Annotated in this window: 55 protein-coding genes and 1 riboswitch (2 of these 56 only partly in view); of the genes, 22 read left to right on the top strand and 33 right to left on the bottom strand. The window is 61.0% G+C overall.

The window, feature by feature from the left end:
* Positions 1-793: the 5' portion of a LysR substrate-binding domain-containing protein gene (locus G520_RS0106985; RefSeq protein WP_036665604.1), read on the bottom strand. 92 nt of this gene lie to the left of the window's left edge; the window shows 793 of its 885 coding nt (coding positions 1-793); the start codon lies at positions 791-793; the stop codon falls past the left edge of the window.
* 137 nt (positions 794-930) lie between these two features.
* Here G520_RS0106985 and G520_RS0106990 point away from each other — a divergent pair, with 137 nt between their 5' ends.
* Positions 931-2,352, top strand: a complete 1,422-nt coding sequence (locus tag G520_RS0106990) for an MATE family efflux transporter (RefSeq protein ID WP_028535026.1) — start codon at positions 931-933, stop codon at positions 2,350-2,352.
* Positions 2,353-2,358: 6 nt separating this feature from the next.
* Here G520_RS0106990 and prfA read toward each other — a convergent pair whose 3' ends face one another.
* Positions 2,359-3,435 (bottom strand): peptide chain release factor 1, encoded by a 1,077-nt coding sequence (prfA, locus tag G520_RS0106995; RefSeq protein WP_028535027.1) that lies wholly within the window; start codon positions 3,433-3,435, stop codon positions 2,359-2,361.
* Positions 3,432-4,688, bottom strand: coding sequence for a glutamyl-tRNA reductase (gene hemA, locus G520_RS0107000; protein ID WP_028535028.1), 1,257 nt, complete (start codon positions 4,686-4,688; stop codon positions 3,432-3,434). Before hemA ends, prfA begins: the two co-directional genes overlap by 4 nt.
* Positions 4,689-4,834: 146 nt before the next feature.
* Between hemA and pdxH the strand changes: the two genes are divergently transcribed.
* Both pdxH and G520_RS0107010 read left to right on the top strand, forming a co-directional pair.
* Positions 4,835-5,476: a pyridoxamine 5'-phosphate oxidase gene (gene pdxH / locus G520_RS0107005; protein WP_028535029.1), complete on the top strand. Its 642-nt coding sequence runs from the start codon at positions 4,835-4,837 to the stop codon at positions 5,474-5,476.
* A 159-nt stretch (positions 5,477-5,635) separates the two neighbouring features.
* Positions 5,636-7,117 (top strand): M4 family metallopeptidase, encoded by a 1,482-nt coding sequence (locus G520_RS0107010; RefSeq protein ID WP_051229188.1) that lies wholly within the window; start codon positions 5,636-5,638, stop codon positions 7,115-7,117.
* 36 nt (positions 7,118-7,153) lie between these two features.
* Here G520_RS0107010 and parC read toward each other — a convergent pair whose 3' ends face one another.
* Complete coding sequence (gene parC, locus G520_RS0107015; RefSeq protein ID WP_028535031.1) at positions 7,154-9,520, bottom strand: DNA topoisomerase IV subunit A; 2,367 nt, start codon at positions 9,518-9,520, stop codon at positions 7,154-7,156.
* 174 nt (positions 9,521-9,694) lie between these two features.
* Between parC and G520_RS21925 the strand changes: the two genes are divergently transcribed.
* The 5 genes from G520_RS21925 (at position 9,695) to fba (ending at position 15,560) form a co-directional block, all read left to right on the top strand.
* Positions 9,695-10,222: a GNAT family N-acetyltransferase gene (locus tag G520_RS21925; protein ID WP_084637515.1), complete on the top strand. Its 528-nt coding sequence runs from the start codon at positions 9,695-9,697 to the stop codon at positions 10,220-10,222.
* Positions 10,223-10,308: 86 nt separating this feature from the next.
* A complete protein-coding gene (gene tkt / locus G520_RS0107025) occupies positions 10,309-12,300 on the top strand; it encodes a transketolase (RefSeq protein ID WP_028535032.1) in 1,992 nt (663 codons plus the stop codon).
* Positions 12,301-12,453: 153 nt separating this feature from the next.
* Complete coding sequence (locus G520_RS0107030; RefSeq protein ID WP_028535033.1) at positions 12,454-13,632, top strand: phosphoglycerate kinase; 1,179 nt, start codon at positions 12,454-12,456, stop codon at positions 13,630-13,632.
* Positions 13,633-13,718: 86 nt separating this feature from the next.
* A complete protein-coding gene (locus tag G520_RS0107035; RefSeq protein WP_028535034.1) occupies positions 13,719-14,348 on the top strand; it encodes a LysE family translocator in 630 nt (209 codons plus the stop codon).
* A gap of 147 nt (positions 14,349-14,495) precedes the next feature.
* A complete protein-coding gene (fba, locus tag G520_RS0107040; RefSeq protein ID WP_028535035.1) occupies positions 14,496-15,560 on the top strand; it encodes a class II fructose-bisphosphate aldolase in 1,065 nt (354 codons plus the stop codon).
* A gap of 157 nt (positions 15,561-15,717) precedes the next feature.
* Here fba and G520_RS21930 read toward each other — a convergent pair whose 3' ends face one another.
* The 7 genes from G520_RS21930 to G520_RS0107075 all read right to left on the bottom strand — a co-directional run bounded on the left by G520_RS21930 (position 15,718) and on the right by G520_RS0107075 (position 20,624).
* Entirely contained in the window at positions 15,718-16,053 is a 336-nt protein-coding gene (locus G520_RS21930) for a hypothetical protein (protein WP_036665606.1), read from the bottom strand.
* Between the two features lie 186 nt (positions 16,054-16,239).
* Complete coding sequence (gene aroG / locus G520_RS0107050; RefSeq protein WP_036665608.1) at positions 16,240-17,298, bottom strand: 3-deoxy-7-phosphoheptulonate synthase AroG; 1,059 nt, start codon at positions 17,296-17,298, stop codon at positions 16,240-16,242.
* Between the two features lie 199 nt (positions 17,299-17,497).
* Complete coding sequence (gene dksA / locus G520_RS0107055) at positions 17,498-17,908, bottom strand: RNA polymerase-binding protein DksA (RefSeq protein WP_028535037.1); 411 nt, start codon at positions 17,906-17,908, stop codon at positions 17,498-17,500.
* 240 nt (positions 17,909-18,148) lie between these two features.
* Entirely contained in the window at positions 18,149-18,463 is a 315-nt protein-coding gene (locus G520_RS0107060; protein ID WP_156876898.1) for a c-type cytochrome, read from the bottom strand.
* Positions 18,464-18,533: 70 nt separating this feature from the next.
* A complete protein-coding gene (locus G520_RS0107065) occupies positions 18,534-19,112 on the bottom strand; it encodes a YggT family protein (protein ID WP_028535039.1) in 579 nt (192 codons plus the stop codon).
* Between the two features lies 1 nt (position 19,113).
* The gene (proC, locus tag G520_RS0107070; protein ID WP_028535040.1) at positions 19,114-19,917 is read right to left on the bottom strand and encodes a pyrroline-5-carboxylate reductase; all 804 of its coding nucleotides are present in this window, start codon (positions 19,915-19,917) and stop codon (positions 19,114-19,116) included.
* Between the two features lie 14 nt (positions 19,918-19,931).
* On the bottom strand, positions 19,932-20,624 hold the full coding sequence (locus tag G520_RS0107075; RefSeq protein WP_028535041.1) for a YggS family pyridoxal phosphate-dependent enzyme: 693 nt from the start codon (positions 20,622-20,624) through the stop codon (positions 19,932-19,934).
* Between the two features lie 107 nt (positions 20,625-20,731).
* On the opposite strand from G520_RS0107075, the gene G520_RS0107080 reads away from it, so the two are divergent.
* A complete protein-coding gene (locus G520_RS0107080; protein WP_028535042.1) occupies positions 20,732-21,736 on the top strand; it encodes a type IV pilus twitching motility protein PilT in 1,005 nt (334 codons plus the stop codon).
* Positions 21,737-21,797: 61 nt separating this feature from the next.
* Here the strand turns inward: G520_RS0107080 and G520_RS0107085 are convergent, their stop codons facing one another.
* The 3 genes from G520_RS0107085 to cyaY are packed head-to-tail and all read right to left on the bottom strand — an operon-like array spanning position 21,798 to position 23,683.
* The gene (locus G520_RS0107085) at positions 21,798-22,532 is read right to left on the bottom strand and encodes an amino acid ABC transporter ATP-binding protein (RefSeq protein WP_028535043.1); all 735 of its coding nucleotides are present in this window, start codon (positions 22,530-22,532) and stop codon (positions 21,798-21,800) included.
* A gap of 9 nt (positions 22,533-22,541) precedes the next feature.
* A complete protein-coding gene (gene rsmA / locus G520_RS0107090) occupies positions 22,542-23,318 on the bottom strand; it encodes a 16S rRNA (adenine(1518)-N(6)/adenine(1519)-N(6))-dimethyltransferase RsmA (protein ID WP_028535044.1) in 777 nt (258 codons plus the stop codon).
* Between the two features lie 47 nt (positions 23,319-23,365).
* Positions 23,366-23,683, bottom strand: a complete 318-nt coding sequence (gene cyaY, locus G520_RS0107095) for an iron donor protein CyaY (RefSeq protein WP_028535045.1) — start codon at positions 23,681-23,683, stop codon at positions 23,366-23,368.
* Positions 23,684-23,767: 84 nt separating this feature from the next.
* Here cyaY and lptM point away from each other — a divergent pair, with 84 nt between their 5' ends.
* Positions 23,768-23,950 carry an LPS translocon maturation chaperone LptM gene (gene lptM, locus G520_RS21935; protein ID WP_036665613.1) on the top strand — a complete coding sequence of 61 codons (183 nt, stop codon included), beginning with the start codon at positions 23,768-23,770 and terminating at the stop codon, positions 23,948-23,950.
* A gap of 5 nt (positions 23,951-23,955) precedes the next feature.
* Complete coding sequence (locus tag G520_RS0107105; RefSeq protein ID WP_084637516.1) at positions 23,956-24,528, top strand: GNAT family N-acetyltransferase; 573 nt, start codon at positions 23,956-23,958, stop codon at positions 24,526-24,528.
* Positions 24,529-24,544: 16 nt separating this feature from the next.
* Here the strand turns inward: G520_RS0107105 and hemL are convergent, their stop codons facing one another.
* The 4 genes from hemL to G520_RS0107125 are packed head-to-tail and all read right to left on the bottom strand — an operon-like array spanning position 24,545 to position 26,926.
* On the bottom strand, positions 24,545-25,831 hold the full coding sequence (gene hemL, locus G520_RS0107110; protein ID WP_028535047.1) for a glutamate-1-semialdehyde 2,1-aminomutase: 1,287 nt from the start codon (positions 25,829-25,831) through the stop codon (positions 24,545-24,547).
* Positions 25,832-25,843: 12 nt separating this feature from the next.
* Positions 25,844-26,320, bottom strand: a complete 477-nt coding sequence (locus tag G520_RS0107115; protein ID WP_028535048.1) for a CYTH domain-containing protein — start codon at positions 26,318-26,320, stop codon at positions 25,844-25,846.
* A gap of 15 nt (positions 26,321-26,335) precedes the next feature.
* Positions 26,336-26,752 (bottom strand): CopD family protein, encoded by a 417-nt coding sequence (locus tag G520_RS0107120; protein ID WP_028535049.1) that lies wholly within the window; start codon positions 26,750-26,752, stop codon positions 26,336-26,338.
* 9 nt (positions 26,753-26,761) lie between these two features.
* Positions 26,762-26,926 (bottom strand): rubredoxin, encoded by a 165-nt coding sequence (locus tag G520_RS0107125; protein ID WP_028535050.1) that lies wholly within the window; start codon positions 26,924-26,926, stop codon positions 26,762-26,764.
* A 100-nt stretch (positions 26,927-27,026) separates the two neighbouring features.
* On the opposite strand from G520_RS0107125, the gene thiD reads away from it, so the two are divergent.
* Complete coding sequence (gene thiD, locus G520_RS21940; RefSeq protein ID WP_051229190.1) at positions 27,027-27,869, top strand: bifunctional hydroxymethylpyrimidine kinase/phosphomethylpyrimidine kinase; 843 nt, start codon at positions 27,027-27,029, stop codon at positions 27,867-27,869.
* Positions 27,870-27,875: 6 nt separating this feature from the next.
* Here the strand turns inward: thiD and waaA are convergent, their stop codons facing one another.
* Positions 27,876-29,135: a lipid IV(A) 3-deoxy-D-manno-octulosonic acid transferase gene (gene waaA, locus G520_RS0107135; protein WP_028535051.1), complete on the bottom strand. Its 1,260-nt coding sequence runs from the start codon at positions 29,133-29,135 to the stop codon at positions 27,876-27,878.
* Positions 29,132-30,088 carry a lipopolysaccharide heptosyltransferase I gene (gene waaC, locus G520_RS0107140; protein WP_028535052.1) on the bottom strand — a complete coding sequence of 319 codons (957 nt, stop codon included), beginning with the start codon at positions 30,086-30,088 and terminating at the stop codon, positions 29,132-29,134. The genes waaA and waaC overlap by 4 nt, the downstream gene beginning before the upstream one ends.
* Before the next feature lie 495 nt (positions 30,089-30,583).
* Between waaC and G520_RS0107145 the strand changes: the two genes are divergently transcribed.
* Together G520_RS0107145 and G520_RS0107150 are read left to right on the top strand one after the other, a co-directional pair.
* A complete protein-coding gene (locus tag G520_RS0107145) occupies positions 30,584-31,342 on the top strand; it encodes a glycosyltransferase family 2 protein (RefSeq protein ID WP_028535053.1) in 759 nt (252 codons plus the stop codon).
* Positions 31,342-32,313 (top strand): NAD-dependent epimerase/dehydratase family protein, encoded by a 972-nt coding sequence (locus tag G520_RS0107150; RefSeq protein ID WP_028535054.1) that lies wholly within the window; start codon positions 31,342-31,344, stop codon positions 32,311-32,313. Before G520_RS0107145 ends, G520_RS0107150 begins: the two co-directional genes overlap by 1 nt.
* An 873-nt stretch (positions 32,314-33,186) precedes the next feature.
* Here G520_RS0107150 and G520_RS0107155 read toward each other — a convergent pair.
* The 5 genes from G520_RS0107155 to G520_RS0107175 form a co-directional block, all read right to left on the bottom strand.
* Positions 33,187-34,491 (bottom strand): hemolysin family protein, encoded by a 1,305-nt coding sequence (locus G520_RS0107155; RefSeq protein ID WP_028535055.1) that lies wholly within the window; start codon positions 34,489-34,491, stop codon positions 33,187-33,189.
* 156 nt (positions 34,492-34,647) lie between these two features.
* The gene (locus G520_RS0107160) at positions 34,648-35,187 is read right to left on the bottom strand and encodes an acyloxyacyl hydrolase (protein ID WP_028535056.1); all 540 of its coding nucleotides are present in this window, start codon (positions 35,185-35,187) and stop codon (positions 34,648-34,650) included.
* Between the two features lie 100 nt (positions 35,188-35,287).
* Positions 35,288-35,974 carry a uracil-DNA glycosylase gene (locus G520_RS0107165; RefSeq protein WP_036665615.1) on the bottom strand — a complete coding sequence of 229 codons (687 nt, stop codon included), beginning with the start codon at positions 35,972-35,974 and terminating at the stop codon, positions 35,288-35,290.
* A gap of 82 nt (positions 35,975-36,056) precedes the next feature.
* The gene (locus G520_RS0107170; protein WP_051229192.1) at positions 36,057-36,383 is read right to left on the bottom strand and encodes a rhodanese-like domain-containing protein; all 327 of its coding nucleotides are present in this window, start codon (positions 36,381-36,383) and stop codon (positions 36,057-36,059) included.
* Positions 36,383-37,036 carry a protein-L-isoaspartate O-methyltransferase family protein gene (locus G520_RS0107175; RefSeq protein ID WP_028535059.1) on the bottom strand — a complete coding sequence of 218 codons (654 nt, stop codon included), beginning with the start codon at positions 37,034-37,036 and terminating at the stop codon, positions 36,383-36,385. The genes G520_RS0107170 and G520_RS0107175 overlap by 1 nt, the downstream gene beginning before the upstream one ends.
* 268 nt (positions 37,037-37,304) lie before the next feature.
* A riboswitch (TPP riboswitch) is annotated at positions 37,305-37,422 on the top strand.
* A gap of 61 nt (positions 37,423-37,483) precedes the next feature.
* Here G520_RS0107175 and thiC point away from each other — a divergent pair.
* The 4 genes from thiC (at position 37,484) to G520_RS0107195 (ending at position 41,230) form a co-directional block, all read left to right on the top strand.
* A complete protein-coding gene (gene thiC, locus G520_RS0107180; protein WP_028535060.1) occupies positions 37,484-39,382 on the top strand; it encodes a phosphomethylpyrimidine synthase ThiC in 1,899 nt (632 codons plus the stop codon).
* A gap of 93 nt (positions 39,383-39,475) precedes the next feature.
* Entirely contained in the window at positions 39,476-40,090 is a 615-nt protein-coding gene (gene gstA, locus G520_RS0107185) for a glutathione transferase GstA (RefSeq protein ID WP_028535061.1), read from the top strand.
* Between the two features lie 37 nt (positions 40,091-40,127).
* Positions 40,128-40,475, top strand: coding sequence for a nucleotide pyrophosphohydrolase (locus G520_RS0107190; RefSeq protein WP_036665617.1), 348 nt, complete (start codon positions 40,128-40,130; stop codon positions 40,473-40,475).
* Positions 40,472-41,230, top strand: a complete 759-nt coding sequence (locus tag G520_RS0107195) for an NAD-dependent protein deacylase (RefSeq protein ID WP_036665619.1) — start codon at positions 40,472-40,474, stop codon at positions 41,228-41,230. Before G520_RS0107190 ends, G520_RS0107195 begins: the two co-directional genes overlap by 4 nt.
* Here G520_RS0107195 and G520_RS0107200 read toward each other — a convergent pair.
* Positions 41,227-42,441, bottom strand: coding sequence for an HD-GYP domain-containing protein (locus G520_RS0107200; RefSeq protein WP_028535064.1), 1,215 nt, complete (start codon positions 42,439-42,441; stop codon positions 41,227-41,229). The two genes, G520_RS0107195 and G520_RS0107200, sit on opposite strands and share 4 nt — an antisense overlap.
* 291 nt (positions 42,442-42,732) lie before the next feature.
* Between G520_RS0107200 and pyrB the strand changes: the two genes are divergently transcribed.
* Both pyrB and pyrI read left to right on the top strand, forming a co-directional pair.
* Positions 42,733-43,653 (top strand): aspartate carbamoyltransferase, encoded by a 921-nt coding sequence (gene pyrB / locus G520_RS0107205; protein ID WP_028535065.1) that lies wholly within the window; start codon positions 42,733-42,735, stop codon positions 43,651-43,653.
* A gap of 22 nt (positions 43,654-43,675) precedes the next feature.
* Positions 43,676-44,134, top strand: a complete 459-nt coding sequence (pyrI, locus tag G520_RS0107210; RefSeq protein WP_028535066.1) for an aspartate carbamoyltransferase regulatory subunit — start codon at positions 43,676-43,678, stop codon at positions 44,132-44,134.
* 120 nt (positions 44,135-44,254) lie between these two features.
* Here the strand turns inward: pyrI and G520_RS21945 are convergent, their stop codons facing one another.
* The 5 genes from G520_RS21945 to G520_RS0107235 form a co-directional block, all read right to left on the bottom strand.
* On the bottom strand, positions 44,255-45,058 hold the full coding sequence (locus G520_RS21945) for an NYN domain-containing protein (protein WP_246542707.1): 804 nt from the start codon (positions 45,056-45,058) through the stop codon (positions 44,255-44,257).
* Between the two features lie 154 nt (positions 45,059-45,212).
* Positions 45,213-48,674, bottom strand: coding sequence for an indolepyruvate ferredoxin oxidoreductase family protein (locus G520_RS21950; RefSeq protein ID WP_036665622.1), 3,462 nt, complete (start codon positions 48,672-48,674; stop codon positions 45,213-45,215).
* A 179-nt stretch (positions 48,675-48,853) separates the two neighbouring features.
* Entirely contained in the window at positions 48,854-50,176 is a 1,323-nt protein-coding gene (locus tag G520_RS0107225) for a sigma-54-dependent transcriptional regulator (RefSeq protein ID WP_028535067.1), read from the bottom strand.
* Positions 50,163-52,040 (bottom strand): sensor histidine kinase, encoded by a 1,878-nt coding sequence (locus G520_RS0107230; protein WP_028535068.1) that lies wholly within the window; start codon positions 52,038-52,040, stop codon positions 50,163-50,165. The genes G520_RS0107225 and G520_RS0107230 overlap by 14 nt, the downstream gene beginning before the upstream one ends.
* A gap of 76 nt (positions 52,041-52,116) precedes the next feature.
* Positions 52,117-53,061 carry an AEC family transporter gene (locus G520_RS0107235; protein ID WP_028535069.1) on the bottom strand — a complete coding sequence of 315 codons (945 nt, stop codon included), beginning with the start codon at positions 53,059-53,061 and terminating at the stop codon, positions 52,117-52,119.
* Positions 53,062-53,369: 308 nt separating this feature from the next.
* On the opposite strand from G520_RS0107235, the gene rarD reads away from it, so the two are divergent.
* Positions 53,370-54,278: an EamA family transporter RarD gene (rarD, locus tag G520_RS0107240; protein ID WP_028535070.1), complete on the top strand. Its 909-nt coding sequence runs from the start codon at positions 53,370-53,372 to the stop codon at positions 54,276-54,278.
* Between the two features lie 3 nt (positions 54,279-54,281).
* Here rarD and G520_RS0107245 read toward each other — a convergent pair whose 3' ends face one another.
* Positions 54,282-55,073 (bottom strand): inositol monophosphatase family protein, encoded by a 792-nt coding sequence (locus G520_RS0107245; protein ID WP_036665624.1) that lies wholly within the window; start codon positions 55,071-55,073, stop codon positions 54,282-54,284.
* A 147-nt stretch (positions 55,074-55,220) separates the two neighbouring features.
* Between G520_RS0107245 and G520_RS0107250 the strand changes: the two genes are divergently transcribed.
* On the top strand, positions 55,221-55,967 hold the full coding sequence (locus G520_RS0107250) for a 16S rRNA (uracil(1498)-N(3))-methyltransferase (protein WP_028535072.1): 747 nt from the start codon (positions 55,221-55,223) through the stop codon (positions 55,965-55,967).
* Positions 55,968-55,970: 3 nt separating this feature from the next.
* Here the strand turns inward: G520_RS0107250 and G520_RS0107255 are convergent, their stop codons facing one another.
* A protein-coding gene (locus G520_RS0107255) for a hypothetical protein (RefSeq protein WP_028535073.1) crosses the window boundary here: on the bottom strand, positions 55,971-56,465 show its 3' portion. It continues 60 nt past the right edge of the window; only the last 495 of its 555 coding nucleotides appear in the window; its start codon lies beyond the right edge, outside the window — the gene reads right to left on this strand; the stop codon is at positions 55,971-55,973.

The following is a 56,465-nucleotide window of genomic DNA, read 5'->3' on the forward strand; positions in this document are numbered from 1 at the left end:
AATCCGTTTCCAACACCAGACCGAACGGTTGCACCAGCCGTCCGCGCGCGACGTCCTCACCGATCATGGAGACCTGCGCCAGCGACACCCCCATGCCGCGCACGGCAGCGTGCAATGCATACTCGAGCGCATCGAACTGGATACCGCCGTCAGGATCGACCTGATCGGCACCGGCCAGCTGCAGCCATTGCCGCCAGCCGTCCTGCCCGCGCCACGGATGCAACAGAGTGAAATGGCGCAAATCGTTGGGACAGGCCAGCGTCGGCCCGCCTTCGAGCAGGGCAGGCGAGCAGACAGGCACCAGCTGCTCGCGATTGATGCAGTCGTAGACCAGGCCGGTCTCCATTCCCGGCTGCACCAGTCCCTCGATCGCGACATCGCATTCGGCACGGTCGAAATAGCCGCTGGTCTGAGTGTGGGTCATCAAATGCAGGGTGTACGCGGGAAAGCGCGATCGAAAGTCCGGAAGATTTGGCAGAATCCAGCGCATCGCCGGGGTTGGCGGCACGCGCAGCCGAATGTCGCCCTGGCTCGCACGCAGCGCTTCGCCGGCCTCGGCCAGCAGATCAAAAGCCTTGCGCACCGCAGGCAGCAGCGCAAGCCCCTCTGCGGTCAAGGCCAGCCCGCGCGCGTGGCGCAGAAACAGGGGCGTCGCATAATGGCCTTCCAGCGTCTGGATCTGCCGGCTGACCGCCCCCTGAGTCAGATGCAGCTGACGTGCGGCAGCGGTAAACGACAGGTGCTCGGCCACGACCAGAAATACGCGCAAGGCATTCAATGGCAGTAAACGCATACTGCATTCAGCTCCTGCATGCCAATAAGCCATGAGTTTTACTCATGCTCGGCATGATTATATCTACTTTGTCATTATCGCACGCCCCCATTATGCTAGGAGAAAATTCCTAGAAAAAACAAACGGATCTGATCTTTATGCTGGCTACAACCAAAAAAATCCTGTTTTCCCTGCTGCCGGCCCCCGAGCTGGAGAAATTCCGGCCCCTCATGGCCGCCGCCCGTTCCGCGCTCGCCATGTCGCTTCCGCTGGTGTTATCGCAGGCCGCCCAGACCAGCGTCATGTTCATCGACTCGATGCTGATGGGTCGGCTCGGCCCGCAAGCATTGGCTGGCGGGGCGCTCGCATTGACAAGTTACTACTTCTGCATCGTCCTGGCGTTCGGCATGACTGCGGCCTGCGGCAATCTGGTCGCGCTCGCCCATGGTGCCGACGACCGGCGCGGGGTGGTCGCGGCCACGCGCGCCTGCCTCTTGCTCTGTCTGGTCGCCTCCCTCGTCATCGGCATCGCCTTATGGAATGCCGAACCGGTCATGATATGGCTGGGACAACCGCGCGATACGGCGCACAGCGCCGCCGGCTTCCTGCATTTTCTGGTGTGGTCGATGCCGTTCAACCTGATGTTCCTGACGCTGCGCAACTTTGCCTCCGGTATCGGGCGCCCGGGTCCGGTTCCGTTCATCACCCTGCTCGCGCTCTTGTTCGCCCCCGGCTGCGGCTGGCTGCTGTCGCAGGGCATCGGCAGCTGGCACGGCATGGGGCTGGACGGCATAGCCTTGTCTTCGGCGCTGACCTTCAGCCTGATCGGGCTGGTGTTCGCCCTGGTGGTCAGCCGCGCCGACGGTTTCGCCGATTACCGCCTGTTTGCCGGTTTCGGGCGTCGCGACGCCTCCGCGCTCGGCACGCTGCTCAAGCAGGGCCTCCCGTCCGCCGGCACCATGGGGCTGGAAGGCGCGATGTTCACCTGCAGCGCCTACCTGATGGGCGCGCAAGGCGCCGCCGCCCTCGCCGCGCACCAGGGCATGCTGCAATTGCTCAATGCGAGCTTTATCGTGCCGCTCGGACTCAGCTATGGGGTATCGATGTGCGTGGGGCAGGCGGCGGGCGCCGGCGAATTCGAGAAGGTGAAACTGCTCGCCCGCGTCGGATTGCTGGCGGTGGCGGCATGGACGCTGATGACGACGCTCGCGCTGCTGCTGGCCCCGGAGGCCCTGATCGGCTTGTTCCTGCCGGACGATGTCGCCGGTGCCGACGCCGCGCGCCAGGCCGCGCTGCTACTGGCCCCCATCGCCGCCGCGCTATGCCTGGTCGACGGTCTGCAAGTGGTGCTCAGCGGCGTGCTGCGCGCCCTCAAGGACGCCACCTCGACCATGGTCATCTACTCGCTGGGCTGTACCCTGGTCGGCATCCCGCTGGCGTGGTTCCTGTCCCGGCACGGCCTGGGTCCGCGCGGGGTCTGGGTCGGCATGCTCGCGGGCCTGGTGAGCGTCAGCCTGCTGATGCTGTTGCGGGTGCGCTATATGAACGCCCGGCTGACAGCCGGGCGCTGGAGGGGGTGAAGGGGCTCAATCGGCGAGCAGCGCCAGTTGCTCGGCCTGATGTTCGGCGCTCAAGGCTTCGGTCAGTTCGAACAGATCGCCGTCCATGACCGCATCGAGCTTGTACAACGTGAGATTGATGCGGTGGTCGGTGATCCGCCCCTGCGGGAAATTGTAGGTGCGGATGCGCTCGCTGCGATCGCCCGACCCGACCAGACTTTTGCGTTCGGCCGCTTCCTTGGCCTGCGCCTCGCGCTGGCGCGCATCCATGATGCGCGCCGCCAGCACCGCCAGCGCGCGCGCCTTGTTCTTGTGCTGCGAACGGTCGTCCTGGCACTCGACCACGATGCCGGTGGGCAAGTGGATGACGCGCACGGCGGAGTCGGTCTTGTTGATATGCTGGCCGCCGGCCCCCGAGGCGCGAAACGTATCGATGCGCAACTCGGCCGGGTTGATCTGGACATCCTCGACTTCGTCCGCTTCCGCCATCACCGCCACGGTGCAGGCTGAGGTGTGGATGCGGCCCTGGGTTTCGGTCACCGGCACGCGCTGCACGCGATGGCCGCCCGACTCGAACTTGAGCTTGGAATAGGCGCCGAAGCCGACGATGCGCGCGATCACTTCCTTGTAGCCGCCGAGATCCGACTCGGAAGACGATACGATTTCCACCTGCCACCGGCTGCGCTCGGCAAAGCGGGTATACATGCGCAGCAGGTCGCCGGCGAACAAGGCGGCCTCGTCGCCGCCGGTACCCGCACGGATTTCCAGGAAAATATTGCGCTCGTCGTTGGGGTCGCGCGGCAGCAGGCGCTTCTGCAAGTCGATTTCCAGCGCTTCCAGGCGCTTGCGCCCGGCATCGATCTCGGCCTGGGCAAAATCCTTCATCTCGGCATCGGACAGCATCTCGTGCGCGGTGACGATGTCGGCGTCGCACTGGCGCCAGGCCTGATACGCCTCCACGACCGGAGTCAGCTCGGCGTGTTCGCGCGTCAGTTTGCGGTATTGCTCCATGTCCTGCGTCACCCCTTCCTGCACCAGCAGGTGGGTTACTTCCTCCAGCCTCTCGACCAGTTGGGATAATTTGGTCGCGATCGACGCTTTCATTCAGACTCCGACTGTATTCGATAAAGACGCGCGACCGCTTGCACCAATTGGTCACGGTCGGCACCGCCGCCGCTGGACAGGGCCTGGGTCGGCGGATGCATCAGTTTGTTGGTCAGCTGGACCGACAGGATTTCCAGCACTTTCTGCGGATCTTCGCCGCGCGCCAGCTGCTTCTGCGCCGCTTCCAGCGCCAAGCGCCGGATACGGTCGCTCTCGTCGCGCAAGGCCCGGATCAACGGCACCGTCTGCCGCCGCTTGATCCAGTCGGCGAACTCGGCGGCACGCGATGTAATGATGGTTTCCGCCTCTTCCGCCGCGAACTGGCGCGCTTCGCGGCCGACTTCGACGACGCTGGCAATATCGTCGACGGTATAGAGGAACACGTCGTTGAGCGCACCGGCTTCGGCTTCGATATCGCGCGGCACGGCCAGGTCGAGCATGAACATCGGACGATGGCGCCGCACCTTGATCGCGCGCTCGACCATGCCCTTGCCGAGAATCGGCAGCTGGCTCGCGGTGGACGTCACCACCACATCGTAGCGCGATAACAGATCGGGCAGCGCCGCCAGCGTCACGGCGTTGCCACCGAAACGCTCGGCGAGCGCCTGCGCACGCTCCAGCGTGCGATTGGCTACGGTAATACAGGACGGTCCGCGCGCGGCGAAATGCGTCGCCACCAGCTCGATCATTTCGCCGGCGCCGATAAACAAAACGTTCAGCTCGCCTATGGTCGGAAAAATCTGTTCGGCCAGCTTGACCGCGGCGGCGGCCATCGAGACCGAATTGGCGCCGACACCGGTTTTGCTGCGAACTTCCTTGGCCACGGCGAAGGTTTTCTGAAACAGGCCGTTGAGCAGGACGCCGAGCGTGCCGACCTGCTCGGCCGTACGCACGGCATCCTTGATCTGGCCCAGAATCTGCGTCTCGCCCAGCACCATCGAATCCAGGCCGCTCGCGACGCGGAAGGCATGGCGCGCGGCTTCATCGCCATTGAGACGGTAGAGATAGGGCTGCAACTCGGCGGCGGGCAGACCGTGGTAACGCGACAGCCACTCCAGAGCCGCCCCGTCGTCGCTGCTCGCGCAGTAGATCTCGGTTCGGTTGCAGGTCGACAGAATCGCCGCTTCCCTGGCTGCCTGCGTCGCGACCAGACTGGCCAGCGCCTCGGGCAGCGTCTGCGCCGGAAAAGCAAGCTTTTCCCTGACGGAAAGCGGCGCAGTTTGATGATTGAGACCGAAAGCGAGCAGGGACATGGGCGGATTGGTCCGCAGATTAAAGGAAATCATTTTAGCCTAAGTTGCCTTCCGCGTCCCGGAACCGGCCCCAGGTCGTCCCGAATGCGTTCCCTAGCACGGGGCGAAGCGTTACCATGGAATAACCTTGCAAGCCAGGAACCACGATGTCTCTCAATCTAGCCGATATACGCCAGGAATACAGCCAGCGCGAGTTGTCTCCCCAGGAGTGCCTTCCGGATGCCATCGCGCAATTCGAGTGCTGGCTGAACGAAGCCATGACCTCGCAAGTGCACGAACCGACCGCCATGCATGTCGCCACTGTCGGCTCAGACGGCAGGCCCAGCGGGCGCATCCTGTTGCTCAAGGGCGTGCAGAACGGACGTTTCGTGTTCTTCACCAATTATCAGAGCCGAAAAGGCCAGGCGATCGACTACAACCCGGCGGTGGCGCTGACCTTTTTCTGGCCGGAGCTCGAACGCCAGGTCCGCATCGAAGGCATGGTCACGCGCCTGAACGACGAAGCCTCGGATGCCTACTTCGCGAGCCGCCCCTATACCAGCCGCCTGGGCGCCTGGGCTTCCGACCAGAGCCGCGAAATTCCATCCAAGGCCGAACTGATCAAGCGCGCCGCCCTGTTCGGCGTACGCTACCCGCTCAAAGTGCCGCGCCCCCCGCATTGGGGCGGCTTCGCCGTCTGCGCCGACCGCATCGAATTCTGGCAGGGACGCCCGAGCCGCCTGCACGACCGCGTGCTCTTCCTGCTGCAGGAGGACGGCAGCTGGAGCACCTCGCGTCTCGCGCCGTAAGCCGCGACGACTGGCACTAGGGCCTGTTGCCTCCCTCTCTTGACTAGCCGAAAGACCAGCAGCCAAATCTTCCCGATTGCCCGCTAGATAGGACATGCGCATCGATTGCCATATCGATGTCTGATGCCACATCACCATATCGGATCGAGGAGATTCATCATGCCCTCTTGCCTGTCGCATGGCCGGGCCCTGGCTGTCGCCGGCATCGCCCTTTCCCAGGCCGCTTTTGCCGCCGACCGCATCGAAGCCGAGCGGGCCGGCCCGCTCGGCCCGCTGGCGCAGGGCGCCGGCTTCGTCCAGTCCGGCGACTGGGTCGCCGCCCGGCAGCAGCAGCTGCCCAACGGCACCGTCGTCACCCGCTACCAGCAGTACTATCGCGGCCTGCCGCTATGGGACAACGCCGTCGTCGCCGAGCGCCGCGTCGGCATCGTCGACGACACCCGGCAGAGCGGCGACGTCATTACCAATATCCAGCAGGACCTCGCCAGCGTCACGCCGGCACTGAGCCCGCTGCAGGCGCAGGCCATCGCCAGCGCCGGGATCGGTGCCGGCTTCGCACGCCGCGACGGGAACGCCCGCCTGGTGATCCGGCTGGACCAGAACGACCGCGCGCAACTCATATATCTGGTGTCCTTCCTGCTGGCGACGCCGCAGCCGTCGCGCCCGCACTTCCTCATCGACGCCAACAGCGGCCGGATCGTGAAACAATGGGAAGGCCTCGCCGATGATTTCGCCTATGGGCCGGGCGGCAATACGAAAACAGGGCGCTACGAGTACGGCACGCTCTACGGCCCCTTGCTCGTGGGCAAGCGCTGCACGATGGACAACGGCGACGTCGCCGCCTTCGACATGGAACACGAAACCGACGCCGCGCCGCGCAGCCCCTTCCGCTTCGACTGCCCGCGCAACACCTACCAGACGATCAACGGGGCCTGGTCGCCGCTCAACGACGCCTTTTTTTTCGGCAACGTCACGCTGAAGATGTATAAGGACTGGTTCGGTCAACCGCCCATCAAGGGCAAGCTGCGACTTAATGTCCACTTCGGCAAACGCTATGCCAACGCTTTCTGGGACGGCAGCAGCATGAATTTCGGCGACGGCAACGACGAACTGTTCCCGCTGGTCTCGCTGGATGTGACGGCGCACGAGATCAGCCACGGTTTTACCGAGAATCATTCCAGCCTGATTTACGAAGGCCAGTCGGGAGGCATGAACGAGGCGTTCTCGGATATGGCCGGCGCGGCAGCCGAGTTCTATCTGCGCGGCAAAAGCAGCTGGCTGGTCGGACATGACGTGGTGAAGGGCAAAGGGGCCTTGCGCTATATGACGGAGCCCACCCGCGACGGCAAGTCGATCGCCGATGCGCGTCATTTCAAAAAAGGCATGAATCCGCACCTTAGCAGCGGCGTCTACAACAAGGCTTTCCATCTGCTGGCGAGCAGCCGCGGCTGGGACAGCCGCAAGGCGTTCGAAGTCTTCGCCGACGCCAACCGTTTGTACTGGAACGAAGAAACCGGCTTCAACCAGGGCGCGTGCGGGGTGAGACGGGCCGCTCTCAACCGCGCCTATCCGCGAGCCGATGTGGACAACGCATTCGACAAGGTCGGCGTTCAGTGCCCGCGCTCGCGCCGCGGCAGCTGAAAGCGGGGCGGGGACCGGACGGCCCCCGCCGACCGCTCACTCGGGATCGACGATGACCGCGACGCGCCACTTGCGCGGCATCAGCTTGCCGCGCTTGCCACGCTTGCCGAGGAATTCGGCCAGGGCCAGCTTCTCCTCGCTCGCGCGACCGCGCGAGGACTGCACCGACAGGCGGGCCTTGTCCTGGCTGACCAAGCCGATCGCGTCGAGCGCTTCGCCGTCATCGAGCTGCATCAGCATCAAACCGCGGCCCTTGGCCATCTCGCGCAACTCGGCGGCCGGGAAGGCCAATAGCCGGCCATTGTCTGCCGCCGCAACCAGGGTCAGGGCGGCCAGTTCCGCCGCGGTCCGGATCGCGACCGGCGCAAGCAGGTTTTCGCCTGTTTCCAGCGTCATGAATGCCTTGCCGGCCTTGACCCGGCTCGTCATGTCGCTGATGCGCGCGATGAAACCGTATCCCCCGGAACCGGCCACCACATAGCGGGCGTTCTCCGGCGCCCCCAGCAATTCGACGACACGGGCGCCGTCCTGCACATCGACCAGCGAGGTGACCGGTACGCCGTCGCCGCGGCCGGTAGGAACATCGGCGACATCGATCGTATAGCTGCGGCCACGGTTGTCCAGCGCCACCAGCGGCCACACCGTGCGCGTCTCGACGACACGGTACAAGGCATCGCCATCCTTGAAGGTCAGCGCGCCCAGCTCGAGATTGTGGCCGACGCGGGCGCGCAGCCAACCCTTCTGCGACATGATCAGCGTCACCGGCTCATCGGCGGTGCTCTGCGTCAGCACCGCCCGTTCGGCCTGGCGAATCTCGCTGCGGCGGGCGTCGCCGTACTTGGCGGCATCGGCGCGGATTTCGTCCATGATCAGCGTGCGGCGCGCCTCGTCATCGCCCAGCAGGTGGCGCAAGCCTTCGCGTTCTTCGCGCAGGCCGGTCAACTCTTTCTCCAGCTTGAAGCCTTCCAGCCGCGCCAGCTGACGCAGGCGGATTTCAAGAATGTCCTCGGCCTGCGCCTCGGACAGTCCAAAACTCTTGATCAGGTCGATCTTTGGGTCGTCCGCCTCGCGGATCACCCGGATCACCTCCTCGATATGGATGAAGGCAATCATGCGGCCTTCAAGCACATGGATGCGCTTTTCCACTTGCGACAGACGGTGCTCGAGCCGGCGCGTCACAGTCGCATGACGGAAGGCGATCCACTCGCTGAGAATCGCGCGCAAGCCTTTCTGCGCCGGACGACCATCCAGGCCGATCATGACCAGATTGAACGGTGCATTGCCCTCCAGACTGGTCTGGGCCAGCAACAGGCGGATGAACTCGTCCGGATCCTGCCGGCTGGATTTGGGCTCGAACACCAGCCTGACCGGATGTTGCCCGTCCGACTCGTCGCGCACGCGATCGAGTACCGACAGCATCAGGCTTTTCAGGTTTTGCTGCTCCTGCGACAGGGCTTTCTTGCCCGGCCTCAGCTTCGGATTGGTTGCCTCCTCGATTTCGGCCAGGACCTTCTGCGCCGAACTGCCGGGGGGCATTTCGGTCACGATCACGCGCCACTGGCCGCGCGCCAGACGCTCGACTTCGTAGCGCGCCCGCACGCGCACCGAGCCGCGACCGCTCTTGTAAGCCGCCAGGATGTCCTGCTGCGGCGTAATGATCTGCCCGCCGCCGGGGAAATCGGGGCCCGGAACGTATTCCATCAGCGCGGCGTCATCCAGGTCGGGATCTTCCAGCAACGCCACACAGGCCGCGGCGACCTCGCGCAGATTGTGCGGCGGGATTTCGGTGGCCATGCCGACCGCGATCCCCGACGCTCCGTTGAGCAAAACCATCGGCAAGCGCGCCGGCAACAAGCGCGGCTCGTCGAAGGCGCCGTCGTAGTTGGGGACAAAATCCACGGTCCCCATATCCAGTTCGGACAGCAGCAGATCCGCGATCGGTGTCAGCCGGGCCTCGGTATACCGCATCGCCGCGGCACCGTCGCCATCGCGACTGCCGAAGTTGCCCTGGCCATCGATCAGCGGATAGCGCAGGGTGAAATCCTGAGCCATGCGCACCAGCGCTTCATAGGCCGAGCTATCGCCGTGCGGATGGTACTTGCCGAGTATCTCGCCCACCACGCGCGCCGACTTGACCGGTTTGGCCCCCGCGGCAAGCCCCATATCGCGCATTGCGTAGAGAATCCGCCGCTGCACGGGTTTCTGGCCGTCCGCCACTTCGGGCAGCGCGCGCCCCTTGACCACGCTCATGGCGTATTCGAGATAGGCGCGTTCGGCATACTCGTCCAGCGCAATCCACTCGCCATCGGCAGCAGCGGGCGGCGGCGGGCTCAGCGGAGGCGGAGGCGGAGGTACAGCATCGGCATCGGCATCGACATCGTCGGCAAACAGATCGTCTTTCATCTTTAAAAGTGTTCGTTTCGCAGCGCGCTTGCGCATGCTATTTTGGTTGACCGCGGCAGCAAGGGGCGGGCCCGCCGCAGCATCGCTTCGACACAAGCGGCCCGGCCCCGCTTCACGGGCCCTGCCGCATGCGCTCCCGCAGCGGCAGGATGCCCGATCATCGGAGGATTGTACATGGACAGCCGACTCAGATGGCAATGCCACGCTTTCGCCGAGTTTACCCCGCTCGGCTTGTACCGGATGCTGCAACTTCGCGATCAGGTTTTCGTACTGGAGCAACAATCCCTCTACGGCGACGTCGACGGACTCGACCCCGAAGCCCTGCATGTGTGCGGGAACGACGAGCACGGATGCCTGCAAGCCTATGCCCGCCTGCTTGCGCCAGGTGTCAAATACCCGGATGCGGTGGCCGTGGGCCGGGTCGTGATCGCGGCCGCTCATCGCGGGCGAGGGCGCGGACGGGAACTGATGCTGAGGGTGCTGGACGAGGCAGCCCGCCACTATCCGGGGGTCGCGCAAAAACTGTCGGCCCAGTGCACGGCCATGGCCTTCTACCAGTCGCTGGGCTTTGTCACTTGCTCGGATGTCTACGACGATGGAGGCATAGATCATGTTGATATGTGGCGCGATGGGGATATATCGACACCGAATGCGCGATGTGGTGGCGGCGCGGTTGCTGCGACGCCTTCAAATCGGGGATAATTTGCGAATCTCGCAACGGTCAGCGCAGCCCTCCTGCCATGCACTGTTGCCCCCGGATTTCCCCACCGAATCGAGGTTTCACGTAAATGGTTACCCGAACCGAGCTTGCCAATGCCATCCGTTTCCTGGCGATGGATGCCGTCGAACAGTCCAAATCCGGCCATCCCGGCATGCCCATGGGCATGGCCGACATCGCCGAAGTCCTGTGGCGCGACCACCTGAAGCATAACCCGGCCCATCCCGAGTGGTTCGATCGCGACCGTTTCGTGCTGTCGAACGGCCACGGCTCCATGCTGTTGTACAGTCTGCTGCACCTGACCGGCTACGACCTTTCCCTCGACGATCTGAAAAACTTCCGTCAGCTGCACTCCAAGACGCCGGGGCACCCTGAATACGGCTATACCCCTGGCGTGGAAACGACGACCGGCCCGCTGGGGCAGGGCATTTCCAACGCCGTCGGCATGGCGCTGGCCGAGAAGGCGCTGGCGACCGAGTTCAACCGCGACGGCTTCCCCGTCGTCGACCACCATACCTGGGTCTTCCTCGGCGACGGCTGCCTGATGGAAGGCATCTCGCACGAAGCCTGCTCGCTGGCCGGCACCTGGGGCCTGGGCAAGCTGATCGCCTTCTACGACGATAACGGGATCTCCATCGATGGCGACGTCGAAGGCTGGTTCACCGACGACACGCCGGCCCGCTTCAATGCCTATGGCTGGCAAGTCATCCCCAACGTCAACGGCCACGATCCCGAAGAGATCTCCATCGCGATCGAAACCGCCAAGCGCGACACCAGCCGCCCGACGCTGATCTGCTGCAAGACCACCATCGGTTTCGGCGCGCCGAACAAGCAGGGCGGCCACGATGTGCACGGCGCACCGCTGGGCGCGGCCGAAGTCGCTGCCGCACGGGTCCATCTGAAGTGGCCGCACGCGCCGTTCACGATTCCGGCCGACATCGCCAGCGCCTGGAATCGCGTCGAAGCCGGCACCCGCAAGGAAAACGACTGGAATGCCCTGTTCGCGCGTTACCGCGCCGCGCATCCGCAACTGGCCACCGAATTCGAACGTCGCATGTCGCGCCATCTGCCGGAACACTGGGAGGCGCATGTCGCGGCCAAGATGGCCGAAGTCAATGCCAAGGCCGAAACCATCGCCACCCGCAAGGCCTCGCAGAACGCCATCATCGCTTTCGCGGAGGCGCTGCCGGAACTCGTCGGCGGTTCGGCCGACCTGACCCCCTCCAACCTGACCAACTGGCCGGGTTCGCGCGACTACGAGCCCGCGCGCGGCGGCAATTACATCCACTACGGCGTGCGGGAATTCGGCATGGCCGCGATCATCAACGGGATGACGCTGCACGGCGGACTCAAGCCGTTCGGCGCGACTTTCCTGATGTTCAGCGAATATGCGCGCAACGCCCTGCGCATGGCTGCGCTGATGAAGATCAATCCGATCTTCGTCTTCACCCACGATTCGATCGGCCTCGGCGAAGACGGTCCGACTCACCAGCCGGTGGAACAGGTCTCCACCTTGCGCCTGATTCCGAACATGGCGCTGTGGCGGCCATGCGATACCGTCGAGTCGATGGCGGCCTGGGCCGATGCGCTGTCGGCCAAGGACCACCCGAGCTGCATGGTGTTCAGCCGTCAGAACCTGCCCTTCGTGGCACGCGACGCCGCACAGCTGGATGCCATCCGCCGCGGCGGCTATGTCTTGAAAGACGGCGCGCAAGCACCGCGCGCCGTCCTGATCGCCACCGGCTCCGAAGTCGAACTGGCGTTGAAGGCACAGGCGGTGCTGGCCGAGCAGGGCATCGCGGTACGAGTGGTTTCGATGCCGTGCACGCTGCTGTTCGATCGTCAGGACAAAGCCTGGCAGGCAAGCGTGTTGCCTGCCGGCGTGCCGCGCCTGGCCATCGAAGCCGGCGTAAGCGACTTCTGGCGCAAATATGTCGGCCTCGAAGGCGATGTGATCGGCCTCGACCGCTTCGGCGAATCGGCTCCTGCGGCGGTACTGTTCAAGGAATTCGGCTTCACCGTCGACAACGTCGTGGCACGCACCCAGGCCCTGCTGGCATAAAAAACCGCAGGCACGGGGGCGGACGGGCGCGAGCCCGTCCGCCCCCGTCGTCCGAGCGGCATCCACGCAAGGCTTGTATCTCGTCAATGTCGCCAGTAGCGGGCAAGGTAGAATGCCCATACCTGACTCGATAACACACAACGGAAACAGAACATGGACTTCAAGAAACTGACTGAGCAACAGCTCGCCGGCAAGCGCGTGCTGATTCGCGTCGACATGAATGTACCGGTCAAGAATGGCGTAATCGGCGACGACACCCGTATCCGCGCGTCGCTGCCGTCCATCCAGTTTGCGCTGGAACATGGCGCTGCCGTCATCCTGATGACCCACCTCGGCCGTCCGACCGAAGGCGATCCGAAGCCGGAAGACAGCCTCGCGCCCGTTGCCGTTCGCCTGTCCGAACTGCTGGGCAAGACCGTCGCCGTCAAGGCCGACTGGCAATCGGGCCTTGCCATCCAGGCCGGCGATGTCGTCATGCTGGAGAACGTCCGCATCAATAAGGGCGAAAAGAAAAACAACGAAGAACTCGGCCGCGCCTACGCCAGCCTGTGCGATATCTTCGTCAACGATGCCTTCGGCACCGCCCACCGCGCCGAAGCATCGACCCACGCCGTCGCCCAGTTCGCTCCCGTCGCCTGCGCCGGCATCCTGCTGGCCGCCGAGCTCGACGCGCTGGGCAAGGCCCTGCGCGAACCGGCCCGTCCGCTGGTCGCCATCGTCGCCGGCTCCAAGGTATCCACCAAGCTGACCATTCTCGAATCCCTGGCCGACAAGGTCGACCAATTGATCGTTGGCGGCGGCATCGCCAACACCTTCCTGCTGGCTGAAGGCCGCCCGATCGGCAAATCGCTGGCCGAAGCCGACCTGGTCGACGAAGCGCGCAAGGTCATCGCCAAGATCCGCGCCCGTGGCGGCAATGTTCCGCTGCCTGTCGACGTGGTAACCGCCACCGAATTCGCCGAAACCGCTGCCGCCACGGCCAAGAACGCCGCCGATGTCGGCCCCGACGACATGATCCTCGATATCGGCCCGCTCGCAAGCGCCGAATTGGCCGCCATCGTGGCCAAGGCCGGCACCGTGGTCTGGAACGGGCCGGTGGGCGTATTCGAATTCGACCAGTTCAGCAAGGGCACCGAAACCCTGGGCCGCGCCATCGCCGACTCCGCCGCCTTCTCGATCGCCGGCGGCGGCGATACGCTGGCGGCCATCGCCAAGTATGGCCTGACCGACCGCATCAGCTATATCTCGACCGGCGGCGGCGCTTTCCTGGAATTCCTGGAAGGCAAAGAACTGCCCGCCGTAGCCATCCTCGAAGCGCGCGCCCGCGCCTGACGGGGGCCGTCGCCGCGCAGGCAGCATTGCCAGCGCGGCGACGCGAGCCTAAAATCATCTCTCCCCCCTTTGTGTCGGAGAGATGCATGCTCTATAAAACCTGGCTGCTTTTTCTCACGACCGTGTTTTTCGTGTCGGCGACACCGGGTCCCAATATGCTATTGGCCATGACTCATGGCATCAATTATGGCGTCAGGCGGACCTGCGCCACCTGTCTGGGCTTGATGTGCGGGCTTTCCCTGATCATGATTGCGTCTGCCGCCGGGCTCGGCGCCTTGCTCGCGACATCTGAAACCCTGTTTTCTGCGGTAAAATACCTGGGCGCCGCCTATCTGGTTTATCTCGGCGTCAAAACCTGGCGCGCGGCGCCGCAATTGCTGCAGCGCAAGGCGGATGCGCGCGGCGCAGCGGACACGCCGGCCAGACGCATGCGCACCGGCTTTCTGGTTGCCATGAGCAACCCCAAGGCTTTCATTTTTTTTACCGCGCTGTTTCCGCAGTTCATGGATGCACACCAGGCGCAGGGACCGCAACTGGCGATCCTGGCACTGACGTTTTTCATAATCGAGACGTCGTGGCAATTCGCCTACGCCAGCGGCGGCGCCCGCCTGGCGGGCTGGCTGAACTCGGCGCGACGACTGAAACTGGTCAACCGGGTTTCCGGCGGCGCATTTATCAGCGCGGGGGTCGTACTTTGGGGCGTATCCCGCCACTGACCCCGCCGTCAGCTTGCAGGCTGCACGCCGCCTTACCGGTTCCACACCACGCCGGGGAGACTGTCCCCGGCTTCACCGGCATAAGCCGTTTAACTCAGGGAGCCCTCGAATCGGCCGGGCTCCCGGTACCCTGACTCGGAGACATTCATGGCACTCGTTTCGATGCGACAGCTACTCGACCACGCAGCTGAATTCGGATATGGCCTGCCGGCCTTCAACGTCAACAATCTGGAGCAGATGCGCGCGATCATGGAAGCGGCCGACAAGGTCGACGCACCCGTCATCGTGCAAGCTTCCGCCGGCGCCCGCAAGTACGCAGGCAATGCCTTCCTGCGCCACTTGATCCTGGCCGCGGTTGAAGAGTTCCCGCATATTCCGCTGGTGATGCACCAGGACCACGGTGCCAGCCCCGATGTATGCCAGCGTGCGATCCAGTCCAATTTCACCTCGGTGATGATGGACGGCTCGCTCATGAGCGATGCCAAAACCCCCGCCGATTATGCTTACAACGTGGGCGTAACGCGTACCGTAGTCAACTTCGCCCATGCCTGCGGCGTTTCGGTCGAAGGCGAGATCGGCTGCCTGGGCTCGCTCGAAACCGGCAAGGCCGGCGAGGAAGACGGCGTAGGCGCCGAAGGGACGCTCGACCACAGCCAGCTGCTGACCGATCCGGAAGAAGCAGCCCGCTTTGTTGCCGAGACGGGCGTCGACGCACTGGCCATCGCCATTGGCACCAGTCATGGCGCCTACAAGTTCAGCCGCAAGCCGACCGGCGATGTATTGCGCATCGATCGCGTCAAGGAAATCCACGCCCGCATCCCCAACACGCATCTGGTGATGCACGGCTCCTCTTCGGTGCCGCAGGAATGGCTGCAAGTCATCAACGCGTTCGGTGGAGAGATTCCGGAGACCTATGGCGTGCCGGTGGAAGAAATCATGGAAGGAATCAAGCACGGCGTGCGCAAGGTCAATATCGATACCGACTTGCGTCTGTGCAGCACCGGGGCCGTACGCCGCTTCCTGGCCAACAACCCATCCGAATTCGATCCGCGCAAATTCCTGATTGCGTCGACCAATGCCATGCGCGAGCTATGCGTCGCCCGTTTCGAAGCTTTCGGTGCCGCAGGGCAGGCCAGCCGCATCAAGCCGATCACGCTCGACGCGATGGCCACGCGCTACGCCAAGGGAGAGCTGGCGCAGATCGTCAAATAATCCTAAGATGGAATCAGGAGGCCCGGGAGCCAAATCCCGGGTCGGCCAGACGGCTCATATTTCAGGGGAGGCCCATCATGATCATAAAATTTGCCATGGTTGCATTCATTCTCGCCACCGGCCTCCTGAAAGCGGCAGCGGTGTTCCGCGTCCGCCATCAAAGACGCTGAAGCCCGAGCCTGAGCAGAACAGATGCCGTCCGGCAACGCGCCGGCGGCATTTTTTTCGCCCGGAATCCTCCCTGGGCCAGCAGCACATGCTTGCGCAGCGCTTGCCGGCACGGCACCGACACGGCATCGGCATGCAAGCGCAAGCAAGCCCGGATGTGATCGCTTCCCTCGGGTATCCCCTGGCACAAGCTGCGGACATCAGGCTTGCACGCCAGCGTCTCCCTGTCCTCGGGTATCGGCACAAGCTCATCTGCCAACGCGGGAAGACCGTATGGCGAGAACACGAGGATGCACAGCGCGGCGGCTATCAGCTGGCGGTTCATGGCAAGCGTCCTTGGCGGGATGGTCGGTACCTTCATCCGCTAAAAATAGGCGATGCCCATGCGCGACAACGTGTCCAAGAGGACAGTTGCCGCGTCGTCAGAACCGGATTATGCGCCTGAGGCGGGGAATGGCAGGGACGGGCAGGGTCCAGGGCAGGGTATGGCTGCCACTGGACCGCAACCCGCTTATGTCCGCTCGCGGCGCGCGCGCACGGCAGCCGCCAGATCGTGCAGCAAGGCTGCGGTATCGTCCCAGCCTATGCACCCGTCTGTGATGCTCTGGCCGTAAACCAGTTCGCATCCGGGCTTGAGGTCCTGCCGGCCGCCCTGCAAGTGACTTTCGACCATCACCCCGAAGACGGGACTGTCGCCGCTCGCCAGTTGCGCCGCCACGTCGGCCCCGACTTCCATCTGACGACGGTAATCCTTGCGACTGTTGGCATGGCTGAAATCGACCATCACCTTGGGCGGCAGTCCGACCGCGGCCAGCTCGGCCGCCGCGGCCTTGACGTGCGCAGCCGAGTAGTTCGGTTCCTTGCCACCGCGCAGGATGGCATGGCAATCCGGATTGCCGCCCGTGGAAACGATAGCGGAGTGCCCGGTCTTGGTCACCGACAGAAAATGGTGTGGCTGCCCGGCCGCGCGGATCGCGTCGATAGCGATGCGCAGATTGCCGTCGGTGCCGTTCTTGAAACCGACCGGGCAGGACAGGCCCGAAGAAAGCTCGCGGTGCACCTGCGATTCTGTGGTGCGCGCGCCGATCGCCCCCCAGGAAATCAGGTCGGCGATGTATTGCGGGGTGATCATGTCGAGAAATTCGGTGGCCGCCGGCACCCCGCGGTTATTCAACGTCAGCAACAGCCGGCGCGCCATGCGAAGCCCGGTATTGATGTCGAAGGACTCGTCCAGATGCGGGTCGTTGATCAGACCCTTCCAGCCCACCGTGGTACGCGGTTTCTCGAAATAAACCCGCATCACCACGACCAGATCCTGCGCGAGCTCATCGCGCAGGGCTTTCAGTCGTTCGCCATATTCCAGCGCCGCATCGAGATCGTGAATGGAACAGGGCCCAACCACCACCAGCAGTCTGTCGTCTTCGCCGTGCAACAAGGCGGCGATCTCGCGCCGGGTCGAAAAAATCAGCTCGGAAGCCTGGTCGCTGATCGGTAATTCGTACAGGTGCGCGATCGGAGGCAGTAATTCCTTGATTTCACGAATTCTGACGTCGTCGGTCTGCCGCTGCATGGTAATCCTTTGTCGATATTGATTTGATTACCCAAGATACCCTCAATGCACGCGTATCGACAAGCCCGAACCGGGAGCAAAAAAACAGGCTCACGGCAATAATGCCGCAAGCCTGTTTCCGACTTCGCCCCCCGCAGGGAGCGAACCCCGCCGACGCCGGCCTGCTTGCGGCCGCTGTCGACTGGACGTAGCCCCGATATCAATCGGCGTACTGTCGCTTCATTCGTTCTCGCCGTTCCTGAGCTTCGACAGACAGCGTCGCTGTCGGGCGGGCAATCAGACGTTTCAGACCAATGGGTTCGCCGGTGTCTTCACAGAAACCGTAGGAACCGTCTTCGATCTGACGCAAGGAGGCCTGGATCTTCTGCAATAGCTTGCGCTCGCGGTCGCGCGTGCGCAGTTCCAGGGCGTATTCCTCTTCGAGCGTTGCACGATCCGCTGGATCAGGCGTTGCCTCCTGCTCTTGCAGGTGGTTGGCAGTCGCGCTGGCATTGATCAGCAACTCTTGCTGCATTTGCAGCAACCGCTCTTTGTAGAACTCAAGGTGGTCGGCGTTCATGTAATCATCGCCTTCCCAGCCCAGTACATCTTGTTCGGTCAGCTTGGCCATAATTGTTGCTTCCAGCATAGAGTTGGCAAACAGGCTCAGAAGATTACCTTTGGCATGGCCTTTGTGCAACTGTATCGCGCAGAGTCTTCTCGCGCTTTACGCTTACTGACACCTTATATAGTGTCAATACCGTTGCGCTACAAGAGCTTTGACGAAATTCTCCCGCTCCGTCCGCTGCGATGAACACAAAAACGCCGCCCGGACCGAAGGCCGGACGGCGTTGCAGTGCCGGTCAAACGCCTATTTCTGCGCGAGAACCCATTTGACCAGCGTCTTGATGTCGGCGTCGCTGACTGCGCTGTTCGCCGGCATCGGAATCGGGCCCCATACCCCGCTGCCGCCGTTCTTCACCTTGGTGAACAATTTGGCTGCCGCGCCCTTGTCACCCGCATACTTCTTGGCGACGTCCTTGTAAGCCGGACCGACCACTTTGTTGGCAACAGAATGACAGGACAGGCAATTATTCTTTTGAGCAAGCTGCAAACCTGCGTCGGCCATGGCCGGGGCGGCCAGAATACCAAGACACAAGGCCAATTCCACCGTGCGTTTCACCATTATCATCTCCTTGTTTATTACTCAAGCATATTGCCATAACCGCAGGACGTGTGCGCACGCTCCACGCGTTCTATAGCGCCAATTTGAGTTGCATCAAAAAGCTGGCCTCAAGCATGCGGACAGGAAGCATCAAAATCACATTGATGATCAGAAACAGGATCAACGGCGACAGATCGACCCCCCCGATACGCGCCCGGCTGAAAGGTCGCAGATAGGGACGGGTGAGACTGTCCAGAATCGGAGCCAGAGGATTGTACGGGTTTATCCAGCTCATGACCGCTTGCACGATGACAGCCCCCATGACTAGATATAGCGATTGCTTGAACAAATACAACACAGCGAGCAGCACCAGGGCCACCCAGGTTTCCGGTGCGGTAAAGCTATACAGCGGATTGAGCGACAAAATCAAGGCGCCGGACACAAAACCGACCGCCCAGGCCAAGGCCAGGGTAGCGGTGTCGTATCCGCGGAAGCTATGGATAAACCGGCGCAAGGGCAGAACGGCAAAATTGGTTACCGCCATCACGAATTGACACAGCGGATGTTTGAACGGAGCGTGTGCCACTTGCAGATAAAACCGCAACAGCAACACCAGCACAAACAGATCGGATAAGGTCCGGATCAGAAATTGCAGCGTTTCGACAAACATATCAATCCTGACTCAGTTGTTGGCCGAGCTCGACCGAGCGGGCCCGGCAATCCATGGCGCCGGCCACGATGGCCTGTTTGACGCCTTCTTCTTCGAAACGCAGGATCGCACGCTCGGTGGTCCCACCCTTGGACATCACATTCTGGCGCAGCTGCGCAACCTCCAGCTCCGAGTCGCGTGCCAGTGCCACTGCGCCCTCGAAGGTCGAGAGCACCAGTTCGCGCGCCACACCGGCGTCGAACCCGACATCGCGCGCCGCCGCTATCATGGATTCGATGAAGTAGAAGACATAGGCGGGCCCGCTGCCTGAAATGGCAGTGATATCATCGATCCCGCTCTCATCCTCCAGCCGGTGAACCGTCCCCACCGAGCGCATCACGGTCGCGGCGATTTCGACGTCGCTGGCAGCCAGCGCCGCCGGCGCGAACACGCCACTGACGCCACGCGCCAGCAGAGCCGGGGTATTCGGCATCACGCGCACGATACGTTCCGTGCCGAGCCACCGTGCGAGCGCCTCGAAGCGGATGCCGGCGGCGATGGAAATCACCAGCGCGCCATCGAGCCGATCAGCCAGCGCCAGGCAGATTTCTTTCAGCTGCTGCGGTTTGACAGCCAGCACCACCACCTTGTCTGCGCCGAAACGGTCGGGCAGGGCCGGGCCGGCTTCCAACCCGAAGCGCCTGGCCAGTTCGGCACACTTGCCGGTATCGGGCTCGACCACTGTCAGGCGGTGCCCCCCGACTCGCACCAGGCCACTGATGATGGCGCCAGCCATATTGCCACCGCCGATAAATGTAATCAGCATTATTTCTCCTTCGCTTAGGGGTAGTGTCGCAGACCGAAAATGGCACTGCCCACCCGAACCATGGTCGACCCCGCCTGTACGGCGCACTCGAGATCGCCCGACATGCCCATGGACAGGGTATCCAGCTCGAGCCCTTGCGCTCTCAACGTCGCGAACAACTCTACCAGGCGGGCGAACTGGCCCGCGAGGCGGTCCCGGTCATCCGTCGCCTCGGGTATGCACATCAACCCGCGCAAACGCAGATTGGGCAGGACGTCCAGCTCATGCGCCAGCTTGACGGCCTCTTCGAAGCGACAGCCGCTCTTGCTGCCCTCTCCCGACACATTGACCTGCAGGCAGATATTGAGCGGTGGCAGCCCGGTCGGGCGTTGCACCGAGAGCCGCTCTCCTATCTTGAAGCGGTCGACCGAATGAACCCAGTGCGCCGTCTCGGCGACGATACGCGTCTTGTTCGACTGCAGCGGACCGATAAAATGCCATTCGATATCGAGATCGGCCAGAGCGGAAGCCTTGGCCCCGAATTCTTGCACATAGTTCTCGCCAAACGCGCGCTGACCCGCTGTGCGGGCCGCGCGCAAGGCGTCGGCTGGAAACGTTTTACTGACGGCAAGCAAGCTGACCGACTCCGGCGACCGGCCGGCGGCACGGGCCGCGGTATCTATACGCGACCGCACCGCATCCAGCGCGGCGGAGATTGCATCTGGCATGTTGACCCCCTGAATGTTGCCTCGCCCAATTCTACCCCTCCATCTTTACAGAGAGCGGGATGACTTTTTAATGTAGGGACAGAGAGCTAACGATGGAACGATTATAAATGCAAATCGATGAACTCTTGGCACTTGCCATCGACAGACGGGCGTCGGATCTGCATTTATCGAGCGGGCACCCTCCGCTGCTGCGCATCGACGGCGAGCTGCGTGCCGTAAACCGGCCCCCCCTCGCGGCCTCCGACCTCGATACCCTGCTCGCCGGCATGCTCGATGCTCAACGCCATCGACGGCTGCTTCGGGGGCTGGGCTGCGATTTCTGCATAGCGCGCGCGAGCGGCGAACGCTTCCGCGCGAGCGCTTTTCTGCAGCATCGCGGAGTGGCGCTCGCGCTGCGGCCGATACCCGTGCACATCCCCGAGCTCGAAACGCTGCATAGCCAGCGTGCACTCTATGCCATCACGGCCTTGCGCTGGGGCCTGGTCGTATTGTGCGGCGCGACCGGATGCGGCAAATCAACCACGATGGCCGCCTTGATCAACCACATCAATCACCGGCACCGGCTGCATGTGCTGATGTTCGAAGATCCGATCGAATTTCTGCATCAGAGCGATTGCAGTCTGATTCAGCAGTGCATTCTGCCGCCTGGGCACGAAGCCAGGGTTTTGCGGGGCGCGTTGCGCGCCGATCCCGACATACTGGTGATAGGCGAGATGCGCGATGCGGCGACCATACGCCTTGCCTTGAGCGCCGCCCGCACCGGCCACCTCGTTCTCGCCACCTTGCATGCCACCAGTGCCGCTCAAGCCGTCGAAAGGCTGGAGGACGCGTTTCCGGCACAGGAAAAGGACAGCGCCAGAAGCGCCTTGTCCGAATCCCTGCGGGCTATCGTCGCTCAGCGCCTGATCCGGCGGGCTGATGGCCGCGGGCGCATCGCACTGCGAGAAATACTGATCGCGACCCCGGCCGTCTCCCGTTTGATACGGGAGCGCAAATCCGCCCAGCTGGAACACGTCATGCAGACTGGCGATCACTACGGCATGACGACCTATGCACAGTCGTTGCGCGCCCTGATTGCCAGCGGCGCCGTTGCCGCCTCGACCCCTGCCTAGAAACGGCCGCGCCTGTTTCACGTGAAACAGGCGCGGCGGGAAACGGCTTTCAGCCCGGGATTCAGCTCATGGGCGTCAGCAACTGGCGCAGAAATTGACGGGCGCGATCATGTTGCGGGTCGAGGAAGAACGCTTCGGGCTCCGCCTGTTCGAGAATACGGCCATGGTCGATGAACACGACTCTATCGGCCACCTCGCGCGCAAAGCCCATCTCGTGCGTAACTACCATCATGGTCATGCCGGATTCGGCCAGATCCTTCATCACCTTCAGGACTTCGCCAATCATTTCCGGGTCGAGGGCCGATGTCGGTTCATCGAACAGCATGACTTTCGGTTCCATCGCCAGGCCGCGCGCAATCGCCACCCGCTGCTGCTGCCCGCCGGACAACTGGGCGGGAAAGGCATCGCGTTTGTCGGCCAGGCCGACACGCTCAAGCAAGGCTTCCGCCCGCGCCTCTGCCTGGAGCCGGTCAAGTTTGCGCACATGGATAGGCGACAAGGTGATGTTGTCCAGCACCGACAAATGCGGATAAAGATTGAAATGCTGAAATACGAAGCCGACATCGGCCCGCAACGCATTGAGATCGGTGCCAGGATCGGCAACATTCTTGCCGTCAACCCAGATCTCGCCCCGATCGATGCTTTCCAGCTGGTTTACGGTGCGGATCAAAGTCGATTTACCCGAACCGGATGGACCGCATACAACGACCACCTCCCCTGCAGCGACGTGCAGGTCGATATCGTTCAAGACGTGCAAGTCCTTGAACCATTTATTGACGTTGATAAATCGTATCATGGCTATCGCTTATTCTTTGGCGTCGATGTAATTGGCCATGGCAACATACTGCGCCACCGCCAGGTTTTCCGGGCGCAGGCCCGGGTCAATGCCAAGGTCCGCAAAGGCGCGGTCATCGACAATGCCTTTCAGATTATTGCGCAGGGTCTTGCGTCGTTGCGAGAACGCTTGCAATACCAGTTTCTCCAGCCCGGCCTCGTCACGCGCCACACCGCAGCGGCCCGGGCAGGGGATCATGCGCACGACCGCCGATTCGACCTTGGGCGGCGGCCAGAACGCTTCCGGCGGAACGGCCAGTATGGTCTCCATTTCGAAGCGATATTGCAACATCACGCTCAGCCGACCGTAATCCGAGGTAGACGGTTCTGCCACCATACGTTCGACCACTTCTTTTTGCAGCATGAAATGCATGTCGACGACCCGGGAGCCAAACGTCGCCAGGTGGAAAAGCAAAGGCGTAGAAATATTGTAGGGCAGGTTGCCCACGATCTTCAGCGGCGTGCCCAGGGTGGTGAAATCGAAGGCCAGCGCATCGCCCTCGTGGATGACGAGCCGATCCGCGGGAAACTCCTTGCTCAACCGCGCGATGATGTCGCGGTCGATTTCCACCACATGCAGGCGATCGAGGCGCGCCAGCAAGGGGCGCGTCAAAGCGCCCAGTCCAGGGCCGATTTCGACAACGATCGCCTCGCGCGCAGGATCGACAGCCTGCACGATGGACTCGATCACATGGTTATCCTGCAAAAAGTTTTGCCCGAAGCGTTTGCGCGGGATATGTTGATTCATAACTCTCTATTCAGTTGCGGCCGGGACACCCGGTCCGGAAGACGGCATCAATCGAAGCTGAACGGCTCGGCCGCGGCCACGCTGACCAGTCGCGCGAGCGAGACGAACAACTCGCTACCATCGCGGGTATTGATCCAATTGTGGGCAGCATCTTGGGCATAATGGAAACCGCCACTCTTGGCGGCGACCCAAATTTCCCTGTTCGGCAAATGGCGATTGACGATGATCTTGCCGCCATCGGCGAATTCGAGTTCCAGAACACCGCCATTCTGCTGGTAGTCGACATCGATCTGCGCCTCGTCGAGAGCGGTCTGGATTTTTTCCAGTACCGCGTCGCTTGCATCGAGAAACTCAGTTTCGTTCATTTTTCTCTCCATCTGGGCTGTGCGGGTGTCCGCGCGGGCTCAGCTTTGCTAGTATCGGAATTTTGCCACATCGGACGCCTCCGTATGCGAAAGCTGATTGCAATACTGGCCAGCGTAATGCTGGTTACCGCCTGCGGCTTCAAAGGGCCGCTATATCTGCCGAACAGCAAGCCGGCTCACAAGCACGCCTCTTCCGACACCAGTGCGCCCGCCTCCAAGAAGAACGCCAGCGCGCCCGCAACACAAGGCGGTTCAACCCTGCCGTGACTTCCATGCACTATCGCGGCGATGTCGCGGGCCCGACATCGTCCACATCGCCGGACATCGCGCAAGAAGGCGGCCACGAAGGCGCTCGATCGCGAACGGGCGCCCTCGTCGTGCGCGAACTCGATCTGTCCGACCCGGCCGAGCAGCGCCTGCTCGTCGAGTTGACCGACCTTTACGCGCGCGACGCGATGGGTGCAGGCCGAGGCCTGGAGCAAGAGGTTAAACTCAAGCTTGGCGCCGCGGTCGCCCGCCACCCGACCACCTTCGCCTACGTGGCCGAAGAAGATGGCATCCCCCTTGGCCATGCCTTGTGCTTTCTCGGTTTTTCCAGCTTCTACGCACAAACGACGGTCAATATCCACGACCTCTCGGTCGTTGCCGGCGCGCGCGGCAAAGGAATCGGCCACCTGCTACTGCAGGCGGTCGAGTCTGCCGCACGCAAGCACGATTGCGCAAAATTATTACTCGAAGTGCGCGACGACAATGCCATCGCACGCCATTTGTACTCCAGTGCCGGTTTTCATCCCTACCGTTGCGGGCACGCCAGCTATCTGGCGATGGAAAAACGGATCATCTGACCCGTTTTTCCCTTCATCAGCCTGCCGCCACCAGCGCGAATGCCTTCTTCGCCGCCGCGACGGTCGCATCGATCAGCGCATCGTCATGCGCAATCGATACGAAACCCGCTTCGAATGCCGACGGCGCCAGGTAGATTCCCTGGTCGAGCATGGCGTGGAAAAAACGCCTGAATGACTGCGCATCGCACTGCTGCATCTCGCTGAAACGCTGCGGCACTCCCGCCCGGAAGTACAAGCCGAACATCCCGCCGACACTGTCGGCACACGCCGCCACGCCGGCGTCGGCGGCAGCCTGCGTCAATCCGGAACACAGCCGCGCCGTTTGCCGACTCAAGCGGGCATGGAAGCCGGGTTCGGCAATCAGCGCCAACGTCGCCAGGCCAGCTGCCACCGCGACCGGGTTCCCCGACAGGGTTCCGGCCTGATAGACCGGCCCCAGCGGGGCGATGCATGCCATGATGTCGGCCCGCCCGCCGAAGGCGGCCATCGGCATGCCTCCCCCGATGACCTTGCCCAGCGTTGTGAGATCGGGTCTGACTCCGTGCAAGCCTTGGGCGCATGCCAGATCGACGCGGAATCCGGTCATCACCTCGTCGTAGATCAGCACGCTGCCGTGCTTCTCTGTGACGGCACGCAGTGCCTGCACGAACTCGGGGGTCGGTTTGACCAGATTCATATTGCCGGCGAAAGGCTCGACGATGACGCAGGCAATCGTATCGCCCAAGCGGGCGAACGTCTGTTCCAGCTGTTCGACATTGTTGTATTCCAACACCAGCGTATGGCGCGTGAAATCGGCGGGCACCCCGCCCGACGATGGCGTTCCGAAGGTCAGCAGGCCAGAGCCCGCCTTCACCAGCAGGCTGTCGGAATGCCCGTGGTAGCACCCCTCGAATTTGACGATGGCGTCGCGGGCGGTAAATCCACGCGCCAGGCGAATGGCGCTCATGGTCGCCTCGGTTCCCGACGACACCAAGCGCACTTGCTCGAGCGAGGGCAGCAGCGAGCACAGCCGCTCGGCCAGCTCGACCTCGCCCTCGGTCGGTGCGCCGAAGGACAGCCCGCCGACTGCAGCATCGTGTACCGCTTCGATCACGGCCGGGTGGGCATGCCCTAGGATTGCCGGTCCCCACGATCCGACATAATCGATGAATTCACGCCCATCGGCATCCCATACGCGCGCGCCGAGAGCGCGGGCAATGAACCGCGGCGTGCCGCCGACCGATCCGAACGCCCGTACTGGCGAGTTCACGCCGCCGGGGATGAATTTCTTCGCTCGTTCAAACAATTCCTGATTGCGCGACATGATTGTTCCTGTTCAAGCCGGGTCCTGGCCCCAGCGCGAGTATGGTATTTGAGACAACATGGCGTTGCTGTAGCGATGATCGCCGGTGATTTCGCGGCCGATCCAGTCAGGCCGTTCAAAAACGGTATCGATTGCGGGCAGCTCGATTTCGGCCACGATCAACCCCGAATTTTCACCGCTGAACTCATCGACTTCCCAGATGAAGCCTGCGTATTCGATACGATAGCGGGTTTTTTCGACCCGCTGCGGGCACATTTCGCTCAACATGGTCCGAGCATCCGCCGGGTCAATTGCGTATTCGAACTCCGCACGCGCCGCCCCGTGCGCTATCCCCTTCACCGTCAGCCAGGCCTTATTGCCGGCCACACGAACCCGCACCGTGCGCTCGGGTTCGGTCGAAAGATAACCCTGACAATAGTTTTCGCCGGCAGCAAGCCCGCGCCAGGCATCGCTGGCCAGTAAAAAACGACGTTCAATTTCGACAGCCATGCCTTATTCTCCGCTTCAGAACGGTTTAACCACCACCAGGATAACGACGGCAGTCAGGACCAGGATGGGGATTTCGTTGAAATAGCGAAACCAGATATGGCTCTTGCGGTTGCTGCCGCTGGCAAAATCAGCGAGCAGCCGACCGCACCACAGATGGTAGCCGATCAGCACCGCCACCAGGGCGAGCTTGGCATGCAGCCATCCGCCTGCGACGCCATAACCCAGCCATAGTACCAGCCCGAGAATCAGGGCCAGCCCTGCCAACGGGCCCATGAAGCGGTACAACTTGCCGCTCATGACCAGCAGACGCCGGTATTCGTCTTCTTGCCCCGCCTGCGCCAGATTGACGAACAGTCGCGGCAAGTAAAACAAGCCGGCAAACCAGGACGTGACGAATACGATATGGAATGCTTTGAAATAGAGGTAGAGCATGTCCGCGGATCAGATTTCCATCATTTCGAAATCGTCCTTGCGTGCGCCGCAGTCGGGGCAGGACCAGTTCGGCGGGATATCTTCCCAGCGCGTGCCCGGCGCAATGCCATCTTCCGGGCGGCCCGTCTCTTCGTCGTAGATAAAACCACAGATCAGACACATCCAGGTACGCATACCTTTTTCCTTCTCTCGGTTAAAATAAACAACCTACACCGTCATAGCGCGAGGCATCGACTTGTCCACACAGCCCATTGTTAATCCTCCCCCGGCAGTCATGACTCTGGCCGGATCGGATCCTTCCGGCGGTGCCGGCATCCAGGCCGACATTCTCACCCTGGCAAGCCTGGGTTGCCACCCCTTGTCAGTCATCACCGCCATCACCGTGCAGGATACCGCAGGCGTGAACGATTTTTTGGTGCTGGAAGCCGACTGGGTCAACGATCAGGCGCGTTTTCTACTGGAAGACATTCCGGTGACGGCGTTCAAGGTCGGCATGATAGGCAGCATCGAAAATATCGCCATCATCGCCCAGCTGGCGGCCGACTATCCCGACGTGCCGCTGATTCTCGATCCGGTACTGGCCAGCGGCAGCGGCGACGAATTTGCCGATGACGAATTGATCTCCGCCTTGCGCGACATGCTGTTACCCCTGGTGACCGTTCTGACGCCCAACAGCGTCGAAGCACGGCGACTGGCCTGCAGCGATCCCGACGAGGAAGACTCGCTGACGCTTGACCAGTGCGCGGAACGACTGCTGGCGCTGGGTTGCGATCATGTACTGATCAAGGGGACGCATGAAAACACCCGTGAAGTGATCAACACACTATACAGTCAGGACGGTCAGGCCCAATCGTTGAACTGGGAACGTCTGGCCGGCAGCTACCACGGTTCCGGCTGCACGCTCGCCGCCGCCGTCGCCGGTTTGATCGCATGCGGCATGGCGGTCCCCGAAGCCGTCAACGAAGCACAGGAATATACCTATCAAACCTTGCTCAACGCATTTCGCCCGGGCATGGGCCAGTTCATCCCCGACCGGATGTTCTGGGCCCGCGACGAGGAATCCGGCACCGGCCCGCGTTCGCAAAGCGAGGAAGAAGCCGGAAGCAGTCCGGCCTGAGAGTGCTCAAGCCTTATCCAGCCTCGAGGCAATGAACGCCACGATACGGGCGCTGGCGCCGCGGTGGGCGGCGCAAAACGCCGCCGCCGCGGCACCCATCGCCCGACGGCGGGGTTCATCCCTCAGCAGGGCCTCCGCCGCCTCCACCATCGCATCGGCATCCTCTACCTGCAACGCCGCGCCGGCGGCGAAAGCCCGGGCGCTTGCCTCCGCGAAATTGAACGTCGAAGGTCCCATCAGCACCGGCACGCCCACGCTCGCCGCTTCGATCAGGTTCTGCCCCCCGAGCGGTAGCAGGCTGCCTCCGACAAACACCAGATCCGCAGCCGCGTAATAAGCAAACATCTCGCCCATGCTGTCCCCGAGCCAGACATCGCAGCTCGCAGCCGGGCTGCAATTGCGGCTGCGCCGTTCCAGTTCGAAACCGAGCGCCGTCGCCTGCTCCGCCACGGCATCGAAGCGTTCGGGATGTCTGGGCACGAGCACCAGCAAACAACCGTCCGGCCGCCTCCGCCTCCAGGCCTGCAGAATCAGCGCTTCCTCGCCTTCGCGAGTGCTCGCGCACACCAGCACAGGCCGCGTTCCCAAGGCACGGCGGAACTCGGCCCCCTGCGCCAGTTTATCCGCCGGAGGAAGAAAATCGTACTTGGTATTGCCGCATACGGCAGGATCGTGCGCCCCGAGACGGCCAAGCCGCTCGGCATCGTCGACGCCCTGCGCCGCCACACCGCTGAGTTCGGACAAGGTAGCCCTGATCAAGCTGCCGACGCGGCGGTAGCCTCGGTACGATTTATCCGAGAGCCGTGCATTGGCCAGAAACAGCGGAATATCCAGCTCATGGGCAGCATGGACCAGATTCGGCCACAACTCGGTTTCCATCAATACGCCGAAGCGTGGTCGCCATTTCTGCAGAAAATCCTGCACATGGCGCGGATGATCGTAGGGCAGGTAACGGATTGCAGCCTGCGCGCCGTATAACTCTACGGCGATCGCACGGCCTGTCGGTGTCATTTGCGTCACCAGTAGCGGCGCATCCGGCCAGCGTTCGCGCAATGCGTCTACCAGTGGCCTGGCAGCCCGCGTCTCGCCTACCGAGACCGCATGAATCCAGATGGCTCCCTGGCTCGCGGCAGGACCGTCGCCACGAAAGCGCTCTTCCCAGTGCTCAAGATAGGCCGGCGCACGGCGGGCACGTTTTTTCAGGTAGCGCTTGATCAGCGGCGTCGCCGCATACCAGAGCAAACCGTACAAGCCGCGCGCAATCATTCCATACCTCCGTGCGCCTTCAAGGAAACCAGCACCTCGTCGACCCCCGGACATGCGCCGGCACGCCCGAGATTGGCAGCACGGCGGGTTTCCACCACACCGGTCAATTCAGGGTCGGTGTCGGTATAAATCGCCGCGAGCGGAACATCCAGAGCATTGGCCAGATGAGTCAGCCCGGTATCGACGCCGACGACGGCACGGGCATGGCCGAGCAGACCGGCAGCCTGGCACAAGGACATGCGCGGGGTCACGATCGCTCGCGGCAAAGCCGCTGCCAACCGTTGCGCCCGCTCACGCTCATCCTCGTTCCCCCACGGCAGACACAGTTCTCCATCCTGCGACAAACGGTGCCCGAGTTCGATCCAGTGCGTTTCCGGCCATAACTTCGAGGCGCGGCTGGTCGCATGCAAAAAAACGGTATATGGCCCCGATGGCGCCCATTCGGGCCGGGCTCCCGCCGCGATGCCGAAACACGGCAAGCCGGAAACCTCATAGCCGAACACCTTGCCGAATAATCGGCGATTGCGTTCGACTGCCGGCAAGGCGCGATCGATCCGACAGCGCCGGTTATAGAACAAGCTGGCGATCGGTTCACGCGCACTGTGCCAGTCGTAACCTGCGAGCGGAGCGTGGCTCAATCGCGCCGGAATCGCGCTTTTAAGCAGGCCCTGGGCATCGATGACCAGATCCCAGTCGGTCCCGGTCAGCGACGCACGCAAGGCGCGCATCTCGCTCCAGTTCCGGGTGGACAGCAAGCTCTTGCGCCAGCGACGCCAGGGAAACACCAGCACGGAAGCGATCGCAGGATGCAGACGCGGAATATCGGCGAAGTTTTCTTCCGCCAGCCAACTCAGCTGGATATTGGGGTAATGCGTCTTCAACTCGGTGACGGCGGGCAAGGTATGGATCAAGTCCCCCATCGAGGAAGTCCGCACGATCAAGACGTTCATCATGGCGCGCATTGTATACGAGGCAGCCTGTGGTTAACCACGCTCGATCCCATGATATTGTTTGTGGATAAGCCCGCTCTGGCCGGGTTGGTACAATTTATCCACAATCGGCGCGCCTGTTAACACTAGCTTCAACCATGTAGTCGTCAACATGACAATCTATTGAAGATGAAGGGTTTTTCATGGTTACCCACAGATAATTGTCCCCTTCTACAGTAGTATCAGTATTAAAGTAAGCCTGTATGAAAGCAGTGATGACCGGCAAAATGCACGACTCACAGCAATGGTGTGACAACCCGCCGGCACTATGTGGATAAGCTGGGAAATGGGGATAAATCCGAAACTATCCACAACTGATCCCGTGCAACAAGTTCGATGGACAACAGGCTTGTCATTGCGGCAACACATTGAAATTATTTAAGAAAAACGACTTTTCCACAGGAATGGAGTCCCTTCTTCTAGTTTCATCAAGTAAAAAAGGGACTTCATTAAGAAAACATGCAGAACACTTTGAGCGTCGTACTCATTACGCAAAACGCTGCCGCGCATCTGGCAAAATGTCTTGCAAGCTGTCGCTTTGCCGATGAGTGGATCGTGGTAGATTCGGGTAGCTCTGACGAAACCGAGGCGATTGCTAAAAGCTATGGAGCGAAAGTTATCCACCAGAGCTGGCTTGGATTCGGTCTGCAAAAACGCTTTGCTGTCGCTCAAGCCAGCCACGACTGGGTACTTTGTCTGGATGCCGACGAATGGCTTTCGGATGATTTGGCTAAAGAAATCATGGCCTTGCAGAACAATCCACAGGTTGCGGCTTATCGGTTTCCCCGCAGCAACAAGTTTATGGGACATTTCTTGCGGCACGGCGAAGGCTATCCTGACCCCTGCCTGAGATTGTTCGATCGGCGCCAGGCGAACTGGTCTGACGATGTCGTACACGAATATGTGAAAGTGAAATCAGGGGCTGTGGGTAAGTTGAACGGCGATCTGATGCATGAGTCTGGCGAGGACATCAGCGTCTATCTGGGCAAGCAGAACCGCTATACCGACATGCAAGCGAGAGCCTTGCATGCGCGAGGAAAACGCATCGGCATCGCCCGCTTGCTGCTGAGCCCGTTGTGGCGTTTCCTGCGTTTCTATATCCTGCGGCAAGGTTTTCGCGATGGCCTGCCGGGTCTGGTTCATATTTCCATCGGCTGCATCAATAGTTTTGTGAAGTACGCGAAGTTGATCGAGCTTCAGCGTTTGGAGAGGAAGTGATGAAAATCCTGGTTACCGGAGCTGCCGGTTTCATTGGGCGTGCGGTGTGCGAAAGGTTGCTCGGAGAAGCGGGTATCACTGTCGTGGCTGTGGATAATTTGAATGATTATTACGCCGTGGATCTCAAACACGGTCGCTTGGCGACTTTGCAAGGACGCAAGGGGTTTTCCTTCCACAAGCTCGAATTGTCCGATTGGGAGCAAGTCGATGCCTTGTTTGCGGCCGAGGGCTTCGACTATGTGATCCACCTCGCGGCCCAGGCCGGGGTGCGTTATTCGATCCGCAATCCGCACATTTATGCGCAAAGCAATATGATCGGCATGACCAACGTGCTCGAAGCGTGCCGCAGGCACAAGATCAAGCATCTCGTTTTTGCCAGTTCTTCCAGCGTGTATGGCAAAAACGCGAAAGTGCCGTTCAGCGAAGATGACCGCAGCGACGAACCGGTCAGCTTTTACGCGGCAACCAAGAAGGCCAACGAAGCGATGGCGCACAGCTACGCCCATCTCTACCATCTTCCGGTGACCGGGCTGCGCTTTTTCACGGTCTACGGTCCGTGGGGCCGACCCGACATGGCGCCGTGGATTTTCACCGAAGCGATTCTCAAAGGCGAGACCATCAAGATTTTCAACCATGGTCAGCTCCAGCGCGATTTCACTTATATCGACGACATCACCGAAGGCGTGTTGAGGGTGATGCGACACATTCCGCAACGCGACACGCCCTTCGAGTTGTACAACATCGGCAACCATCAGCCGATTGCGTTGATGAGCTTCATTGCCTGTCTGGAAAAAACCTGCGGACGCGAAGCGAAAAAAGAATACTTGCCGATGCAGGATGGCGATGTTCCGATTACCTATGCCGATACGGCCAAATTGCGCGCGGCAGTCGGTTTTTCACCGGATACGCAGCTGGATGACGGAATCCGGCGTTTTGTCGACTGGTACCGCGACTACAGCGCGAGCCACTGAACACGTAAACGGGCCGCCCCGCACGGTTCTGCGCGAAGGCAGGCGGGATGACGGCTCGAGCGCCCGCTCACCCCATGCCCTTTACCTGCGAGACGTAAAGGGCACGGCAAGCGGTTGTGAGGCGAAATGGCACTCCGAATGGCAGGCGGTACTGGTCGGCGCGTGGCGTCCAGCTGGCGTGTCGGCAATGGCTATTCGCGGTGTTGAACCGGGCTTGCATCGAGCAGATTGCAAGCGGTTCTGCGCGAAGGCAGGCGGGATGACGCTTCGAACGCCCGCTCACCCCGCCCTTTACCTGTGAGACGTAAAGGGCGCGGCAGGCGGTTGTGAGGCTAAATGGCACTCCGAATGGCAGGCGGTACTGGTCGGTGCGTGGCGGCCAGCTGGCGTGTCGGCAATGGCTATTCGCGGTGTTGAACCGGACTTGCATCGAGCAGATTGCAAGCGGTTCTGCGGCAAGGCAGGCGGGATGACGCTTCGAACGCCCGCTCACCCCGCCCTTTAGCCTGCGAGGCGTAAAGGGCGCGGCAAGCGGTTGTGAGGCTAAATGGCACTCCGAATGGCAGGCGGTGCTGGTCGGCGCGTGGCGGCCAGCTGGCGTGTCGGCAATGGCCATTCGTGGGGTTGAACCGGACTTGCATCGAGCAGATTGCAAGCGGTTCTGCGGCAAGGCAGGCGGGGTGACGCCTCGAACGCCCGCTCACCCCGTGCCCTTTACCTGTGAAGCGTAAAGGGCGCGGCAAGCGGTTGTGAGGCTGAATGGTATCCCGTTTGGCAGGGCAGGCAGGCGCGCAGCGGGCCGCTGGCGTGTCGGCAACGGCTATTCGCGGGGTTGAACCGGCACGGCGGCGGAATTTTACCGGCGCGCGGTCTTCAGTCGCTTTCGAGTTCGGGGCGCACGACCATGATCTTGTCGACGCGGGTCTTGTCCATGTCCATCACTTCAAACACGAAACCATCCCATTCGAGCCGGTCGGCGACAACGGGGACACGTCCGAGCTTGTACATCATCACGCCGCCAAGGGTGTGAATGTTGCCGGTGTCTTCGCCGGGCAGCAGCTCGTCATGATCCAGGTCGTAAAATTCCCTGAACTCGTCCAGGGTGACCATGCCATCGATCAGCCAGCTTCCGTCTTCTCGCTGGACGATGGAATACTCGTCGTCCTGGCCGATGGCCGGGATATCGCCGACGATGGCTTCGAGAACGTCGTTCATCGTCACCAGCCCTTCCAGCTCGCCATACTCGTCGACCACCAGCGCAATATGCGTACGCGCCATCTTGAATTGTTCGAGCAACTGCATGAGCGACACGGTAGCCGGCACGTAGAGCGGCGGTTTGATGTTGGCGCTAAAATCGATTTTCTGCCCCGACAGCGCGCTGTCCAGCATCAACTTCGCTTCCATGATGCCGACGATATGCTCCATCCCGCCTTTGCATACCGGGTAGCGCGAGTACGGACTCTGCTGCAGCAAGCGGCTGTTTTCTTCCGATGCGTCCTCGACGTCCAGCGACACGATGTCCTTGCGCGGTGTCATGATGGATGCCACTTTGCGATCATCCAGGCGGAAGATATTTTCCACCATTTCCTGTTCCGCCTGATCGAAGACGCCTTCGTCCGCGCCTTGCTCCATCAGAACGCGGATTTCTTCTTCCGTGATCGATGGCTCCTGGCTCTGGCGGGCACCGATCAGGCGCAGCAGCGAGTCCGTGGTCAGGCTCAGCACCCTGACCAGCGGCGAAGCGAGCTGGGAGAGCAGCAGCATCGGTCTTGCAAGCGTCGCGGCCACGACTTCGGGGTTGTGCATGGCCAGGCGCTTGGGCACCAGTTCGCCAAGCAGCAACGACAATCCGGTGATGGAGACGATCATCAGTGCGACTGACAGCGGCTTGCTATAGGGGGCCATGCTTGCGATGCCGGCCAGCCATTGTTCGAGGTGATGCGCGATGGCGGCTTCGCCGAAAACGCCGGACATGATGCTGATCGAGGTGATGCCGATCTGGATGGTGGACAGGAAGCGGGTGGGTTGTTCCGTCAGGCGCAATGCGGCTATTGCCCCCTTGTTCCCTTCCTCCGCCCACTGTTGCAGGCGAACCTTGCGCGAAGAAATGATGGCCAGCTCGGACATGGCGAAGACGCCGTTGAGCAGGATGATAAAGAGCAGGATTAATATATCCACGGGGCAGAGGGCAAAGTTACAAATGTCCTAGCATAGGACAAGGCTGCGATGTAGGGAAGCGAAAACAGCAGTTGGAACGGTAAAGGCGGCGCTTGGACCGCCATTACCGTCAGAGATGACGAATTGTTTAATTTTGACGTTCGTAGCCGCGTTCGATCAGAAATTATACTGCAGCGTCAATTGATTGAAATTAGTACCGGGATTCGGTTGTTTCCAATCGCAATTCGATTCATGGACGAGCCGGTACGATGCCTGAAATTTTCCGTTCGGTCCGAGGTGAATGCCGAGCCCGATGAAATCATAAAACTGGAAAGCGGTGGCGAAGTGATGGTCGTCCGAACTATAGCTGTGCGACAACAGGCCCGGTCCTATCGATGCTTCTGCGTACGGGCGCCAGCTTCCGGGAAATTCAAGGCGCAGAATCGGCGAAACCACGGCTTCGGTCAGCGTGCGGGTACCGCTGCCGTCGTGTGGCGTCCAGCGCGCAAGATGCGCCTCCCACACGAGTGCCAGAGGATAGCGTCCCGAATTTGCACGCCACAGGACCGGTCCGTTCCATACGAATCCAAGGTCGGTCTTATCGATATTGCGCTTGTCGGACTGTGCTTGCGAGATAGAGAAACCATCGATGGCGCGAGCCGCCGCCGGGCATAGCAAGACACAGGAAAGCGCTGCGGCTGCCCATGTAGTAGACATTTTTTATTCTCCCTAATTAGATAATTGAACTTTTTATTGGAAGAACTGCATCTACTAGCTAGTTTAGCAAATATCGTTACAAAAATTTAATAGAAAATTATTATTTCCAATTGATGACGGATTGTCCATGTTCGGCTAGCCACAGGTTAGCCTGGGAAAAATGCCGACAACCGATAAACCCGCGATGCGCCGAAAGTGGAGAAGGGTGGGCGCTGCGCAGAATCAGATGGCGCTCGGCATCGATCAATTCAGCCTTGCTCTGCGCCCAGGCTCCCCACAGCATGAATACGCAGCCCGGGTTTTCCTGTGCCACACTGGTAATCAGCGCATCCGTCACGACTTGCCATCCCAATTTGCCGTGGCTGCCGGCCTGGTCGGCGCCCACGGTCAATACGCTGTTGAGCAAGAGCACCCCTTGCTGCGCCCAGCGGCTCAAGTCGCCATTGCCTGGAGCGACTCCCAGATCGCTTGCGAGTTCTTTGTAGATATTGCGCAAGGAGGGGGGCAGCCGGCAGTCCGGCATGACCGAAAATGACAGACCCATGGCTTGACCCGCGCCATGATAGGGATCCTGCCCCAGAATCACGACGCGAATGGCGGATGGCGCGGCGAAGGACAGTGCCCGCAGCACGGACTCCGGGGCAGGGTAGATCGTTTCCCCTTGCGCGCTGCGCTGCAGCAGCTTCTGTTCGAGTGCGAACAGCTCGGGAGCGAGCGGTTCGAGGACGGGTTTCCAGCCTGTGTGGACCTGGGCCAGGGTGGGGGCGAGGTAGTCGAATTCGGGCATGGCTGGCAATGATGGGGTTCAATGAATTAAAAAACCGCCCGGCCAAATCGCGTGGCGGGCGGCGGCATTGTTTCTGGAGGCGTCAGTACCTGGCCAGTGAAGGATCGACCTGCACGGCCCAATCTTCCATTCCACCGCGCAGGCTGAGTACCCGTTCGAATCCGTTGTTCCGCAGAAACAGGCCGACTTGATAGCTGCGCACGCCGTGGTGGCAGATCAGAACGAGTGTCTTGTCGTCCGGTAACTCACTCAGATGCAGGGGAATCCTGTTCATCGGGATGAGGCGTGCGCCCTCGATGTGAACCCGATCCCATTCCCACTGTTCTCGTACATCGACCAGCAGGCACGCGTCGGCATCGGGACCGGCCAGACGGTCGGCGAGTTCGATGGCACTGATTTCTTCCAGCATCAGAAACGGAAACGCTCGGGTTCGTTGTAACCGGAGAGTCGTGCAACACAGGTTTCGAACAGGGTAGTCTGATGATAAGCGGTTTCACTATCGCGTTCGATCAACAAAGCCGACATGACCGGCAAATCGCCTATGACGGCGACCATGCGTCCGCCGATGGCCAGTTGCTGCTTGAGCGCCTCTGGGATCCGAGGCAAAGAACCCCCGACGAAAATCGCATCGAAGGGCGAAGCCTCGGGGGCCCCTTCCACGCCGTTGCCGCCCAGTAGCGTCACGTTGCGGATATCGGCCTGCTTGAGATGGCGCGCGGCTTTTTCCAGCATCGCGGGATCCATTTCGATACTGTGCACATGCCCGGCCAGTTTCGCCAGCAGCGCCGTCACATAGCCGCTGCCGGTTCCGATTTCGAGAACCTTGTCGTCGGGCTTCAGCATCAGGTCTTGCACCAGACGGGCTTCCTGCTTGGGCTGCAGCATGACGCCTCCGTTGGAGAGCGGCAGCTCCGTATCCACGAACGCGAGAGCGCGTTTGTCCGGCTCAACGAAATCTTCGCGTTTCACGTGAAACAGCAGATCCAGGACTTTGGCGTCCAGGACATCCCACGGGCGGATCTGCTGTTCAATCATATTGAATCGGGCGTTCTCAAAGTCCATCACTACACTCCGCAAGGCTGAATGAGGATAACGAGCGATACCGGTCAGCCGGGCTCCAGACACATGCTTGCGGCCGTCGTTTCGCTGTCCACGTTACCTGCGCACGATCGGTCGGGGTGGGATCACAGAATTACCCTGACACCATGCGACATGGAATATCACTATGGATGATACAGGGATCGCTTGCACTTCCCAAGGGCATGCCGCTTCGATAACGGCAGCGGACTCCGGATTCGCTTGCGATTCCTTCCGCTTTGACTTACCTTCTGTGCATCGCTAGGGGTCCTGCGTTGTCCGTTTCGAAGTCGAGATGGTGCCGCGGGTGAGAAATACCCTCCGAACCTGACCCGGTTAATCCCGGCGTAGGGAAGCGCACTGTCATGCAACGTCTGTGGACGTTCGTCTCGTGTTTCCAGCTACGCCGATTCATCGCTAGGAGACACAACGATGAACGCGTTCCAGAACATGTCGGTCGATCAGGCCGTCATCCAACCGCTGCCCAATTCGCGCAAAATCTACGTACAAGGAAGCCGCGACGATTTGCGCGTCCCGATGCGAGAGATCGCGCAGTCCGACACGCCGACCCAAATGGGCGGCGAAAGCAATCCTCCCATCTATGTATATGACACCAGCGGTCCTTATGGCGATCCGCAGGCCGACATCGATATCTGTGCCGGACTGTTGCCGTTGCGCGCCGGCTGGATTGAAGAGCGTGGAGACAGCGAACGGCTCGACCGTCTATCCAGCGAATACGGGCGCATGCGTGCGCAAGATACATCGCTCGACGCCCTGCGTTTCAATCTGACCCGCGCGCCGCGCCGCGCGTGCGCAGGTGGCAATGTGACGCAGATGCACTATGCACGATGCGGCATCATCACGCCTGAGATGGAATATGTAGCCATCCGCGAAAATCAGAACCGGGAACAGTATCTGGAAGCGGTGAAGTCCAGCGGCGTGCAGGGCAGAAAGCTGGCTGCCCTGCTCGGCAGTCAGCATGCAGGCGAAAGTTTTGGTGCCGCGATTCCAGCTGTCATCACCCCCGAGTTCGTGCGCCAGGAAATCGCGCTGGGTCGCGCCATTCTGCCTGCCAATATCAATCACCCCGAATCCGAACCGATGATCATAGGCCGAAATTTCCTGGTCAAGGTTAACGGCAATATCGGGAATAGTGCGGTCACATCGTCCATTTCGGAAGAAGTCGACAAAATGACCTGGGGCATCCGATGGGGCGCCGACACGATCATGGATCTTTCCACCGGCAAGAATATTCATGAAACGCGTGAATGGATCCTGCGCAACAGCCCGGTCCCTATCGGTACGGTCCCCATCTATCAGGCACTGGAGAAGGTCAACGGCAAGGCGGAAGACCTGAGCTGGGAGATTTTCCGCGATACCCTGATCGAGCAGGCCGAGCAGGGAGTCGATTACTTCACCATCCATGCTGGTGTGCGTCTCGCTTATGTCCCGATGACAGCGAGTCGCTTGACCGGCATCGTGTCCCGCGGCGGTTCCATCATGGCCAAATGGTGCCTTGCCCATCATCGCGAAAATTTCCTCTATACGCATTTCGAGGAAATCTGCGAAATCATGAAGGCCTACGATGTCGCGTTCTCGCTCGGCGACGGACTGCGCCCGGGGTCGATCTACGATGCGAATGATGAAGCGCAGCTGGGCGAACTCGAGACGTTGGGCGAGTTGACCAGAATCGCATGGCGGCACGATGTGCAGGTCATGATAGAAGGGCCGGGGCATGTCCCGATGCAGCGCATCAAGGAGAATATGGACAAGGAACTGGACTGGTGCGAGCAAGCGCCGTTCTACACCCTGGGGCCGCTGACCACGGATATTGCGCCCGGCTACGATCACATCACATCGGCTATTGGCGCTGCGCAGATAGGCTGGTACGGCACGGCGATGTTGTGCTACGTCACGCCCAAGGAGCATCTGGGGCTACCGGACAAGAATGACGTCAAAGAGGGCATCATCACGTACAAGCTCGCCGCCCATGCCGCCGATCTGGCCAAGGGCTTTCCGGGGGCTCAGATCCGCGATAATGCCTTGTCCAAGGCGCGCTTCGAATTCAGGTGGGATGATCAGTTCAACCTCGGGCTCGACCCCGATCGCGCACGGGCCTTCCACGATGAAACCCTACCCAAGGATAGCGCCAAGGTTGCCCATTTCTGTTCCATGTGCGGGCCGCATTTCTGTTCCATGAAAATCACCCAGGATGTACGTGATTACGCGCAGAAACAGGGTATTGGCGAGGATCGCGCATTGGAAGCGGGGATGCAGGCAAAGGCGGTCGAGTTCGTCAGCAATGGCGCGCGTCTGTACGACAAGATCTGATCGGTGCGCCGACGGGTGCGGCGAATGATGTACCATTGAAACGCTGGTGTGCACGGGTGTGCGCGGCAGCGTTTCTTTTTGGAGAAAGTAACAATGAAATTGTTCTATTCCGCGGGTTCGTGCTCATTGTCTCCACATATAGCCCTGGCCGAATCAGGACTCGCTTTCGAACTCGAGGCCGTGAACCTGCGCGTGAGTCCGCATACCACGGCCAGTGGCGTCGAGTATGCGTCGGTCAATCCCAAAGGCTATGTTCCCGCCCTGCTGCTCGATAGCGGGGACGTGCTGAGCGAAGGCGTGGCCATCGTGCAATACATTGCCGATCAGGTTCCGGACAAACATCTGGCACCGGCCAACGGCACGTTCGAACGCTATCGTTTGCAGGAATGGCTGAATTTCATTGCAACCGAGATCCATAAGGGATTTGGTCCGCTGTGGAATCCGGCGACGCCGGAAGCGCTGCGCGCCGCGGCGCTAAAGCGGCTTGAGTCGCGTTTCGACGTACTGCAGTCGACGCTGTCCGCCAGCAATTACCTGCTAGGCGGGTTCAGCGTGGCCGACGGCTATCTGTTCACCTGTCTGAACTGGACGTCGTTTCACAACGTTTCGCTGGACAGATGGCCTGCGCTGCAGGCTTTCATGACCCGCGTCGGGGCGCGTCCTGCGGTACAGGCTGCGATGAAGGCTGAAGGTCTGTTCGGCGATTGATGGCGTGCGCCGGCCGCCGGCGCGGGGAGGGAGACGCATGGCGCAATATATCGATGTCGACAAGCTGGTGACGGCCTTGCAAGACTTCGCCGACGAGCGCGGCTGGCAGCCGTTCCATACGCCTCGCAATCTGATGCTCGCCTTGACTGGCGAAGTGGGCGAACTGGCCGAGATTTTTCAATGGCTGACCGATGACAAGGCGGCGCGCTTGATGGACGATCCTGCCGTCTACGAGCATCTGCACGAAGAACTGGCCGATGTGCTGCTGTATCTGGTGCGGCTGGCCAGCGTGCTGGGTGTGGATCTCGATGATGCCGTGGCCGACAAATTGCAGAAAAATGCCGTGAAATACCCGGCAACGGTTACTGGATTGGTGAAGCGATGACTGGTAATTCGGAATTGGACGCGCTGGCGACACGGCTGCGCGGGGCGAAGCATATCGCCGTGTTGAGCGGGGCCGGTATGAGTACGGAGTCGGGTATTCCCGATTTTCGTTCGGCCAACGGCTTGTGGGCGCGCGATATGAGCTTGCCCGAGGTCGTATCCATTGCTTATTTCAGGCGCAATCCGGTCGCGTTCTGGCAGGCATTCAAGGATATTTTCAGGATCAAGCTGGCCGGCGGCTATCAGCCCAACGCCGGCCACCGCTTTCTGGCCTGGCTCGAACAGGCCGGACATCGGGTATCGGTGCTGACCCAGAATATCGATGGCTTGCACGCGCGTGCCGGAAGTCGCGAAGTCATCGAGTTGCACGGCAGTCTGCTGTCCGCGCACTGCCTGGCTTGTGGCGGCAGCCTTGGTTTTGAGGCAATCGTTGAGCAGGATGTGCCGGTGTGTCCGGACTGTGCGGCCGTGGTGAAACCGGATGTGGTGCTCTATGGCGAAGCGGTGCCGGCGATCGAGGAGGCATTCGGTCTCGCATTGTCGGCGGACATACTGCTGGTGCTTGGATCGTCGCTGGAAGTCGGGCCGGTCAACCTGATCCCGCTGGAGTGCGCGCGGGCCGGCATCCCGGTTGCGATCATCAACCTGAGTGCAACCGGCTTTGATGCGCTGTTCGACATCGTGATCCGGGATGGCATAGGCTCCAGCTGCCAGCGCTTGCAGGCCTTGCTCGAGGACCCTGCCTCCGCTTGCTAAAGATAGCGCAGCGGGTCGAGTTTCCACTTTTCCGGTGATTCATGCCGCAGTATGCGGTCGCCCCCGCCGAAGCCGAGGCCGCGCGACAGGTCGACCAGCTCCGGCATGATAGGGCTGTTGCTATTGCAGCTGAAGAAGACTTTTACCAGCGGCGCGATCAGGTTTTTCTCGTTCTGCTCGACCACGACTCCCAGTCGGCCGCTTTCCAGACGCACCAATGTTCCGACCGGATAGATGCCGGTCGTACGCATGAAGGCTTGTACCAGCTCCGGGTTGAAATGGAATTTCGACCACTCGTATATTTTGCGCAAGGCATCCGTCGGGGGCATGCCCTTGTGGTAGCAGCGCTCGGACGTGAGCGCGTCGTAGACGTCGACGATGGCCGCCATCTGACCGAGCTGGGAAATGGCCTCGCCTCTGAGGCCTTCCGGGTAGCCGCTGCCGTCGTGGCGTTCGTGATGTTGCGCTGCAACCTGAATCGAGGTTTCGGTGATGCCTGCAGTCGCGTGCAAGATGCGTTTGCTTTCGACGACATGACACTTGATCTGCTCGAATTCGTTCTCGGTCAGCCGCCCCGGCTTGTTGAGAATGGCATCCGGAACTTTCATCTTGCCGATATCGTGGAGCATGCCGCCGATGCCGGCTTGCTGAATCTGCTCGCGGCTCATGCCCAGCGAATGACAGAAACTGACCATCAGCGCGCCGACGCTGACCGAGTGGAGAAAGGTGTAATCATCCTTGTTCTTGATGCGGCACAGCGACAGCAGGGCGCCGTTATTGCGCAGAATGGAGTTGGTGATGCGCTCGACCGATGGATTGATTTTTTCCAGTTCCACCTGCTTGCCGAGCCTTACATCCTGCAGCATTTCGTGAATGATCTTATGCGCTTCGCGGTGAATACTGCGCGCCTGCCCGAGTTCTACATGCGCTTCGACGCGGGCGGGGGGCGCACTATGATGTTGCGCCATGTCCAGGATTTCGCTTTCGAGCTGGGACTTGACCTCGTTCAGGGTCGGAGCGTTGACCATGTCCAGACCCTTGCTGGTATCGATATAGACCTCATGGATGCCTGCATCGGCGATTTTCCGGATCTCTTCATCGTGCTTAAGAAGAAAACGGTTACGCAGGAATGGATGTGACATCCAGTCGCAGTTGAGGTCGTGGACGAACATGCCGACCTTGAGTTCATCGATATCGATCCGCTTGATCATTGTTGTGAGATTTCTATATTCCCCAATGATTTAATCATAGCTGCCCGGCCGACTAACTTGAAATAGGGTGTCGGGTTCTTAACAACAGGGCATTTGTACGCTATAATCTGAAAGTTTAGTTTGGAAAGCCGCCATGTCGCATCCCGCCCTCGTCTTTGCCTGCAGCTGCGTCGTTCGCGACGGTGGCGCCCGGCGTGGGCTGCTTCCCGAACCCTGTTCCGTTTGCAAAAAAAAGCTCCTGATAAAGTCAGGAGCTTTTTTTTTAGCCGCATGAAGAAAGGAGCAACGTTCATGCCCAATCCCCTGTACCGCAAGCACATCATTTCCATTCCGGACTTCAGTCGTGCCGAGCTGGAGCTGGTGGTTGCCACCGCGGCCAGACTGAAAGCCGCACCGCGCGACGACTTGCTGCAAGGTCGCCTGGTGGCCAGCTGTTTCTTCGAGCCTTCGACTCGAACCCGTCTGTCTTTCGAGACGGCGGTGCAAAGGCTGGGCGGCCGCGTCATCGGGTTTGCCGATGGTGGCAATACGTCGGCCAAGAAGGGGGAAACCCTCGCCGACACCGTACGCATCATTTCTTCCTATACCGACGCCATGGTGATGCGTCACCCGAAAGAAGGGGCCGCGCGCCTGGCCAGTGAATTCTCGGCCGTCCCCATCATCAATGGGGGGGACGGTTCCAACCAGCACCCGACCCAGACCCTGCTCGATCTGTTCAGCATCGTGGAAACTCAGGGCACGATGGAGAATCTGAGCATCGCTTTTGTCGGTGATCTGAAATATGGCCGCACCGTGCATTCGCTGACGCAAGCGCTTTCTTTGTTCAACTGCCGTTTTTTCTTTGTTTCGCCCGAGGCGCTGGCGATGCCGGAGTATCTGTGCCAGGAACTGGACGAGAAGGGTATCAACTACACTTTTTCGAACAGTCTCGAGGACGTGATTCCGGAAGTCGATATCCTTTATATGACACGCGTGCAACGTGAACGTTTTGACGAAGCCGAATTCAAGAAAATCCAGGGCAAGTTTGTATTGCGTGCGGAGATGCTGGCTCAAGCGCGGCCGAATATGAAAATTCTGCATCCTCTGCCGCGCGTGGACGAGATCGAGACCGCTGTGGACGCGACGCCCTACGCCTACTATTTCGAACAGGCCAGGAACGGTGTTTTCGCACGCCAGGCCCTGTTGGCACTGGTGTTGAACGAAACCGTCTGAGCGCACAGGAAAGGAATCCGTCATGCAATATACGCGTACTGTCGAGGCTCTCAAGCAAGGCACCGTGATCGATCATATTCCTGCTGGTCAGGGGTTGACCATTCTGCGTCTGTTCCGTCTGGCGGACAGCGGCGAGCGCGTCACGGTGGGGCTCAACCTGTCGTCGCGGCATATGGGTAGCAAAGACATTATCAAGGTCGAGAATATCGCGCTGAGCGAAGAGCAGGCCAACGAACTCGCATTGTTCGCGCCGCGAGCAACGGTCAATGTCATCGAAAATTTCGAGGTGGTCAAGAAACACCCGCTGACTCTGCCGGAAGCGATTGAAGGTATCTTTGCCTGCCCTAACTCAAACTGCATATCACATACTGAGTCAGTAAACAGCTATTTCTATGTAAAACCGTCGCACAATGATACGAAAATGAAATGCAAGTATTGCGAAAAAGTGTTCAGCAAGGATATCGTTGCAGAAGTGCGTTAAGTCGTACAAGGGTGAAATAGAAAGCCAAGAAACGCTGCCTGACAGCGTTCGAAAAAGGGAAACGTCGCGGCATGCCGCGGCGTTTTTCCATTCAATCGTTCGATAACGCAAGCGGTGCGCTCAGACCGATGTTTTGGTCGATGCCTTGACGCTATTCTGGCGAGGCTTGCGGCTGCGCGTTGCTTTGGGTTTGGCTGCGGTGGGGGCGGTAGGCGGTTGCGTTTCTTCAAGTGGCGCTGCTTCGGTCTGCAAGCGGATTTCGCTATGCAGCTTCGCGCCGATACGCGACTGTTGTACGGCGAGAAAATCGAGATGTTTCACCATCTGACTGAGGCGAGAATGTCCGTAATTGCGCGGGTCGAATGAAGGGTCATTCTTGGCAATATACGATCCGACCGCCGACAGTTCGGCCCAGCCGCTTTCACGAGCGACGGCCTCGATGGCCGAGGTGAACATGTCCTGCAAGGGATGACGCGGCACGGCGGCAGGCGTTTTTTTGCCGCGCCGTTGCTTGCCGACGGGGACTTCTTCGTGCACGGGTTTTTCCGGACGTAAAATTTCCGTGAACAGAAATTTGTCACAGGCGGCGATAAATGGACGTGGTGTTTTGGATTGTTCCCCGAAGCCGATCACCGTCAAGCCCCCTTCGCGCAGCCGGGTGGCCAGTCTGGTGAAATCGCTGTCCGACGACACCAGGCAGAAGCCATCGAATTTCCCGGTATACAGCAGATCCATGGCATCGATGATCAGAGCCGAGTCGGTCGAATTCTTACCGGTGGTATAGGCAAATTGCTGGATCGGGTGGATGGCATGCAGATGCAGAACCTCTTTCCAGCCTTTTAATTGCGTTGTGGTCCAGTCGCCGTAGGCGCGTTTGACCACTGCCGTGCCATATTTTGCGACTTCGGCCAGCAGTTGCGCCACGAGAGACGACTGTGCGTTATCGGCGTCGATCAGGACTGCCAGCTTGCTGTTTTCCATATTCCCGACCCTTTACGCATGAGCGTGTAATGTTTCGTCAAGGTGTCATCATAATCTCTTGTGCCTGCCGTCGTTACATTTTAGAGGCCGCCGCATTTCAGGCCGCGCTGCGCCCCGGATTGCGGGTGCGATAGCGTTCGAGCAACTCGCGCTGCTGTTGTTCAATGCGGCGGGAATGAGCTGCCTTGATATGGCCGAAGCCGCGTATCGAGGCGCCAAGCTGCACGATTTCACAGGCCAATGGCAGCGTGTCGCGGTTGAGCCCGCTTAACAGGCATTCCAGTTGCGACTCGAAATCGAGGATCAGTTTTCGCTCCAGGCGACGGTCCGCTTGCCATGCGAAAGGATCGAAGCGGGTAGAGCGCAGAAAGCGCAGACTTGCCAATACCTTCAGGAAGGGGCGTATCCAGGGGCCGCACCGAATTTTTCCGCGGTGGAAGCGGCTCAGCCAACCGGGACTCAGCCAGATATACATGCGGACAGGCCCTTCGAAATTCTCCGCCATTTCACGTTCGAATTCGCCGTCGCTATACAGCCGCGCGACCTCGTACTCGTCCTTGTAGGCCAGGCGTTGATAGTAGACTTTTGCCACTGTCCGCGTGAGAAGGGTGGAGCCGGTCTGAAGCGCTTTCTCGGCCGTGCGGACGCGTTCCACCACGGCGCGGTAGCGTTGAGCGAGGGCCGTGTCCTGGTAACGGGTCAACCACTGCATGCGCTGTTGCATCAGCGCCTCGGGTGTTTCACGTGGAACAAAGTGCAATACCGAGCCGGACAGGCGTTCGGCCATCAGGACATCGTGGCCGGCCACTCGACCCCACAGGAAGGCGCGCCGGTTGAATTCGACCGCTGCGCCGTTGAGCCGGATGGCCTCAAGTAGCGCATTTTCCGAAAGGGGCAGCAGGCCGCGTTGCCATGCGAAACCGAGCATGAACATATTGCTGGCGATCGCATCGCCGAGCAGGGTCACGGCCAGCCGGTTTGCATCGACTTCGGCACACCGGCCGGTGCCGACCGCCTCCGCGATCGAAGCCTTCATCCCTGCGCCGGGAAAGACCAGATCGGGGTTGCGCAGCAAGCTGCTGGTTGGGGCTTCGTTGCTGTTGATCACGGCGTGACTGAAACCGACCCGCAATTTGGCCAGCGTCTCTTCGGCCGCACCGACGGCCAGATCGCAGGCGATCAGCAGATTCGCGTCGCCGGCGGCGATACGAACTGCATGCAGCGGTGCGCCCGAGGGCGCTAGCCTGATATGAGACCATACCGAGCCCCCTTTCTGCGCGAGCCCGGCCATATCGAGCACGGTGACGTTGAGTCCGTCGAGGTGAGTAGCCATGCCCAGTACTTGCCCTATGGTCACCACGCCAGTTCCCCCTACGCCCGCGACCAGAATGCCGTACGGTTCCGCCAGCGTGGGGGGCAGCGGTGGCGGCGGCACGGCTGGAACGGGTCGCTCCGCCTTGTCGGGTCGGCGCAGCGAAGCGTTCGTGACCGTGACGAAGCTTGGGCAGAAACCTTCGGTGCAGGAAAAATCCTTGTTGCAACTGGATTGATCGATCTGGCGCTTGCGTCCGAGCGGCGTTTCTACCGGCAGCAAGGCCAGGCAGCCCGAAACGTCCCCGCAGTCGCCGCAGCCCTCGCATACCCTCTGGTTGATGTATGCGCGCCGGTTCGGGTCGGGGGCCTCTCCGCGCTTGCGCTTGCGCCTCAAGTCCGCTGCGCAGCCTTGATCATGAATCAGGATGGTGGTGCCTTTTTCTTCGCGCAGTTCGCGTTGCAGACGGTCAAGCTCGCGCCGATGGTGGACTTCGACGCCGGGGGCGAGCAGGCGGGTGTCGCGGTATTTTTCCGGCTGGTCGCTGGTGATGACGATACGGCCGACGTTTTCGGCGTGCAGCTGTCGTGTCATCAGCGCTACGTCCAGGTCGCCATCCACGGCCTGCCCGCCCGTCATTGCCACGGCATTGTTGTACAGAATCTTGTAAGTGATATTGACGCGGGCGGCGACGGCGGCGCGGATCGCCAGCAAACCCGAATGAAAATACGTACCGTCGCCGAGATTGGCGAAGACATGCGGTGTGCTGGTGAACGGGGCCTGGCCAATCCATGGCACGCCCTCTCCACCCATCTGGGCAAAGGTCCTGGTTTGGCTATCAACCCACGTAGCCATATAGTGACAGCCAATGCCAGCCAGGGCGCGACTCCCCTCCGGCAGCCGCGTCGATCGATTGTGGGGGCAACCCGGGCAGTAGTGCGGAAGCCGTGCCAGCGCCTGGCGAGGGCGGGTGAGTTGGGATTCCTTGTCGCGGTAGAACTCGAGGCGATCATGCATCAAGCGACTGTCGAACACGGTCGCCAGCCGACTGGCGATTGCGCGCGCAATCATGGCGGGGGTCAATTCGCCGGCGGACGGCAGCAGCCAGTCCCCGTGCGGCAAGGCCCATTCCCCTTTTTCGGCGAACTTGCCGACGACGCGCGGCCGGACATCTTCACGCCAGTTGTAAAGCTGCTCCTTCAGCTGATATTCGATGATCTGCCGTTTTTCTTCGACCACCAGGATTTCTTCCAGGCCCGTGGCAAAGTCGCGCACCCCTTCGGGCTCCAGTGGCCAGACCATCCCGACTTTGAAGATCCGCAAACCGATGTCGGAGGCGAGAGCCTCGTCGATGCCGAGGTCGTCGAGCGCCTGCATCACGTCGAGGAATGATTTGCCGGTCGTAATGATGCCGAGTCGGGCTGCAGGCGAGTCGAGCACGATGCGGTTGAGCCGGTTGGCGCGCGCGTAGGCCAGCGCGGCGTACAGGCGATGGTGCAACAGGCGTTTTTCCTGCTCCAGCGGCGGGTCGGGCCAGCGGATGTTCAGCCCGTCGGCAGGCAGCTCGCCGTTGTCGGGCAGGACGACCTGCACGCGGTCGCAGGCAATGTCGACCACGGCCGAGCTCTCTATGGTATCGGAGATCGCCTTCAGGGCGACCCAGCATCCCGAGAAGCGGCTCATGGCCCAGCCGTGCAAGCCGTAGTCGAGAACCTCCTGCACGCCGGAGGGGCTCAGCACCGGAATCATGGATGCGATAAGCAGGTGATCGGATTGATGGGGGAAGGTCGATGATTTGGCGGCATGATCGTCGCCGGCGATCAGCAAGACGCCGCCGTAGCGGCTGCTGCCGGCGGCATTTCCGTGCTTGAGCACGTCGCCGGAGCGGTCCAGTCCCGGCCCCTTGCCATACCAGAGCGCGAAGACGCCATCGTAGCGCGCGCCCTCGAACAGATTGACTTGTTGACTCCCCCATGCCGCAGTGGCCGCCAGATCCTCGTTCAGGCCCTGTTGCACCACGATACGATGCTGCTGGAGGTGGGCGCTGGCGCTGCGCATGGCCATGTCCACGCCACCGAGGGGGGAGCCGCGATAGCCGGTGACCAGCCCTGCGGTGTTCAGTCCGGCGGCACTGTCGCGCTGTTGCTGCAGCATCGGCAGGCGCACCAGCGCCTGGATGCCATTGAGGAATACCGGACCGCTAGCGGCGGTATATTTTTGGTCCAGATCGAGGGTGCGAATGGCCATGATGCATGCTCCAGATCCTTGTGTGTTCTGATTAGAGTTTTAGCTCGCTTTTGCCTTCGTCTGGCCGACTATAGGTTACGTTTACGTAAACGTCAAAACGGGAAGGGACAGGTAGACCGGGGTGCAGCATCTGTGCCAGTGCAGCATGCGCGCGGTCCCGGGCGGAACCGCGCATGGGATCAGCCTTTAGTATCCAGGCCGTGCTTGCGCAGTTTGTCGTGCAGTGTGGTTCGGGCGAGCGCGAGCGCCTCCGCCGTGCGCGACAGATTGCCGTTCTGCCGCTGCAGCTCTTCCACGATCAGGGAGCGCTCGAAAGCCTCGACCGCTTCGACCAGCGCCAGCGGTTTCAGCGGGGCCGGGTTGCCGGGCAGGTCATGCAGACCGAGCACGTAGCGCTCGGCGAGATTGCGCAACTCGCGCACGTTTCCCGGCCAGCTGTGCAGCATCAGATCGCGGCCGAGACTGCCGTCGAGCTCGGGCGCCGGCCGGTTATGGCGCAGTGCGAACTGCTGCAGGAAAAAATCGAAAATGAGGGGAATATCTTCGCGCCGGTCGCGCAGCGTCGGCAAGCTGAGCACGACCACGTTCAGGCGGTAGTAAAGATCGCGGCGGAAACTGCCGCTATCGGCCAGCTTGAGCAGATCGTCCTTGGTGGCGGCAATGACGCGGAAATTGACGCTGATGGTCTGGTTGGAGCCGAGACGTTCAAGAGTCCGCTCCTGCAGCACGCGCAGGAGCTTGATCTGCAGCGGCAATGGCATGCTCTCGATTTCGTCGAGAAACAGCGTGCCGTTGAGAGCGTACTCGATCTTGCCGATGCGACGCTTGCTGGCGCCGGAAAAAGCCCCGACTTCATGGCCGAAGATCTCGCTGTCGAACAGCGTTTCCGGCAGTCCGCCGCAGTTCAGCGCGACAAAGGGGCCGCTGCGTCCGCTCAGATCATGCAGGCAGCGCGCCACCAGCTCCTTGCCTGTGCCGGTCTCGCCCTGTATCAGAATATCGGCCGACGTGGCGCTGACTTGCTCTATCAACTTGCGCAACGTCACGATAGGCGGCGAGTTGCCGATGAGCCGCGATTCGAGCGAGCCCTGGGCCGCCAGCTGGCGCTTGAGCCTGTGCACCTCGACCGTCAGATTGCGCTTCTCCAGCGCACGCTTGACGACTTCTACGAGGTGTTGCGATGAAAACGGTTTCTCGATGAAATCATAAGCGCCATCCTTGATCGCCTGTACCGCCATGCTGATGTCGCCATGGCCGGTGATCAGAATCACCGGCATGGACGGCGCGCTGATGGCTTGCGAGCGCATGAAGCTCAGACCATCCATGCCCGGCAGGCGGATGTCGCTGACCACGACGCCCTGAAAGCCATCCGCCAGAAAGGGCTGGGCCTCTTCGACCGATTCGACCCCATGCGCGGGAACGCCGCCAAGCATCAGCGCCTGGATGCAACCCAGGCGGACATCCGGGTCGTCTTCAATGATAAGAACGTCAAACTTTTCCATCTTCAGCCTCGTCGTGCTGGGAAAGCGGCAGATCTATCGAAAATTCCGCTCCGCCCGTGGCGCGGTTCTTTGCCGCGAGTTCTCCGCCAAAGTCGCGGATGATTCCAGATGATATCGCGAGCCCCAATCCCAGGCCGGTCGCCTTGGTGGTATAGAAGGGCTCGAACAATTTTGACAACACGGTTTCCGTCATCCCGGTCCCATTGTCGCAGACATGGATCAATGCACGCTCGCCGGCCTTCTCCCAGGAAACGCGCACCCAGGGCGGGTCCTTGTCCTGGCTGGCCTCGATGGCATTGGAGAGCAGATTGACCAATACCTGTTCCAGCCGGACGGCGTTGCAGTGCGCGATCACGGCGTGCCCGGGCGCGACCACCTGGGCCGTGACGCCCGCCTTGCGCAGGCGCGGATCGAGAATGCCCAGTGCGTTATCCACGGCATGTGCAATGTCCACGGCGCCGAGTTCGTCTCCCGAACGCCGGGCAAAGGAACGCAACTGCCCGGTGAGCGTGCCCATGCGCTGCACCAGCAACGCGATGCGGCCGAGATTGAACTGGGCGGTGGCGATATCGCCGCGTTCGAGAAACTCGCTGGCGTTGGAGGACAGGGTGCCTAGAGCGGCCAGCGGCTGGTTGAGTTCGTGCGCGATGCCGGCCGCCAGCTGCCCTATCACCGCCAGCTTTCCGGCCTGCACCAACTCGTCCTGCGCCGCCTTCAGCGTGCGCACGGCTTCGCTGCGCTCGCGGATCTCATGCTGGAGGTGGGTATTGGCATGGCTCAGCTCCGAGGTGCGCTCATCGACTTTGAGTTCGAGTTCGGCATAGGCGCGCTGCAAGGCGAAACGGGCTTCGTGGCGTTCCCGTCGCGCGCGGCGGCGCGCCCGGACGAGGACCAGCATCGCGATTCCGAGCGCCGTGCCAAGGGCGGCCAGTGCGGCACGCGACATGGCAAGATCGTTGGTTTTGCGTAAGTCGTAAAAAACGGTCAGGTGCCATGGAGTGCCGTTCATGCTGCGCGACTGGGCCAGAAACAGCCCGTCGGTGGCATAGACGGCATTGCGAGGCCCGCGGTTATGCAACTCTACGATGCGGCTGTTGGCATCTATCACCTTGCGTTCGACCAGACCCAGTGGCGTCAGGCGACGCCGATTGTATTGCTGTGTTTCGTCCAGGTGCCTGAGAACCGCGGCATCCATTTTCCGTAAGGTCGTATATTTCCATGCGGCGACCGATGACAGAACAATCACGCCGTTATCATCGGAGAGCAGTGCCGGCGATTCGGCAGACAACCAGGATTTTTCAAGCTGGTCGAGACTGACTTTGACCGCCGCCACGCCCGTCACGCGCTCCTTGTCGACCAACGCCGACGACAGATAGTAGCCGGGGTCGTTGTGGGTGGTTCCGATGCCGTAGAAGCCTTCTACATGGCCGGGCCTGGCGGCTTTTACATAGGGCCGGTAGGACAAGTCGCGTCCGAGGAAGCTGTCGGCCTGATTCCAGTTGCTGGTCGCAATGACCTTGCCCCCTGGCGTCATCAGATAGATGTCCATCGTGCCGGCATGTTCGTTCAAATGTTCGAGATAGATATCGACTTGCTTGGCAAGGGCGCTATTGGCCGGGTCGGCCAGCAGGGCGGAGACTTTCTGATCCAGACCGACGACTTTGGGAAAATAGGCGTATTGGCCTATTTCGCGCTCGAGGCTGCTTGCATACAGGTCGAGACGGTGTTGACCGCTATCGCGCAATTCACCGATCAACTGGTCGAAGGTGACGTGGTAGGCCAGAGATGCACTTGCGATTTCGAGCAGGATGCCAAGCGCAATCAGAGTGATCCAGGACAACAGGCGGGAGGGGGCGGACATCATGAGCGGCCTGAATGCGGAGTAGAGCGATGAGCCCATCTTACCTTCAAGATGGGCTCCGGGCAGCAGATTCAGTACATCAGTGCAGCATGGCGACCATGGCGCCGACGGTGCCGATGCCGAGGACGGTGCCGATCAGAACCGATGCCGATGCATCGATAGCATAGGTGCGATTGCGGATGGCGAACATCGATGCAGCAACGGCGGTCGGTACGGAACCGGTGATCAGCGCCTGAACGGCCAGGTCGTGCTGAACCTTGAACACATACACGCCGAGCAGCATCAGAGCCGGCATCAGGAAATTCTTCATGCCGATGTTGGTGATCACGTCGGCATTGACCTTGGCGCGCTCGCCGCAGAACAGCAGGCCCAGTGCGAACAGGGATACGCCGCCGGCGCTCTTGGCCATCAATTCTACCGAATGGTCGAGTACGCCCGGCAGCTTGAATCCGGCGAAGCTCAGGATGGCACCGGTGACCGGCAGCCACACCATCGGGTTGGTGACGGCTTTCCATACGCTTTGACCGAGCACGGAGGCGACGCTTTGTTGTTTCTCGCCTTCCGGAGTGCCTTCGGCATAGCGGGTCAGGATGATCGTGAGCGGCAGCATGAAGATACTGGTGATCAGATTGCCGACCAGCACCGCCAGGAAGCCGGACGGGCCGCAGACCACGGCCAGTACCGGAGCGCCAAAGTAGGCCATATCAGGAAAGGCACAGACCAGAGCCTGGATCGTACTGGTCTTCAGATCGTGGCGGAATACGAATCTGGCGACGACCAGCGAGATCAGGAACGTTCCCATCAGGCCGAGAATCATGGTCAGCACAAAGGGGACATTCTGCAATTTATCGGGCGTAGTGTGGATGGCGCCGAGAAAGAGCGAGAACGGCAGCGCGAAGCGCATGACCAGAGTAGCAAGGGTGGTGGCGTCGCTGTGTTGGAAATAGCCCCGGTTCCCGCCGATCCAGCCGAGAGTGATGATGAAAGCAACCGGAAACAGCGCGGTGAGCATAGCGTTTAACATTATGTAATCTCCATTTTCGAGCGGCGTCTTTATTGGGTTCGCCAAACCCGCCTTGTGGGAGGCGGTGTGCCTCTAATACAGCACAAGCCGTGCCAACGCTGAAATGGAGCGGATTCTTTGTGTAACGCACTGATATATATGGATAAAAATAGTTTTCTAAATTCTGAGGCCCAACGGCCCGTATCGTAATGGCGACAGTCGCCCGGCTTTGTTATCGGGTTTCCGTCACACGGATGGATCGAAATACCTGTTTAGCTTCGCAAAACTGATTCTGGTATGCTGAAAGGCTTGAAAATAAAGGAGTATTCATGGCACCGACTTCGCGCTCCGAATCCTTGCGGGGCGTCTTGTTCGCCATCGGCGCTTATATCTGCTGGGGCTTGTTCCCTCTGTACTGGAAACCGTTGCATCACCTGCCGGCGCTGGAGATCATGTGCCACCGCGTGGTCTGGTCGGCCCTATTCCTCTTCGCCGTACTGTCGGCCAAACGGCATTGGCGCTGGCTGCTCCCTGTCGCGCGCGATGCCGGCAAGCTGAAACTGTTCGCGTTCTCTTCATCGGCATTGACCTTGAACTGGCTGATCTATATCTGGGCGGTCAACAGCGGTCATGTCGTGGAATCCAGCCTCGGTTATTTTATCAATCCCCTGGTCAATGTCCTGCTCGGGCGGATCTTTCTCGGCGAACGCTTGTTGCCTGTGCAAGGGATGGCTGTAGGGCTGGCCTGTGCCGGGGTGGCATGGTTGACCTTGCTGCAGGGCGGGGTGCCCTGGATCGCGTTGTCGCTGGCTTTTACCTTTGGGGTGTACGGGCTGCTGCGAAAACGGGCACCTCTGCCATCGCTGGAAGGGCTGGCGCTGGAAACGCTGCTCATGCTGCCCTTGGCGCTCGGCTGCCTGGCCTGGATCGGCTTTCGCGGAGCGAGCGCCTTCGGCGCCGGCGATCCCGGGATCGACATCTTGCTGATCGGTGCGGGCGTGGTGACTGCGGTGCCGTTGTTATTGTTCGCCGCCGGCGCTCGCCGCCTGAAGCTGGCGACACTGGGCCTCGTGCAGTACATCAGTCCCAGCTTGCAGCTGCTGCTGGGGGTGTGCCTGTATCGCGAGCCATTCGGCGCGGGCCGGGCGCTGGGCTTCATCTTCATCTGGTGCGGTCTGGCGCTGTATACCGGTAGCAGCGTGCGCCGCTTTCTGCGCGAACGCGATGCGGCCGCCTGATGCCTACTGGTTGCAGCGAACCCAGCGCCGCCACTGTTCAAACAGCACGGGATCGCCGGCGGCAACGGCCGAGCGTTTCCACAGTCCATCCGACCAGTAGTCATCGCTTTGCAGGGTCGCGATGCGGCCACCGGCTTCTTCCAGTATCACGGCACCGGCAGCGTAATCCCACAGGCGCTGGCCACCGTGCACATACAGGTCGAAACGGCCGCAGGCAAGAAAGCACCAGTCCAGCGTGCATGAGCCAAGATTGCGCTGGGTTCCGAATGGGGCGACGCTGCTGATGCGTGAGGCAAGACGGCCCGAGCGCAGATATTTGATATCGACGCCGGCAATGGTATCGCCGATGTTTTTCGGGGATTTCTTCAGCGGCAGTGCCGTCTCGTTCAGGTAGGCGCCGCGACCGCGCTCGGCGTGGAACATCTCGCCGCTTACCGGGTTGAATATCACGCCGATCTCGCTGCGGCCTCGCTGAACCAGCGCCACCGAGATCGCGAAGTGAGGCAGACCGTTGACGAAATTGGTCGTACCATCAAGGGGATCGACCACCCACAACGAGTCGGGATTGTCCTCCCATAGCCGCAATTGCTCCTCACGCGTCATTTCCTCCCCCAGCACGGGGCAGGGAAGGATGGAGGGCAGGGCGTGTATCAGGGCCTGCTGACTGGCGAGATCGGCTTCGGTGCACAAGGTTCCGTCGTCCTTGCGGCTGGCGCCCACGCGTAGGAAGCGCGGCATGATTTCTGTCGCCGCCACCCCGCGCACGACGTCCATGAGCTGTTCGAGCACCTGCATCGGGCGGCTTCCTCCTTCGTGAATCCCGGCCTGCGCGATGCGCGGCGGGAAGACGCTGACTTCGGCGCGGACAGGGATAGTCGCGAAACCGTCGGCCCAGCTGCATTATACTATTGCGTCGTAATTCCCATTCGGACTGTTTTGTATATGCCAAGGTTTTATGTTGATGCCAGTTTGGCAACCGATACCATTGTCGAGTTGAGCGACGATGTGCTGCGTCATGTGCAGGTCCGCCGCTTGCGCGAAGGGGATGAACTGACTTTGTTCAATGGCGCGGGAGGCGAATATACGGCCCGGCTGTTGAGCATGGGCAAGCGCGCCGCACGGTGTCGCATCGAGACCTTCGATCCGGTCGAGCGCGAATCGCCCGTCTGGCTGGGGCTGGCTCAAGGGATCTCGTCGGGCGACAAGATGGATTTCACCTTGCAGAAGGGGGTGGAAATGGGAGTCAGCGTATTCCAGCCGGTGGCCAGCGAACGGTCTATTGTCAAACTCGCGGGGGAGCGTGCTGAAAAGCGCGTGGCGCGCTGGCAGGAAATCGTGTTGTCCGCATGCGAGCAATGCGGTCGCAACCGGGTGCCGGAAGTGCGGCCGATTCTGGGTCTGGCCGAGTGGCTGGAGATATCCGGCATCGAGACGACGCGGCTTATCCTGTCGCCCCTTGGCAGGGCCCGGCTGGCCGATATCGCGGTCGCACCCCAGCGCGCATGGCTGATGGCGGGCCCGGAAGGCGGGTTTTCCGATGGGGAAGAAGCCGCCGCGCTCGCGGCTGGCTGGACACCTCTGCGCCTGGGGCCGCGCGTCCTGCGCAGCGAAACCGCCGCCCTGGCTGCGGTGGCATCCATCCAGACGGTATGGGGCGACTATAGCGGGCAGACGACGCAGCGAGGTTGACGCTCAGGCGATACGGTAGATCAGCTTGCCTTCGAACAGCAGCTCGTGTTCGCCGATCTGGATGAGCCCGCCCGACGGGGCGGCGCGTTCGAACAGGTAGCGACGGCCTTCATATTCGATCCAGGCCGATATCAGCGCCCCTTCGAAACGGCCGAGAACTTCGCTTGAACGCGTCACATCGGCGCTGTCGGGAAGCAAGACACCGCTTGGAGCCGACGGTTCGTCGGCGGCCAGTTCCCACTCCTTGTTGTCGACCGGTTGCGGCAGATTGCGCACAGCGAGGCGCAGCCAGAACCGGAATACAAAGTCGGGAATCATGACACGGTGGACGCGTTTGTCGTCCGTGATCACGCAAGCGATGGTAAAGTGCGCGCCGCATCGACAACTGGCGCGGGCCGCGAGAAAAATCTTGTTGTCCAGCAGGCTGGCAATGCCCTGCATGGCATCCGCCCCCACCATGCTATGACAGCGCGGGCAGTGCTTTGCGAATCGCCGCAC

The organism is Paludibacterium yongneupense DSM 18731 (assembly GCF_000422925.1).
Classification (GTDB): Bacteria; Pseudomonadota; Gammaproteobacteria; order Burkholderiales; family Chromobacteriaceae; genus Paludibacterium; species Paludibacterium yongneupense.

Bases quoted from the DNA above. Each gene is read 5' to 3' on its own strand.
- G520_RS0106990 (WP_028535026.1), top strand. From the start codon at position 931: ATGCTGGCTACAACCAAAAAAATCCTGTTTTCCCTGCTGCCGGCCCCC.
- prfA (WP_028535027.1), bottom strand. From the start codon at position 3,435: ATGAAAGCGTCGATCGCGACCAAATTATCCCAACTGGTCGAGAGGCTG.
- hemA (WP_028535028.1), bottom strand. From the start codon at position 4,688: ATGTCCCTGCTCGCTTTCGGTCTCAATCATCAAACTGCGCCGCTTTCC.
- pdxH (WP_028535029.1), top strand. From the start codon at position 4,835: ATGTCTCTCAATCTAGCCGATATACGCCAGGAATACAGCCAGCGCGAG.
- G520_RS0107010 (WP_051229188.1), top strand. From the start codon at position 5,636: ATGCCCTCTTGCCTGTCGCATGGCCGGGCCCTGGCTGTCGCCGGCATC.
- parC (WP_028535031.1), bottom strand. From the start codon at position 9,520: ATGAAAGACGATCTGTTTGCCGACGATGTCGATGCCGATGCCGATGCT.
- G520_RS21925 (WP_084637515.1), top strand. From the start codon at position 9,695: ATGGACAGCCGACTCAGATGGCAATGCCACGCTTTCGCCGAGTTTACC.
- tkt (WP_028535032.1), top strand. From the start codon at position 10,309: ATGGTTACCCGAACCGAGCTTGCCAATGCCATCCGTTTCCTGGCGATG.
- G520_RS0107030 (WP_028535033.1), top strand. From the start codon at position 12,454: ATGGACTTCAAGAAACTGACTGAGCAACAGCTCGCCGGCAAGCGCGTG.
- G520_RS0107035 (WP_028535034.1), top strand. From the start codon at position 13,719: ATGCTCTATAAAACCTGGCTGCTTTTTCTCACGACCGTGTTTTTCGTG.
- fba (WP_028535035.1), top strand. From the start codon at position 14,496: ATGGCACTCGTTTCGATGCGACAGCTACTCGACCACGCAGCTGAATTC.
- G520_RS21930 (WP_036665606.1), bottom strand. From the start codon at position 16,053: ATGAACCGCCAGCTGATAGCCGCCGCGCTGTGCATCCTCGTGTTCTCG.
- aroG (WP_036665608.1), bottom strand. From the start codon at position 17,298: ATGCAGCGGCAGACCGACGACGTCAGAATTCGTGAAATCAAGGAATTA.
- dksA (WP_028535037.1), bottom strand. From the start codon at position 17,908: ATGGCCAAGCTGACCGAACAAGATGTACTGGGCTGGGAAGGCGATGAT.
- G520_RS0107060 (WP_156876898.1), bottom strand. From the start codon at position 18,463: ATGGTGAAACGCACGGTGGAATTGGCCTTGTGTCTTGGTATTCTGGCC.
- G520_RS0107065 (WP_028535039.1), bottom strand. From the start codon at position 19,112: ATGTTTGTCGAAACGCTGCAATTTCTGATCCGGACCTTATCCGATCTG.
- proC (WP_028535040.1), bottom strand. From the start codon at position 19,917: ATGCTGATTACATTTATCGGCGGTGGCAATATGGCTGGCGCCATCATC.
- G520_RS0107075 (WP_028535041.1), bottom strand. From the start codon at position 20,624: ATGCCAGATGCAATCTCCGCCGCGCTGGATGCGGTGCGGTCGCGTATA.
- G520_RS0107080 (WP_028535042.1), top strand. From the start codon at position 20,732: ATGCAAATCGATGAACTCTTGGCACTTGCCATCGACAGACGGGCGTCG.
- G520_RS0107085 (WP_028535043.1), bottom strand. From the start codon at position 22,532: ATGATACGATTTATCAACGTCAATAAATGGTTCAAGGACTTGCACGTC.
- rsmA (WP_028535044.1), bottom strand. From the start codon at position 23,318: ATGAATCAACATATCCCGCGCAAACGCTTCGGGCAAAACTTTTTGCAG.
- cyaY (WP_028535045.1), bottom strand. From the start codon at position 23,683: ATGAACGAAACTGAGTTTCTCGATGCAAGCGACGCGGTACTGGAAAAA.
- lptM (WP_036665613.1), top strand. From the start codon at position 23,768: ATGCGAAAGCTGATTGCAATACTGGCCAGCGTAATGCTGGTTACCGCC.
- G520_RS0107105 (WP_084637516.1), top strand. From the start codon at position 23,956: ATGCACTATCGCGGCGATGTCGCGGGCCCGACATCGTCCACATCGCCG.
- hemL (WP_028535047.1), bottom strand. From the start codon at position 25,831: ATGTCGCGCAATCAGGAATTGTTTGAACGAGCGAAGAAATTCATCCCC.
- G520_RS0107115 (WP_028535048.1), bottom strand. From the start codon at position 26,320: ATGGCTGTCGAAATTGAACGTCGTTTTTTACTGGCCAGCGATGCCTGG.
- G520_RS0107120 (WP_028535049.1), bottom strand. From the start codon at position 26,752: ATGCTCTACCTCTATTTCAAAGCATTCCATATCGTATTCGTCACGTCC.
- G520_RS0107125 (WP_028535050.1), bottom strand. From the start codon at position 26,926: ATGCGTACCTGGATGTGTCTGATCTGTGGTTTTATCTACGACGAAGAG.
- thiD (WP_051229190.1), top strand. From the start codon at position 27,027: ATGACTCTGGCCGGATCGGATCCTTCCGGCGGTGCCGGCATCCAGGCC.
- waaA (WP_028535051.1), bottom strand. From the start codon at position 29,135: ATGATTGCGCGCGGCTTGTACGGTTTGCTCTGGTATGCGGCGACGCCG.
- waaC (WP_028535052.1), bottom strand. From the start codon at position 30,088: ATGATGAACGTCTTGATCGTGCGGACTTCCTCGATGGGGGACTTGATC.
- G520_RS0107145 (WP_028535053.1), top strand. From the start codon at position 30,584: ATGCAGAACACTTTGAGCGTCGTACTCATTACGCAAAACGCTGCCGCG.
- G520_RS0107150 (WP_028535054.1), top strand. From the start codon at position 31,342: ATGAAAATCCTGGTTACCGGAGCTGCCGGTTTCATTGGGCGTGCGGTG.
- G520_RS0107160 (WP_028535056.1), bottom strand. From the start codon at position 35,187: ATGTCTACTACATGGGCAGCCGCAGCGCTTTCCTGTGTCTTGCTATGC.
- G520_RS0107165 (WP_036665615.1), bottom strand. From the start codon at position 35,974: ATGCCCGAATTCGACTACCTCGCCCCCACCCTGGCCCAGGTCCACACA.
- G520_RS0107170 (WP_051229192.1), bottom strand. From the start codon at position 36,383: ATGCTGGAAGAAATCAGTGCCATCGAACTCGCCGACCGTCTGGCCGGT.
- G520_RS0107175 (WP_028535059.1), bottom strand. From the start codon at position 37,036: ATGGACTTTGAGAACGCCCGATTCAATATGATTGAACAGCAGATCCGC.
- thiC (WP_028535060.1), top strand. From the start codon at position 37,484: ATGAACGCGTTCCAGAACATGTCGGTCGATCAGGCCGTCATCCAACCG.
- gstA (WP_028535061.1), top strand. From the start codon at position 39,476: ATGAAATTGTTCTATTCCGCGGGTTCGTGCTCATTGTCTCCACATATA.
- G520_RS0107190 (WP_036665617.1), top strand. From the start codon at position 40,128: ATGGCGCAATATATCGATGTCGACAAGCTGGTGACGGCCTTGCAAGAC.
- G520_RS0107195 (WP_036665619.1), top strand. From the start codon at position 40,472: ATGACTGGTAATTCGGAATTGGACGCGCTGGCGACACGGCTGCGCGGG.
- G520_RS0107200 (WP_028535064.1), bottom strand. From the start codon at position 42,441: ATGATCAAGCGGATCGATATCGATGAACTCAAGGTCGGCATGTTCGTC.
- pyrB (WP_028535065.1), top strand. From the start codon at position 42,733: ATGCCCAATCCCCTGTACCGCAAGCACATCATTTCCATTCCGGACTTC.
- pyrI (WP_028535066.1), top strand. From the start codon at position 43,676: ATGCAATATACGCGTACTGTCGAGGCTCTCAAGCAAGGCACCGTGATC.
- G520_RS21950 (WP_036665622.1), bottom strand. From the start codon at position 48,674: ATGGCCATTCGCACCCTCGATCTGGACCAAAAATATACCGCCGCTAGC.
- G520_RS0107225 (WP_028535067.1), bottom strand. From the start codon at position 50,176: ATGGAAAAGTTTGACGTTCTTATCATTGAAGACGACCCGGATGTCCGC.
- G520_RS0107230 (WP_028535068.1), bottom strand. From the start codon at position 52,040: ATGATGTCCGCCCCCTCCCGCCTGTTGTCCTGGATCACTCTGATTGCG.
- G520_RS0107235 (WP_028535069.1), bottom strand. From the start codon at position 53,061: ATGTTAAACGCTATGCTCACCGCGCTGTTTCCGGTTGCTTTCATCATC.
- rarD (WP_028535070.1), top strand. From the start codon at position 53,370: ATGGCACCGACTTCGCGCTCCGAATCCTTGCGGGGCGTCTTGTTCGCC.
- G520_RS0107245 (WP_036665624.1), bottom strand. From the start codon at position 55,073: ATGCAGGTGCTCGAACAGCTCATGGACGTCGTGCGCGGGGTGGCGGCG.
- G520_RS0107250 (WP_028535072.1), top strand. From the start codon at position 55,221: ATGCCAAGGTTTTATGTTGATGCCAGTTTGGCAACCGATACCATTGTC.